Origin of the sequence: Rhizobium sp. Leaf306, from assembly GCF_001423425.1 — a bacterium.
GTDB lineage: Bacteria > Pseudomonadota > Alphaproteobacteria > Rhizobiales > Rhizobiaceae > Neorhizobium > Neorhizobium soli.
Map to the genome: position 1 here is coordinate 1 of NZ_LMNX01000008.1, position 56,776 is coordinate 56,776.

Here is a 56,776-nt window from a genome sequence, read left to right on the forward strand (position 1 = left end):
CGAGAACGAACGCGAAGAGAGCCGCGGCCATAACACCGAGCACGCGTGCGCGACCTGGATAAGCCTGCCTTTCCCAAAGGAGAAGCGAAGCTGACACCAGCAGCGTTCCGATTGTTAAGTACCAGAGAGTTTGTAAATCGATCTGCATTGCTCTGCCTGCCTCGAGTCAAAGCCTACAGGGAGGTGTTTGAAGGATTCTTTACGTAGCCTCCTATGCCGCCGACATGGTTGGCGTAACGTTAAGCGTGGCGTTACATGCCTGCACTAATGCATAGGGTTGATTCTCGCTGTCATACAACTTGCCAGCGGATCGAATGTGACGTCGCATCTTCAGCCGCCGCGAGACCCGCACCTAGTGCCAGATGATATCGTTTTCAGTACAGAAAACATCATCGATTTGCATCCAACCGAGAGCGCCATTGAAGCTGCCCGGCATATAACCAGAATGTCGCCTCGTCATTCCCAACCGCCTGCACCAAGGGAGCCGAGCGAAGCATGATCTCGCTGGGCGGTGCGTTCGCTGCCGCTCAGCGCCAGTGTGGCAAGATCCACCCTGTTGCGCCGCAACAAAGTCTGGGTCGTGTTTCTGTGAACAGTGGCAGCCTGGTCAGTCTGGCGAGAACGAGCCGACGACGAAGTTGTAGCGCTATCATACTTCCACGAACACTTGCCAATCGACAAACCTCACAATAGCTTACGTTATGCGCGGTAGAATTCCATCTGATGTTCTTCTCCGGCCTGAAGACTTGGCTCTGCTCGAAAGAGTATTTGCGCAGGCAGTGCCGATACACGACACGCATCCCGACGAGCTCGCGATGCTGCTTTTCCGCTTGTTCCAGGAAGGAATGAGAGACGAGAAGAAACTGCTGACAGCGGCCGAAGCGTGGTTCCTGTAAGCCGACCTTGCGCCCTTTGACCCGATCGACAGCGAGGAGGTAGCAGATGCCGTCTCGGTTACCTTCGCAAGCGGAAAGATCGAACAGTACGATCTGGTCGTCATTGCGGAGGGCGTGGGCTCATCGACCCGCCAACTTGTAATCCCTCGGCAGGCTGACACAGCGTTCCTCTACTAATGAGCTGATGAACTGCCTAAGGAATCTTAGTGATTTAATCTCTAATGACCGGGTCGTAGGTTCTGGTCCCATCAAGGAGCTATATGACCTTGCCGTTCAACACCCCAAAACGCGATACCGGCCGATCGGCAGCATCATGGGACGGCCGGAGACCGGGTCGGTGATGATCTGGCTTTCGAGCCCGAATACGGCGCGGATGTTCTGTTGCGTCAGGACCTCTTCGGGGGAGCCGGAGACATGGACCCGACCCTTGGCGATGGCGACCAGATGGTCGGCGTAGCGAGCGGCAAGGTTTAAGTCGTGCAGGACCATGACAACAGTCGTGCCACGCTCGCGGTTGAGATCGGTCAGAAGGTCGAGAACGTCGATCTGGTGGCTGATGTCGAGAAAGGTCGTGGGCTCGTCCAGCAACAGGATGTCGGTCTCCTGTGCCAGCGCCATGGCGATCCAGACGCGTTGGCGTTGACCGCCGGAAAGCTCGTCCACGGGTCTTTCGGCAAGTTCGGTCGTGCGTGTGGCGGTCAATGCCGCATCGACGGCTTCGTCATCCTTACGCGTCCAACGGGAAAACAGGTTCTGGTGCGGATGTCGGCCGCGGCTAACTAGATCGGCAACCGCGATGCCCTCAGGTGCGATCGGCGACTGGGGGAGGAGGCCCATGGTCCGGGCAAGCAGCCTGGCCGACATGCGGTGGATCGACTTGCCGTCGAGCAGAGCCTGACCTTCCCGCGGGGCCAGAAGCCGCGACATGGCTCTCAGCAGCGTGGACTTGCCGCAGGCATTGGCGCCGACGATGGCCGTGATCCTGCCCGGCGGGACCGTCAGGTCGAGGTCATGCAGGATGTTGCTGGTGCCGTAACCGGTCGACAGCCCGTGGGCTTCGAGCGTGTGTTCTGGCATTGCACTGTTCATAGGGCGCTTCCGGTACGGTTGACGCGTACGATCAGGTAGATGAGGTAGGGTGCGCCCAGCGCTCCGGTCACGACACCGACCGGATAACGGCTTGGCAGCAGGAACTGACCGGCGAAATCGCCAGCCAGCACCAGCACCGCCCCGATCAGAGCTGCCGGAACTAGCGGCGAACTGCTACTGCCGACGATACGCGCGGCGATTGGCCCAGACAGGAAGGCGACGAACGCGATCGGCCCCGATACGGCGGTCGCCGAGGCGATCATGCCGACGGCAGCAACCATGATCAGCATGCGGGTCCGCGCCACTCCTACGCCGAGGGCGGATGCCATATCGTCTCCGAGGCGCAGCGCTTCCAGATCGCGGCTGCGGCTGAGCAGAAGGCCGCCGAACACGGCAAGCGAAGCGAGAAGCGGGATTGCCTGGCCGAGTTGGGCACCGTTAACGCTGCCGGTCAGCCAGCGCATCGCCTCCTGCAGGTTCCAGGCCGGTGCGCTGGAGAGGATATAGGCGATGATGCTTTCCAGCATGGCCGAGATGCCGATGCCGACCAGGATAAGCCGTGTTCCGGCCACTCCGTTGCGGAAGGAGAGGCCGTAGACGAGCATGGAAACGCCGAGCCCCGCGACGACTGCGATGATTGAAACGAACGGACCGTTCAGCGACAGGACGATGATGGCAAACACCGCCGCAGCACTTGCGCCTGAGGTTATCCCGATGATGTCCGGGCTTGCCAACGGATTGCGCAACATCAGCTGGAAGGTGACGCCGCCAAGACCGAAGCTCAATCCGGCAAGAACCGACATCACAGCACGCGGCAGCCTCAGCTGTCCGACGGTAAAGGATGCGCCTCCGATCTGTTCGCCGAGCAGGACACGGATCACCTCGAGTGGTGGCGTCACGGTCTGACCGATGGCGAGGCTGAGCGCAAACAGCGCCACGACCAGCAGCGCCAGAATGGAAACCACGCTTCGGTAGCGGCGCTGTCGGCGTCGGCGATTGGCAATCAGTGTCTGCAGCGAGGTGGAAACCATCGTCAGAGTTCTCGCACGCGCTGGCGGCGTACGATCCAGATGAAGACCGGCGCTCCGATCAGCGCAGTCAGGATACCCACATCGATCTCCGCCGGCCGGGCGGCTATGCGGCCCGCAATATCGGCGGCGATCAGTAGACAGGCGCCGCCGAGCGCCGAAAACGGCAGAAGCCAGCGGTGGTCTATCCCGACCAGCAGCCGGCAGACATGCGGTACCACAAGTCCGAGGAACCCGATCGGACCGCAAACCGCGGTCGTCGCGCCACAAAGAAGGATCGCGCCGATCGAGGCGCAGGCGCGGGCAAAGGCAACGCGTTCGCCCAGACCCGCGGCAAGCTCGTCACCCAGTGCCAGCAGGTTCAGCTTGCGGGCCGAAACAAGGCTGATCGCAAAACCGACGGCGAGAAACGGCAGGACCGGCCAGATCCTCTCAAATGTCGCACCGCCAATGCCGCCGATCTGCCAGGAGCGTATGCCGCCGGCTATATCGGCGCGTGGCAGAACCATGGCAATGACGAGGGAAGTAAAGGCGACTGAAGTCGCGGCCCCCGCCAGCGCCAGCTTCAACGGCGTCGCGCCGCCACGCCCGAGCGAGCCGATCGTATAGACGAACACGGCAGCGAGCGCCGCTCCTGCGATCGCCCACCAGATATACGCTCCCGCTGTCTCGATCTGAAACCCGACAATGCCGATCACCACGGCGAGCGACGCACCCATGTTGACTCCGAGGATACCGGGATCGGCAAGCGGATTGCGGGTGACGCCCTGCATCACGGCGCCGGCAAGACCAAGTGCCGAACCGGCAAAGAGACCAAGAAGCGTGCGCGGGATACGCAAGGCGACGGCGGCCTGGCCAAGGTTGTCCGTTCGGCCAGCGAGAGCAGCAGTGATATCGCTCCAGCTCACATCGCGTGTGCCAACCGTAACCGACAACGCACAGAGTGCGGCGAGCAGCGCCACGACACCGGCAAGCCACAAGGCGCGGTTGCGGTTCGATTTCGCGATGGCCGATATGCGGTGTTTCGCGTCGGTGCGGCGAGCCGTCATCATCACTTCGGAGCGGTCGTGCCCGCGGCCTTGGACAACAGCGCCACGTAGTCCTTGAGCAGCCATGAGATCGAAAGTGGCGTCGGGTTTGCGGACGTGCCCAGCGGATTGCGGCTGAGCATGACGAGGCCGCCCTTCGCCACTGCCGGCATGCGCGAGGTCAGCGGATTGGTTTTCAACGCATCGGAAAGCTTCTCGCCTCCATAGGTGACGACGATATCCACGTCGTCGAAGGCATCGATCCGCTCGGCACTGACGGATCCGGAGAACTTGCCCGAGTGCGAGGCCTCCACCACGTTTTTCGGCGAGGTCAGGCCGAGATCGGCAAAGAACTTCACGCGGGTATCGTGGGATGTGTAAAAGTTGACCGTGCTGAGGTCGGTCGGGTCGAGATGGGTGATGAACATCGCCGACTTCCCCTTGATTTCCGGATGACCGGCGACCGTCTCCGCAATCTGTCCCTCGATCCTGGTGATCAGGGCCTCGCCTTCGTCCGACATGCCCATGCCGGCGCTGTTGAGACGGATCATCGCCCGCCAGTCTGTCGACCAGGGCCCGTCTGGAAAGGCAACGACTGGGGCGATCTGGCTCAGCGTGTCGTAGTCTGCCTGGCTGAGGCCGGAATAGGCGGCAAGTATCACATCGGGCCGGGTTGCGGAGACCGCCTCGAAATCGATGCCGTCTCCCTCGTCGAACAGCACAGGCGTCTCGGCACCAAGTTCCTTCAGTCGCTCCGCCACCCAGGGCAGTACGCCATCACCGTCATCATCGCCGAAATTTGCGCGGGCAAAGCCGACAGGAACGATACCAAGCGCGAGCGGCACTTCGTGATTGGCCCAGGCGACGGTTGCGACGCGCACGGGTTTCTTCGTGATATCAGCGGTTCCGAGCGCGTTCTTAAGGACGATCGGATAGGCCTGACCGTCGGCTGCGGCCGCCACGCCCGGAAGCGCAGAGAAAAGACCTACTGCCGCAAATCGCACGGCAAGGAGAAAAGACCGCATCATCGGGTTAACCTCTGCCTCGCTTTAAAAGTTGACGTTTATTTTCAGGTTCACGAGACGGCGTCAACGAGAAGCCGACAGATGCGCAGATCTTGGCCTGCAATTTCCGTGGTTTTTTACAATTTATGGAAACTATACAATACCGGACAACGATTCTCAAGTTATCAGCGTTGCAGGGGACATTTCTGGTAAGACAATTTGCTGCGGCTAAGGCATTTCAAGTGCTTGGGCGGGTAATGACTTTGCGGCCTTTCCCCCTAAAAGATCACGCCAACCTTGGAATTCGCACTATGGATATGGATTTAGCAGGCCGCCGCGCGTACCGGATTACCACCTCGAAAGCTGTCCTTCTCGCTTGTACGGCGCTTGTCTCGCTGTCGCCGACCATGTTGGCGGCGCAGGAAGCCGGCAGCTCGATGTCCAATACGACCTTGGCGCCGATCGTGATCAGCGGAAGCGGCACGACGCTCGATACGAGCAACGATTCCCTATCGATCGTCGCGACGGAGACCACCGCAGTCGGCAGAATGCCGACCGATATGCTCGTTGCGCCGGCATCCATCTCCGTCATCACGTCGAAGGAGATCGAGCAGCGTGGCGCCGACAGCGTCGAGAAGGTGGTGCAGTATACGGCTGGTGTGGTGACCGACTATTACGGTGGTGACGATCGTTACGACTATATCGATATTCGTGGTTTCACGCCTTACACCTATCGCGACGGGCTGGCGATCGGCCGCACATTCGGCGGCGTCAAGGAAGAACCCTATGCCTATGAGCGCATCGAGGTTCTGAAGGGCACGAGTTCTTCGGGATTCGGCGCGGCCGAACCGGGCGGCGCAATCAATTACGTGACGAAGCTGCCGAAGACCGAACGCTTCGGAGAGGTCTATGCCACCGGCGGCTCATTCAGCCACAAGGAAGGTGGCTTCGACTTCGGCGACAATCTGACCGAAGACGATACGCTGTCCTACCGTCTCACCGGCAAGTTCCAGAATGCTGATGCGGAATACGATTATTCCAAGGACAACGAGAAGTTCCTCATGGGCGGCCTCACATGGCGCCCGACCGATCTTACCAGCCTGTCCTTCGTTTTCGATCATCTCGACAAGGACGGCATTCCGGGCAGCGGCGGTCAGCCGATCGGGTCGGACTTTGATCGCGACAAGTTCTTCGGTGAGCCGGACTATTACTTCCTGACCACCAACCGCAATTCCTACAGCCTGATGTTCGACCACGACTTCGACAACGGACTGAGCTTCGGTTCGAAAGCGCGCTACAGCAATTCGGATATCGCGTTCGGAAGCGCCTATCTGTCCAATACGCGTACCGACGGCTCTAACCTTGCGGATCGCTACTTCTTTGGAAGTGATACCTCTACCGAGCAATTCGTTGTCGATGCGCACCTGATGTTCGAAAAGGATTTCGACGATGTCGAGAGCCGGACGCTTGTCGGCATCGATTACAACAACTTCAAGTCGGACAATTACGGCCTTTACGATACGAGTGCACCGCCGATCAGCACCACAGATCCGGTCTATACCGGGGGACCGGTTTCGACTGTCCCAACCTACGGTACCGCAAACGACCAGAAGACGACGGGCCTGTACCTGCAGCAGGATCTGACCTTCTGGGACAAGCTCACCACCAGCATCGGCGTGCGCAACGATTGGTTCGATCTGAGCCAGGACGACCTTTTCTCGAGCGCGTCGGATTCCGATACGCAGAGCAAGTTCACAAAGCGGTTCGGCGTAAGCTACAAGATCACCGAGGAAGTCGCAGCATTCGCAAGCTACGCCGAGTCTGCTGCACCTCCCGGCATCGGGACCGAGCCCACGACTGGACGCCAGTATGAGGTTGGCATCAAGTACCGTCCGGAAGCCTTCCCCGCACTGTTCACGGCGTCCGTCTATGACCTGACGAAGAGCAATATCACCGTCTACGACAGCGTCACCTATCTGCCGTCGACAGTCGAAAAGGTCCGCCACCGTGGTTTCGAACTTGAAGCCAAGGCAGAAGTGACCGAGAGCATCGACGTGATCGCAGCCTATAGCTATATCGAATCTAAGATCGACGAGCCCGGTGGCGTCAATGACGGCAATCGTCTGATGCGTGTACCCAAGCACCTGGCATCTGTGTGGACGACCTACACGCTGGACGGCGAGGGCGCCCGCGGCGACATGACGTTCGGCGTCGGCGGCCGATACATGGACTCCTACTTCCTCGATCTTGCCAATAGCGGATCTTCGGAAAGCGCCTTCGTGTTCGATGCCTCCTTCACCTACAAGATCCAGAAGAATACGACGTTCCAGCTCAACATGAGCAACGTGTTCGATGAAAAGCACATTGCAAGCCAGGACAGCGGCGGCGTCTATTACAATCCAGGCCGTACCGTCATGGCGACGCTGCGTCAGACCTGGTAACGCGGAACTCGAAACGATAAAGCCCACGCGCCTTAAAGCGGGTGGGCTTTTTCTTTGGGATCACATCGTGGCTAGCGTACCTGCAGCATCCGCCGCCAGGCGGCGGGGGTCTCGCCGGCGACCTGTCGGAATGCCTTAGTGAAATGCGCCTGGTCGGAGAAACCGAGCTGCGCTGCAATACCTGCAACTCTCAAGTCATTGTCCAGCAGCAGTTTCTTGGCAAGATCGATCCGCCGGGCGAGCTGCCACTGGAGAGGGGTCTTGCCTGTCGTCTGCTTGAAGACGTTGGCAAACCAGCTTTCCGACAGGCCGACGGTGGCCGCCATTTCAGCGACGGTCATCCGGCAGTCACCAAGCCCGTCGATGCGGGCGGCAAGCTTGTTCATCTGCGCTTGGGTCAGACGGCCGTCGGCTTTGCCAGCAAATTGTTCGGAGATCTCGAGCAGTCCGGTGACGATGCTGCCGACCAAGCTTTCCGCATAGACCTCATGACGAGAGAGATTGTCCAGTTCTTCGGCGAGCAGACCGGCAAGCACCTGCAGACCCGGCGCATCCTGTAATTCCGCAGGCTGTTTCAGCGCTGACAATGCGGCAGCCTGCCCGACCGATGGCGACAGGAAGCGCAGCAGACGGTCTTTATGAATATGCAGGTTGAGATGCGAGAAGCGATGAAGTGACGTGCTCGTCGTCCACATCGGCACGCCCGCCGGAATGTAGATTGCCCGGGTCAAGGGCCGGTGATTTCGCTCGAAGTCGCCACTCTGGTTCGAGATGCGGACCCGCGATGATACGTCATCGAAGAAGACCATGATGCGCGGGTCGGCTGCAAGGTAATAGCCGCTGGCGCCTGCTTGGCTTTCCGCCTCCCAGAGAGCGCCGACTATGCCATCGAAGCGTCTCCATTTGACCGGGGAGATCACGCGAATGCCATCTGTGCGCCAAACCATTGAATGCCAGAAAGTCAAAGGGCACACAGCTCCTAGCGGCTCGCGTTGCGCGACGCCAATGCATGTCTAACAATCTTGAGAGATGTATCATGCTAGAGAGAGATTCATCAACGGTGATGGATCAGTCGGCCGGGCTCGGTTTGATATCAGGGTAAAGAGGCGTCCGCTGGATGGATTTCTCAAGGCTTCCAGAACGAAAATAATATTGGCTTAAATAATTGAATCTTTTGCAGAATTCTGTCGTTTGCCGGCAATGTTCAGCTTTAAAAATCTAAGCGGCGATTGCAGATACAACAGTGCCGGACAACGTCGCTTGCAAAGCCTAACTTATTGAAATTTCTAGAAAGTCGTGGAAGGGGTCGCTGGCTCAGATCCCTTCAAGACCTGGAAGTTTAGGAGACTCAGCCGCCGCTCCCGATGTATCAAGCCTCTGCAGCGGTCCGGTTTGCGCTAGAAAATCCCAAGATGATGAACCGAAGCTGCCCAGCCTGCGTACTCTTCCTAGCTTGCTGTCAGATGCTGAATAAGTTCACGTACCCAGCGTTGGCCTTGATGTCCGTGGCTGCGCTCATGCCATATCAGCGCCACCCCGAAACTTTCCGACAGCCACGGAACTTCCATAACATCGAGTAAAGGCCCGGTGGTCCCCAGTAGCCGCCGCGGTACCAGGGCGACGAGGTCACTGGAGGCAACCATTACAGGAACGACCAGGAAGGAGGCGGCCGAGGCAGCCACCCTTCTCTGGCAGCCCTTTGCCGCCAGTAAGGCATCGACCGGCGTATAGAAGCTTCCGCCGGAAGGGGAGACGATCACCTGTTCGAGGCCGGCGAAACCTTCCACCGTTGCCGCGTCCTTGATCCGCGGATGCCCTTTCCGCCCAATAAGAACATAGTTCTCCTTGAACAGGTGGCGGGTGCGAAGGTCCTGATGATCTGGATCAGGAGTGGCGATGGCGAAATCGACATCTCCCTGTGCTAGTTGCCGAGGTAATGTCGGCGGGTTCAGGCGATGAACCGCGACCCGTATCTTGGGAGCTTGCTTGCGCAAAGCCAGCATCAGCGGGACTGCCACCGTGGCTTCGACATAATCCGTGCAGGCGACGGCCACCTTCAGCTCTGCGGTCTCCGGGGCGAACCTGTCATGACTTTGGAGCATGTTGCGAAACTGGTCCAGCGATGCCCGCAGCGGTTCCAGAAGATCGAGCGCCTTCGCCGTCGGTATCATGCCTCGGTGGGCAGGAACGAGCAGCGGGTCCTCGAACAGGTCGCGGAGACGGTTCAACTGGGCGCTGAGGGCTGGCTGGCTCAGGCCAAGCCGAGAGGCCGCCTTCGTGACGTTCCGCTCCGCGAGAAGAACTTCCAGGCTGACGAGAAGATTGAGATCTATTCGAGATGTATCCATCCGTTGGATGGTAGCACAGAAAGGAATCGATTTCTCAGATACGTTACAGTCTGCGATGACCATCCCTCAAGGAGCATCAGAGAAGCTCCAACAGGTGATGGAGATCCACATGTCGTTCGAACGCAAACCCCTGGTCGTCGTGGCTGGCAGCCTTAGCAAGCAGGGCCGCAGCGTCGCCCATTCCTTATTGGGAAGCGGGCGGTACCGAGTGCGTGCCCTTACGAGTCGTACCGGTTCCGCCGAGGCAACTCGGTTGGCGGGACAGGGGGCAGAGCTTGTCGAAGTGCCTCTCGCGCTCAACCACGGGAAGGATCTCGTCAAGGCATTCCAGGGCGCGCAGATGGCCTTCCTGATGACCCCAGGTGTCGTCCCGCCGGCGGACTACGAGTTCGACATCGGGAAGGAGCTTGCGGACGCCTGTGTTCAAGCCGGCGTCGGCCACATCGTCTTCAGTTCGCTGGAAAACGTCGACAGCATTACAGCTGGAACGGGTTTCGCGCCGCACTTCACGGACAAAGCGAGGGTAGAGGCATACATGCGCGAGCTTCCGATCCGAAGCTCGTTCATTCAGCTCGCATTCTTCTACACTAACCTGCTCGAATACTATGTTCCGCGCAAGGACGGCGACGCGCTGGTTTTTCCGGTCTACCTGCCCCAACATTTTCAAGCTCCGTTTGTCGATCCGCTGACGGCGACCGGACCCGCGGTCTTGGAGATCTTCGATCACCCGGACGCCTATGCTGGTCATACTCTCCCGGTCATCGGCGACGTCCTCTCTCCGGCCGAGATGATCGAGACGTTCACCCGCGTCACCGGACGGAACGCCGTCTACGCCTCCGCCTATAGCTCCAAGGAACTGATCAACCACTTTCCCGAGTTTGCGAAGAACGAGGAGCTCGTCCGCGAGATCATCGGTATGGCGGAATATGCGGTAGAGCAAGGTTATTTCCGCAAAGACCGGGATTTGGGATGGAGCCGACGGATCAACCCAGCGAGCCTGAGTTGGGAGCAGTTCCTCAAGACGACGAACTGGAATGGCGATCGAAAAGCGTTTGGTATCATCTAGCCGCTAAGGACTGACGGCGACCGTAACGTGGGTGGCTGTCATCCCGCCTCAATTATCCTCCCGACGCCTTCGAATTTCAGCGGGTCGCTGGTTGGATCCCTTTAAAGGCATGCGTCGAAAGAAATCGTAGCCGCTGAACATTATACGAAGCTTCTGCAAACGGCTGAAGCTTCAGGGAACATATCAAACTTAGGTCGCAAAAGTTCTCGTTCCAACCGCTTAGTAGCCCCGAGCATTATTCGCTCGAACCGGCCACATCATTTAGAATTTCTAATGATTCGGCAGATAATTCTAAATTGAGCTAATTGCTTATCCACCCTACACTCTCCTGATAGCCGTTGTGGGAGGCGGCTAGGAGGCGCAGGCTACAGTGCCGCGTTCCTCGGGAGGAGACACTATCGTCGGCGCAACCGTATTCGCGGAGGCACATCTGTGCCTGACATCCGAGAAGTGCGTGTGACTGATGATCGCTCCGGCCGGGCTCTCCAGAACGGTATTCCCCAGCCGAGGATTTTGAAATGAATCTCTACTCACTGCTTTCGCTTCGTGCCGCCGATGGACGTCCTGTCAGGGTCGGCCTGATCGGGGCCGGCAAGTTTGGCTCTATGGTCATGGCACAGGCCCAGAAGATCCTGGGCCTTCACCTCGTTGCCGTCGTTGATCTCGATGTCGGCAAGGCAAAGGAATCGATGAGCCGTGTCGGCTGGCAGAAAGAGCGCTATGCCGCTACCAGCTGCGGGGATGCCATCAAGAACGGCACGACATTTGTCACCGATGATGTCCAGGCGATGTTCGACTTCGGCGAGATCGAATGCGTTATCGAGGCGACGGGCCATCCGATTGCTGGAACCCGTCATGCGCTGGGTGCTATCGAGAGCAACAAACACGTGGTCATGGTAAACGTCGAAGCCGACGTCATGGTCGGACCGATCCTGGCGGAAAAGGCTCGTGCCAAGGGCCTGATCTATTCGATGGCCTATGGCGACCAGCCAGCGCTGATCTGCGAACTTGTCGACTGGGCGCGTGCGACCGGCTTTGAGATCACTTCTGCCGGAAAGGGCATGAATTTCGAGCCGCGCTATCGCTATTCGACACCGGATACGGTCTGGGGACTGTTCGGCTGGACCGAAGAACAGGTGGCCGCCGACAACCTCAATCCGAAACTCTACAATTCGTTTACTGACGGCACCAAGGCGGCGATCGAAATGGCAGCCGTTGCCAACGGAACTGGGCTCGATTGCCCGGATGACGGCCTGGCTTTCCCTCCGGCGGGTTTGCACGACCTGGCGCGCGTGTTCCGCCCGGTCTCCGATGGCGGCCGCATGGCGCGCTCGGGCCTGGTCGATATCGCGGCCAGCCAGGAGCCGGATGGCCGCGAAGTCTTCAACAACATCCGCTACGGCGTCTTCGTCACGTTCAAGGCGCATAATGAATATGCCCGCGCCTGCTTCAAGCAATACGGACTGCTGACAGATCCGTCTGGCTGGTATGCCTCGATGTGGCGTCCGTTCCATATTATCGGCCTCGAGACTTCGATCAGCGTACTGTCAGCAGTGCTGCGCAACGAGCCGACCGGCTGCTCCAAGGAGTTCCGCGGCGATGCCGTGGCGACTGCCAAGAAGGACATGCAGCCTGGCGAAATGCTCGATGGCGAGGGCGGCTACGCCGTCTGGGCCAATGCCATCCCGGCAAACCGAAGCCTTGATCTCAAGGCGCTGCCAATTGGTCTTGCACACAACGTCAAGCTCAAGCGGCCGATCAAGAAAGACCAGATCGTCTCCTTTGACGATGTCGAAATCGTCAATGATCTCGATGTGGTGGAGCTGCGCCGGGAAATGGAAGATCGCTTCCGCCCGGTCAAGATCGCTGCGGAGTGAGCGTGGACAGTCCGATGAGCCGCCAAGCTTTCGTCGTGATTGCGGACTTCCAGGTCAAGCCGGGCAATCTGCCGGCTTTCCTGGAGGCGGCGCAGGACGACGCCAAACATTCCGTGGCCGACGAACCGGGCTGCCGGCAGTTCGACGTCATCTGCCCGGAAGGCTCGGACGACACGGTTGTCTTCTACGAAGTCTATGACAGCCGCTTGGATTTCGATGCCCATCTGGAGACGCCCCATCTGGCGCGTTTCCGGGATGCTTTCCCGCCGCTGATCGTCGAAGAGCGCTCGGTGCGCTTCTCGACACGGCAATATCTGTGAGTGGGGAGGATGGACAGATGAACACCACCACGATCGCGGTCATCGGCACCGGCATCATGGGCGCACCCATGGCTGGCCGCCTGGCGGAGGCCGGTTACACGGTCACGGCCTGGAACCGGACATCGGACAAGGCATCGGCGCTGCACGCTCGGGGCGTTGTGCCTGCCAACGGCGCGGTCGATGCGGTGGCGGGCGCCGATGTGGTGATCTGCATGCTGAGCTCCGGCCCGGTCTGCGAAACGGTGCTGATCGATGACGGTGTCATCGCGGCGATGCGGCCCGGATCGATCTTAGCTGTGATGAGCTCGATCCCGGTCGAAACGGCGATTGTCTTGGCAAAGGCTTGTGGTGATCGTGGTATCGCCTGTCTCGACGCTCCGGTTTCGGGCGGGGAGAAGGGCGCCAGGGATGGGACGCTTGCGATCATGGCGGGTGGAGATGAAGCCATCGTTGATCGCCTTCGCCCGCTGTTTTCCTGCCTTGGCCGCGTCACGCATGTGGGCCCGTCAGGAAGCGGCGCTCTGACGAAACTCGCCAACCAGCTGATCGTCGCCTCGACGATCTGTGCGGTTGCCGAGGCCCTGACATTGGCACGGAGCGGCGGCGCGGACCCGGCCCGTGTTCGCGAGGCATTGCTCGGCGGGTTCGCCGATTCAACCGTCTTTCGCCAGCATGGGTTACGCATGGTAGAGGGCAATTTCACGCCTGGCGGTCCGGCGAAATATCAGGTGAAGGATACATCGACGGCATTGGGTTTTGCTCGAAGCCGTGGATTGACGCTTCCGGTCAGCGAGGAGGTTGACCGGCTTTTCAAGGCCATGGTGGATCATGGTGACGGAGAACTCGACCACAGCGGCGTCATTCTCGAACTGCAACGCATGAATGCGGGTGGAGGCAGCTCCGCCTGATCTATCGTCGTGACTATCAAATGGGAGGAATGAAAATGAAACACTTCACACTTCGCAGCCTGCTGGCTGCAGCCACCATGCTCACCGCATCGTTCGCGCAGGCCGCGACGCTGACCTTGTCAACGCCCGATCCGGATACATCCGAAATTACCGTTGCCGCCAACAAATTCGCCGAACTGGTTTCGGCCAAGACAAATGGCGAACTGACCATCAAGGTGTTCCCGAATGGGACCCTGTATGGCGGCGATCCTTCTGCTGCCATCAAGCAGCTTTCCGGCGGGTCGCTCGACATGCTGGTGCTGGCAACATCGCTCTATGCAAACTTCAATCCGAAGTTCTCCGCCATCTCCATTCCCTACCTGTTTGATGACGAGGCGCAGCTGCGCACCTATCTCTCGGGCGAACAAGGGCAGGAACTCATAACCGACCTTGGCAAGATCGGCATCAAGGGCATCAATCTCTGGCCGCGGCCTTTCCGCCAGATGACCAACTCTAAGCGTCCGATCGAAAAGCCGGAAGATCTGGTCGGCCTGAAGTTCCGCGTTCCCAACAACCCGCTCTGGGTCGAATTCTTCAAGAAAATGGGTGCGGCTCCAACCCCGATGGCATTTGCCGAGGTCTATAACGCCCTGCAGCTGAAGGTCGTCGACGGCCAGGAAAACCCGATTAACGTGCCGCTCAGCGCCAAGTTCTTCGAAGTGCAGGAATATGCGTCGATCACAAACCATATGGCCGACGGTTGGGTGCTTGGGATCAACCCGGCCAAATTCGAAGGCCTGAGTGCGGCGCACAAGAAGGCGATCGAGGAAGCTGGCAAGGAAGCGGAAGCCTGGAAGGTTGCAAACGACGCGGCAACCGCTGAAAGCACGATTGCCGAGCTGCAGACGCGCGGCATGCAGGTCAACCGACTGACGCCGGAACAGCAAAAGGCATTTGTCGCAGTCTCCAAGGGGCTGTTCCCGGTGTTTGCCGGTCTGGTGAAGGACCAGGCATTCTTCGACAAGACCGTTGCTGCCGTCGGCAAGAACTGATCCGCACGCCCCCACCGGATCGGCCGCAAGATCGATCCGGACAGGAGAACATGCCATGTCCAAAAGCCCCTCTGTGTTCGGCAGGGCCCTCAAGGTCACGACCGATTTTGCAGCCGGTATTGCCGTCTTCGGCGTTTTGCTGGTCGTCCTGCTTCAGGTGTCCAGCCGCATTCTCGGTTACCCTGTTTCGTGGACCGAAGAAGCCACCCGCTACCTGTTCGTGTGGATGATCTTCCTCGGTCTCGCGGCCGGTTTCAGAACGGTCGAAACTGCACGCGTCACCGTCCTCATCGCGTTGATGCCGCGTTTCATCCGTCGACTGTCTTTGCCGATCTACGTGGTGAGCTCGGTGATCTTCTTCATCCTGACCGGATGGACCGGGTATCGCCTTGTGCAACAGCAGCTGATGATGAATGAGACGGCGGCGACGCTTGCCGTTCCGATGTGGCTGATCGGCACGATCATGCCGCTCAGTTCTATCCTCGGCGTTCTTGCCATCGTGGAATCGCTTAGAACCCGTCGCGACCTGATCGAGCTTCCGGAGTTCTCGCAAGGCATGCCTGAACTCCTCCTCGCGCAAAGCGCGACACCGAATTCGGAGAAGCAGCCATGAGCCTCGTTCTTCTAGCCCTCTTCCTAGTCATGAGTGCTTTCGGCGTTCCTCTGGCCGTCGCGCTTGGGCTTGCCAGCGTTGCTGCTATCCTGCTGTTCACCTCGACGCCGATCGATCTTTTGGCGCAGAGCATGTTCTCCGCCATGAACTCGTTCCTGCTGGTCGCCGTGCCACTGTTCATCCTTGTCGGCGTGCTGATGGAGCGCGGTCGCGTCGCCGAAAAGCTGTTCGACTTCGCCGAAGCCATTGTCGGCTGGCTTCCGGGCGGGCTCGGTCATGTCAATGTCGCATCCTCCGTTATCTTCGGCGGCGTCTCCGGTTCGTCTGTCGCAGACATCGCCTCGATCGGCGCGATCGAGATCAAGGCCATGGAGCGCCACGGTTTCCCCAAGGGTTATGCGGTCGGCATGACGCTGTGCAGTTCGACGCTTTCATCAATCATCCCACCCTCGATCCTGATCGTGATCGCAGGCTCGATTGCCAATGCCTCGATCGGAACCTTGCTGGTTGCCGGCTTGATCCCGGGCCTGTTCATCGCGTTTATGCTGATGGTGTTCAACCACATCTACGCCGTGCGCCACGGTTACAATCCGCCGACGCCCTTCAACCTGCGCCTAGTCTTGACGACCGGCATTGCGGCGATCCTCCCCATGCTGACCCCGGTCATCCTGATGGCCGGCATCGTCGGCGGCTATTTCACGCCCACGGAAGCAGCCGGCATCGCCGTCCTGTACACGCTGTTCCTGTCGGTTGTGCTGTACCGGACGATTTCGGTACGTGACCTGCCGGGGCTCTTCGTCGAAACCGCGCGCACATCCGGCACGATCCTATTCATCGCAGCGACCGCCAAGCTTGCGGCCTGGGTGTTCACTTATGACGGCCTGCCGGCGCAGGTCGCGATGTTCCTAAATGCGATCAGCACGGGACCAACCATGGCGCTGGTGTTGATCTTCCTGTTCCTGATCGTGGTTGGCATGTTCATGGATGCCATCGCCGCGATGTTCATCCTGATACCTGTGCTTCTACCCCCGGCGGTTTCGATTGGTGTCGATCCCATCCATTTCTTGATCGTCATGGTCGTTACGCTGACGTTGGGTCTGGTCACGCCGCCGGTGGGTGTATGTCTCTTCGCCGTGGCACAGGTTGCGAAGATGTCGATCGAAGACGTCATTAAGGGCTCGCTCGCGCCGATGTCGATCCTCGTGGCCGCTATTCTTGCGCTCGTGCTCTTCCCGCAGCTGACCTTGACGCCGATCCGGCTTCTGGGTCTCTACTGAGCAAACGGAAAGCTCAGCCTGTCATGGCACCGAGCGGGTGCGCCAATTGCCACGTTTCCCGCTCGGCCCGCAGCCAGTCGAGAAACAGTCGCACCTTCTTCTGGCGCAGATGATCGCGGGGGCAGACGATCCATTGCGTCACGATCCGGACCACCGGGGGTGAGGCGACCGGGCAGACAAGCCGTCCGCTTTTCAATTCCTCTCCCATCATCAGCGTGCTTTCGAGCGCGATCCCCATGCCGCGCACGGCAGCATCGATCGCCATATGGCTGCGATCGAAAAGCACCCTGCGCCAGCGTTCTTGCGGCGTGATCCCGGCCAGCGGAAACCAGGTCGTCCACTGCGCCTGCGATTTGGCTGAATGAATAAGGCGCCGCTTCAGCAGATCTTCTGGCGCTTGGCTGCCGGCTTCCGCATAGTCAGGAGAGCAGACGGGGTAAAACTGTTCTTCGGCGATCCCCTCAACAAAGAGACCCGGCCAGCGGCCGTCCCCATGGCGTAACTCTAGATCGACCAGTTCCTGGTTGAAGTCGGTCGGTTCATTCGTGCCGTCCAGACGAATTTCCATATCGGGATGACGGTCGAGAAAATCACCCAGCCGCGGCAGCAGCCATTTGTTGGAAAGCGTCGGCGTGGCACGGATGGTCAGGGTCTCAACCGAGCGAAAGCCGCGGATCGTGCCAGTGGCCTCCTCAATATGCTCGATCTGGTCCGCGATCATAGAGAAATAGCGTTCGCCGGCCTCCGTCAGCGCAATGCCGCGGCCTGCCTTCGCCAGAAGACTGACCCCGAGCTGAACTTCAAGGACCTGGATCTGCTGGCTGACGGCGGATGGCGTAACACTCAGCTCTGCAGCGGCGCGCGAAATACTGCCGGTGCGTGCCGCCGTGTGGAAGACCAGAATTGCCTTGATTGGAAGCTGCATACTCGTCCACTGCGGTTTGGGCCCAACCCAGATCTCTACCTGGACGAAACGAAACGATCACGTCAATATCCGAACCAGAACCAACATTTCGTGGTGTCACTAAATAAGACGGACTATGCGCTCTACGGGTTGCAGTTGCCACTGAGTGGCCTGCCAACCTATCTCAAACCCTTTCCTCGAAGAACCAGACAGACCATTGACGTTTTCGTGGCTGTAAGGTCGCTGCTTCAGCCTCGGCCCTAGTCCTCAAGACTCAGGGATTCACTGATGGCCGATTGCTGCGTGGCAGGTGTCTGCGGCTGACAGTCTGATCCCGATCCCCTCACGCGATGATTTGCGCTATTCGCCTTCTTTTCCCCGCTGCCCGATAACCGTCACCATCAGACGGAGCGGAGGCGATGAAACGTTCTTACGGCCAATCGCAGCGATCGAGACGGGAGCAGAGCAAGCATTTCCTCGGAGGGGACGAATTTCATCCAAAAAGCGGCTGAACTAATGGTCGGCGGTTCGTATCCCATCAAGGCGACGGTAGCCTCTAGTGACCGGAGGTCCCCAAATTCTTCTGGTGTTAGCTCCGGTCACGATGCAGCCCTAGACAGAGTGCCCGCCGCTCATCCTTGTGTGATACTTACGAGGCGAGCAGCCCATAATGCGCTTGAAGGCGGTGCTGAACGCACTGTCAGAGTCATATCCGACCGCCACCGCGGCTGAGGCAATTGTTCTGTGTGGCTGCCTCAGAGCGTTGGCGGCTAACATCATGCGCCAGCGCGTCAAATATTCCATCGGACTGGCGCCGACGATCGCCTTGAAGCGGAGTGCAAAGACCGTGCGCGACATGCCAGCGATTTTGGCCATTGCCGCGACGCTCCATCGATCAGCTGGTTTAGCATGCAGGGCTGCGATGACCGCTGCGACGGGTGGGTCAGCTAACGCCGAAAGCCATCCAACACGTGCGCCGTCCCGCGCTGTGAGATGCTGGCGCAACGCCTGAATCAGTACCAGGTGGGAGAGGTGCTCAACGAGAAGATCGCTTCCTGCTCTAGGTGTACGCAGCTCCGCCATCATCCGGTTGAGCGCCCAGCGCATTGCCGTCTGATCTGTTTCGTCGTTGATATGGACAACGGGCGGAAGCATGCCCAATAGCAGACTTGAGTCTGGACTGTCGAAACCGAAATGCGCGGCACAGACAAAACAAGTGCCGCCCTTCTCATAGGTGACAACTTCCCCATTGCTCCGGCCGGCGAAGAAAACAGCGGCATCCACGGATGTGAGGCCTTGGTTGCTGCAAATGCGAAACGGACGACCGCTCGGCAGCAAGACGCAATCCCCGGCTTTGAGTCGGAGCGGCGTGGCGCCGTCCTCCAGCGTCAACCAACATGCACCTTCCAGCACCGCATAGCAGTACAGGCCCTCATGTGGTGGAAACCGGATTGAAAGGTCGCCTCCCACATCGGTGGCGCCGGTCTCCAGTCGACGAGGCTTCAGTATGGTCAGGATGTCGGACAATGGATCCATGTTTCGAACGATCTCGAAGATTTCTAGTCTGAACGAGCATAGATGGTTCGCAAAGGGAGGGGTAGTCTTCGGAAGATGTAAAAACAAAGGAAATCTCATGCCTACGTCTCTCGTTGTGTGGTTGAGATGCTGCATCTTGGGAATGCTATGAAGATGGTGCATGTATCTAGATCGCGCCTGGGCCTGCTCGTCTGGGCGTCCACGGCAACGATCTCAACCGTGGTGGCGCTGGTTTCCTATCGCTATCTTGTGGGCCAGGGGCCGGTCCCCCCAAATATCGCTGCCAACCGGCATTTTGATCCCTGGATCGCGGTGCACGCGGCCGGTGCTGCTACAGCACTGCTTCTCGGACCGTGGCAATTTCGGCCGCGATTAAGAGTACGGTGGCCGTTTCTTCACAAGTGTATCGGTCGCATTTACGCACTTGGTTGCGCGAGCGGTGGCCTAGCGGCGCTGGTGCTGGCGACTGGTTTGTCCTCGGGTCCCGTGGCAGGTGCGGGTTTCGCTGCCCTCGGCTTGGCGTGGCTTATAACGACGGGTCTTGCAGTACGCGAGGTTCTTGCCGGCCGTATTGCACCGCACCGGCGCTGGATGATCCGGTCCTTTGCGCTCACGCTCTCAGCAGTGACACTTCGTATCTACCTGCCGCTCTCGGACGTCTTCAACGTCGAATTTCTAACAGCCTACCGCACTATCGCATGGGCTTGCTGGCTACCGAACCTTCTGCTCGCCGAGCTCTTTCTCTGGCGTCGTCCGACAAGCGTTCTGTTCGCTCACCCCGTGACAACTTCCAAGGAGTAACTAGATGCGTATCTTTATGACAGGGGCAACCGGCTTTGTCGGCCCTGCGCTCATTGAGCATCTGTCGACAAAAGGCCACGAGATCGTCGGATTGACCCGTTCAAAGACATCAGACCGTCGCTTGCGGTCTCTAGGCGCCCGTCCGCTTGCAGGGAGCATCGTCGATCTTGATATTCTCCGTAGAGGAGCTGCCGAGGCCGATGCGGTCGTCCATCTCGCCTACAGCTTTTCGCCGGGCGACCTACCGCGCCGGCGCTTGTTTGGCGCTCTCCTCGGGGGATGGCCCGGCAACACCGTCGCGAGAATGATGCTGGCTATAACGGCCACGAATGACGCAGCAATAGATGCGTTGGCTTCGGCGTTGACTGGATCCGGACGCCCGATGGTGACGGCGTTCGCTACGATGGGCGTGGCCGGCCCTCCAGGCGCGCGCGCCGAACGCCTTGCTGTGGAAACCGACTTACCCGATCCCCGCTCGCCCGGTCACGTTCGTGCTGTCAGCGAGGCCTTGGTAAGGCAATGGGCTCAGCGTGGCGTGCGGGCATCCGTGGTTCGGCTCGCGCCGTCAGTGCACGGTCGGGGCGACAGGGGTTTGATTCCGCAACTCGCGACGGCTGCCCGCAAGAATGGTGAAGTGCTCTATGTCGGAGACGGCTCAAATCGATGGAGTGGGGTACATATCGGCGATGCCGTCTCTCTCTTCGAGCTAGCGCTTGAAAAGGGACGGGCGGGGGGTGTTTACCATGGCGCCGCAGAGGAGGGGGTCACATACAAGCAGATTGCTGAGATCATGGCCAAGGATCTCGGTCTTCCAGTCCGATCCGCAACATCGCTTCAAGCCAAGCGCCAGTTCGGCTTCCTGGCGCCCTTTGTGGGAGTCGATAACCCTGTCGACAGCCAGCGGACACAGCAAGAACTCGGCTGGCGGCCGGTTGGCCCCGCATTGATCGACGATCTCGAAGGATTGGATTATTTCGGCACAGCATAAACCGTTCAGTAGCGACTAGCGCTAAGAAGGAAGAGCCGGGCAAAAACGCCGCCCGGCTCCATTGCTCCCACGAGGACGATCAGAAACTCAGGATGATCTTGCCACGCGCCCTGCCAGATGCCTGGCGATCGAAAGCTTCTGCGAACGAGGTGATGGGGAATTGACCGTCGATCAGGACTGAATGTCCTTTCGCGCCCATGGCCTTAACCAGATCCGAGAGCCGTCTTGCGTTCGATGTATGGAACACGAACGCACCTTCGGCTTTGTGGGCGGTTGCCAGTGCCTGATCGGGCGGAGATACGGTTGAAAGCAGCTTGCCACCACTGCGCAAAACGTCGAAGGACCGCTGCTGTGTTTCCCCGCCGATCGTGTCCAGCACGACATCGATGTCGGAAACCTTGAGCGTAAAATCCTCGGATCGATAGTCGATGACCTGATCGGCACCCAGTTCCCGGGCAATTTCCACGCCATTCCCTGAAGTGGTGGCAATGACTCGTGCGCCAAATCCTCTGGCAAACTGGATGGCGAAACTACCGACTCCCCCGGTACCTGCATGCACCAGTACGGTCTGGCCGGCCTGAAGATCTGCCATCTCTACAAGTGCCTGCCAGGCTGTTCCTGCAGCCGTCGGCAATCCGGCTGCGCTGTTGAAGTCCAGCTCTTCAGGAACAAGCGCCAGTTGATCTTCAGGAACGATGGCGTAGTCTGCGAAAGCGCCACCCTTCGTCGGATCGAGCCGCGCCATGACCCGATCGCCCGTCCGCCACCGCGAGGTCAGTGAACCCGTTTTCTCGATCGTGCCTGCGAGATCCGTGCCCATGGCAGACGGGAAGCTGAGCGGGAAGTAGGCATGCACCTGACCGCGTTGCAGCTTGATGTCGAGTGGGTTTAAGGCTGCGGCTGCGATGCGGACGAGCACCTCTCCGTCTTTCGGCTCAGGGATAGCGGCGTCCTGCAGAACAGGTATTTGTTCATAGTCTGAGAGAATGATCTGTTGCATTGTCAGCTCCTAGTTCTTGACCGGCCAGGCACCCATCTGGGCAAACCAGCCCATCCAGTCTTCCATGTGCCAGGTGTGGGTAATCCGGCCGTTCTCGAATGCATGGAACTCATGGATCGGAAGCGAGAATTCGCGGCCGGTCGGGGCAACCCCGAACCAGTCTGCAACGTGGCGTCCGGTTATCACGGCGCGGACCGCAGCCCTGTCTGGCCCACCGATCACATCGACGATCTCGATCTTGATGTCAGCAAACGCCTCCGAAAAGGCGGCGATCATGGGCTTGAATCCATCTCGGCCCGCTGCCTGCCCGGGAGCAAGCGGGATGTCTTGCCATTCGAGGACGACGCTTTCGTCAAGAAGTGAAGGGTATCCTTCGAACGCCCTGTAGAAGGTACGAAGCATCTGCAGATCGGCGGCGCTTATTCCGCTGTATGATGGTCGTTCGTTGCTCATATCAATCTCTCCATGTTGACGATGAGCAACAATACGCCGTTTGATTTCATCATTGAAATCGATATCGAATATGCGGTAACATCCACAGCATGGATTTGCATGGCATTGACTTAAACCTGCTTGTTGCCTTCGATGCGCTCATGGCCGAGCGGAGCGTGACGCGCGCAGGCATACGGATCGGGCGCACACAGCCGGCCATGAGCGCCGCGCTATCCCGTCTTCGTGCTCTCTTGCAGGACGAGTTGTTTATTCGTGGCCCAGACGGGTTGCAGCCGACGCCGCGCGCGCTCGATCTCGCCGAACCGCTTGGCCATGCGCTGGCAGAAATCCAGCGGACCCTGGAGTTCACGCAGGTTTTCGACCCCTCGAAGTCAACTGTTACACTCTCGATCGGCTTGTCAGAACACGCGGCGTTTGTTGTCCTACCAAAACTGCTTGCTGTCCTGCGAACTCAGGCGCCGGGTATCGTTCTACGGATCCGCAACTTCGACCACCGCGACGCGGTCCTTTCGCTTCTGGATTCAGGGGAGGCAGATCTGACCGTCGGTGTTCCGCACACGCCAGCCGGTCGCATCCGGAGCGAACGTCTATTCGAGGAAAATTTCGTCTGCGTCCTCCGCAAAGACCATCCGCAAGCAGACGCAGAGCTAACGCTCGACTCTTTTCTCCAGATGTCGCATCTTCTGGTTTCTCCGGAAAACGAGCGTTTCGGGATGGTCGATGCCGCGCTCGGGAAGCTGGGACTGCGGCGGCGCCTTTCGCTGACGCTCCCGCAAATGTACGCCGCGCCGCCGCTCGTCGCGTCATCCGACCTGATAGCGACGCTAATGAACGGCGTCGTTGAAGCATCCGGGTATCGCGAACAGCTTCACGTTCTGAAGCCGCCATTGGAACTTGGCACGGCGAAGTTCGACATGGCATGGCATAGGCGCAACGACGTTCACCCCGCGCAGCGCTGGCTGCGTGAGGTGATCGGGTCACTCTTTGAAAAGGCCGCCTCCTAGACTGGCCACTGCCAGAAAGGTTAGACGGCGTGCGCGGGTGTAGCTCGCCTCAATCCTGGTCGCGCAGCTGGCGCGCCGCGCGCGCCCAGTCTTCGACGTGATATGTCCGGGCTACTCTGCCATCTTGAACTTCGTGGACATCGATGGTCATGATCCGGAAGGCGTGACCGGACTGGGCGACACCGAGAAACTCGCCGACAGGTGTGCCTTGAGCTTCGCTGCGAACAACAACCCTGTTCCCCATCGTGACAACATCCCGGATCTTGAACCTGAAATCCGGTACCTTGGCGATCCGGGCGCTCCATCTCGCGATCGTCGCTTCGCGGTCATCGCAGGCATTGGTAGAACCGCAATTCTGCCAATCCTTTGTCGTTCCGCTTTCAAGATGAACGCGCACATCCGCTGGTGACGCCGCGGTGAGTGCGTTATAGACAGGCCGCACGACCTCGATCGCTTGGTCGACGGATAAACTGCCCTGTGTAGCAGGAGATGGCGCTGCCAACGCGATGACCAAGCCCGCGGTTTGGAGGATGTCGCTCATGGGTATGTTCCTTTGGCAAAGGTAGGATCTGCTTGCGGTTGCGTGTTCGGGAGCACTTCCGAGCGTTTGGCGATGGTCAGGCTATGGACGCTCGGGCTTCATGAGGTCGGCTATCCCAAGTCCTTCGAAAAACGAGAGCTGCCTGGCGCCGATCAAGGCTTCGATCTCGTCCGTCCCTTTGCCTTGTGGGTCGATCGAAATCCTGAACGGTTTCTCTCCGAACGGAAGATCGAGAACACCCTTCACCGCTTTGCCAACGGATTCGACAGTCAGACCTAGGCCTTTTTCGGCATCCAGCACCTCAAGCGCTGTGCCGAGGCCGCCAAGACGATCCGGAAGCTCACCGTATTGGCTGACGACGGCAAGGCTCTCCGGTCCATGTGCGTCCGCGAAATGTTCCGTTCCTGACGTGAACGCGCCGGGCACAACGATGACACTCTCGATGCCAAAAGGTGCGGCTTCGAAGCGCATCGCTTCAGCCAGAGCCTCGCCCGCCGCCTTGCTGGCGATATAGGGTCCGATGAAGGGCTCATGGATGCGCGAGGTCGTGCTGCCGACATAGACAAGGATGCCTTCCTTCTGCCGGCGCATGATCGGCAGCGCTGCCCGGTTCACCCGAAGCCAGGAGATCGCGTTGGTGTCTAAAATCCTTGCCATTTGCGCGGGTGTAAAGGCTTCGGCAATGCCGACCATCAGCATGCCCGCATTGTTGACGACCACGTCGAGACGGCCGGTCTCCAGCAGGACCTGATCGAACGCTGCTCTTATGCTCTCCTCCGAGAGGACGTCGAGCTCAAGCGCGCGCAGGTCGACCTGCTTCTCCGCCGCGAAAAGCGACATCTGCTCGACACGTTCCTGGTTTCGCTCCTTTAGAGATCGCATCGAAGCGTAGACAATGTGGCCCGCGATGGCGAGCGTCTCGGCGATGGCGCGACCGATACCGGATCCGGCACCTGTGACGACAATGACTTTCTGAGACATAAGATTTCTCCTTAAGCCAAGCCGCCATTGGCGCGCACGACCTGGCCATTGACCCATCCAGCTGCGTCGGACAGAAGAAAAGCGACGACCTCGGCAATGTCCTGTGGCTGTCCCAGACGTTTGAATGGTGCCGCTTCCGCCATGCGATCGATCTCGGTCTGGCTCTTGCCCGTAACGAACAAATCCGTTTCAACCGGCCCAGGAGCCACAGCGTTGACGGTAATGCGCCGACTTCCAAGCTCCTTGGCAAGTACGCGCGTCAGAGCCTCGACGGCGGCTTTCGTGGCGTTGTAGATGCCGTAGCTTGGAGGGTTGAGGGCAAGCGTCGTGCTGGACATGCTGACGATCCGGCCGCCGTCCACGACGCGTCGTGCAGCTTCGCGGATAGCGTTGATTGCGCCCCGAAGATTTGTATCGAGTTGTTCGGTAAGTCCCGCGTCGTCCAGATCCTTGATCAAGGACGGCCTGATGATCCCCGCACTATTAACCAGCGCGTTCACGTTGCCGTAGGCGCGTCCGGCCTGGTCGAAAAGTTCCTTCACATCTGACGCTGATGAGACGTCCGCGCGCACCGCGATGGCATTTCCTCCGCGTCCTACGATCTCTGCGACGACTGACGCGGCTTCGTCATGATTATTGGCGTAATTGACGACTACGTCCCAACCGTGTGCTCCAAGGAGCAGCGCGGTGGCGCGACCGATCCCTCGCGATCCGCCCGTGACAATAGCTGTTTTTTGCATATGACATGCCTCCTTTAGGCTTTCCTTCAGCCATCTTACGGAGGTGTTGTCTCGAGATGAAATCGACTTAAAGTATGGGTCATCATTCACGGGGTTGATATTGGTTTCGCCATCCATACGAGAAGGCAGAAGTGGCAACTAGTTTGTGCGGCGCCGGAATACGATTGCCTATGATGCATATCACGTCAGTATGCATCATCCGCTTCAATTTGAGCTAATTAGCGCCAAGATGGGGTAGTCAAGGTTCGAGTCGTTGAAAGGCGGTACCATCCTAAACTTGCCGATTTAGGGCCGTTGGCCCCAAGCGTTGATGAGTCTTCAACCTCGACCTGCCTGCACGCCACTGAGAATGCGGGAGCTGGCTCGCTACAGCTGACCGATGACGAACTCATTAGGATCGATTCGGCCTTCCCATTCAGCCCAAAGGCGGAGAGGCCGGATGTTTAGAATCCCATCGAGAGCTTAAAACCATGAGAAAAGAGCTGCCCCGCTCTGGTACGGAACTAAAACACGTCTCGCCAATGCTCGAATATGCCGCTCACTTCACTGCGGCGGTCGATCCGCTGTCGGATTTCAGAACAAGATTCAGCCTGTAACCAAGTGCGTCAGCTACCTTCGCGATCGTCCCAAACTCCGGGTTGCCATCTCCACTTAACGCTCTGTAGAGAGCAGTTCGTGTAAGTCCGGTATTTCGGGAAAGATCCGACATGCCGCGCGCGCGAGCGACAACACCAAGCGCGCGAGCAATATGGTTTGCGTCTCCATCTTCGCTTGCAGCTAGAAGATATTCAGCAATCGCTTCCTCACTTCCAAGGAATTCGGCTGAGTCGTACTCAAATGTCTCAAGAGGCATGCGATTACTCCATTACTTGCCGTGCTAGTTTTTTAGCTAATCGAATGTCTTTGTCTTGAGTACTTTTGTCGCCACCAAACAGAAGAACGTAAACGACCGACCCGTCTCGGACAAAATAGACCCGATAACCAGGCCCATAATTATGCGGAGTTCGCTCACGCCTTCGCCGACTGGCCCTACATCCCCAGGGTTTCCTGCAGCGAGACGGTCAATGCGGTCGGCAATTCTAGCTTGGGCACGATAGTCCTTTAGCGTTTGATCCAGTCCGCATAATCACGGGTGCGCCTAATCGTGAACATGCGACTATGTAACGCATAGGGGACAAAACATCAAAGTGATGGTTATCCGGGAATATAGCTGTCTGAAACTTTTGGCTTGCGTGTAGTGCCAAATGATTGAGTAAGTTCGATCTTCGTCACATCACGATGGCCACTCTGTTTTGCTGGCTGTCCGCACGTGGTTTCGCCCCTTCGGGCGGCCTATGGTCGGTCATTGAAAAGGAAAATAGCAGCAAATGTAACTGATTTGACCGCCGGATTGGCGGTTCATATCAGTTCAAGGCGTGTATAATTCCTTCTTCCGAGATCGTTACTCTGATCGCGAATGAGGAAACACTGAGAAAAAACAAGTTCGCCAGCCAGATGCCGACGCACCGTATTAGTCGCTTTGAACGCAAGGACGGTATTGATAGTATCCTTCGCCAGGATCGATCTTTCCGGGAAAAGACCCAGTAGGCGTAGAGCGTAGTAGCAACGGAACGTAAGACCCACACAAGGTTCAGCTTTTCCGTACCGAAGAGGCGTTACACGACGAGAGATTGTTGAACAGGCGGCTGCATCAGCTCTATGGTGATACCATCCGGGCCAGAGATATATGCGACCATTGTTCCGCATCGGGGGCCGGCTGGTATCGGCTGCGGCGAGCCCTTCACTGCCCACCCCGCCCTCTCAACCCGCGCGATCGCGGTGCGGATATCTGTAACCGTGAAGGCGATATGAGCGGCGCCGATCGCACCCGCGCTACGAGGTGTCTGGCCCAAACTAAGGCCTGTCGAATACTCGAGAAGCTCGATAGGGTAGCCATTTGGAGCAGTCACCAACGCCATTCGGCAGCGCGGATCGTCAACTCCCGTGGCCTCCCGTAGGAAATCTCCACCCATCTCGCCTCGGCGAACAAGGTCGAAACCCATCGCCTCAGTCCAGAACTGGATCGCCTCCTCTAACGAGGCGACCGAGAATCCCGTATGGTCCACAGCTATCACGCCTGCGTCTTCGGCCATTTGTTAATCCTCACATATCGAGCAGTTACGTCGCGCTAGAGTAAGCCGTTCGCATAACAAGTCATAGCACTTGCAATCCTTTAGTCCCTTTGTGGCGCTGATCTCGGGTTCGATGCCTTTCAAGAGCTGAGAAGAGTTATGAATTCCACCGGTTTCGGAGCATTTGATTTCCGCTCATAGTTTCCTGACGCGCGACTCCCTAGAAACAAATCTGAGGATCACTGTTCGCCGTCCGGAAAAGTCGTCTACCGGACATCCCGTGTTGATGTTCGTGCGTAGGGCGCCTTATTCCGCAGACCGGTGCCGAAACCTGCGTAGCTCCGTCAGGCCTATGGGTGCCGCAATCGAGCGGCCTTTCGATTTCATCAGATCGTCAGGATCACTCGGCCCAGCGGCCGCTCTTCGGCGAGGTAGCGAAGCGCCTGAACCGCCTCGGCAAGCGGAAAGGTCTTAGCGATAATCGGCTTGACCGCACCGGACTTGAGGAGGCCGTAAATTATTCTGAACGCATCGCTGCGATCCTCGACGCTCTCATTGAAGAGTAGGAAACTTTTAATCGTCGCAGCCTTCCAGATGAGCTGCATGACGTTGATCGTAGCTTCCTGGCCGCCAGCATAACCGATGGTCGTTAGGGACCCCTTCTGCGCGAGCGCGGGCAGCGTGCCGCTTAGGACTTCGCCACCGATGGCGTCGATGACGATATCGGCACCATAGCCGTCAGTGATGCGATTGATTCCGGCTACAAGCGATTCCTTGGTTTCATCTATCACCTCATCGAAGCCGAGGTTCGCGGCCTCGATAGCCTTGTTGGCGTTGGTAGTCGAGGAAATCGCGTGTTTGGCTCCCAGAGCCTTAGCCAGCTGCGTTGTAGCATTGCCAACCGAACCACCGATAGCTGGCGCGAAAACAACCTTGCCGGGTGCGAAGCCGGCGTTCTTCAGCGCAAGATATGCGGTCAGGTAGGCTACCGGAATGCCGGCTGCTTCGATGTCGGTAACATTGTCAGGAATGCGCCCCAGCAGTTCCTTGGGAACAGCGACGTACTCAGCAAATGTGCCGCTCTCAAAGAGGCCGAACGGTCCCATGAACATGACGCGGCTGCCGTTCGGGAACTCGGCGTCACCTCCCTCGATCATGCCGGCGCCTTCGCTACCGAGCACCAGCGGCGCGGTAGCGGCGTCTATGTGGCCGTGCAGGATAGTGTTGTCGAGTGGGGTGACCCCCGCTGCGGTGATCCGTACCAGCAGCTTGCCGTCGGTCGCAACAGGCTTCTGAACGTCGACCAGCTCGAGGTTGTCAAAGCCGCCGAAGGCAGCTGCTTGCATTGCGCGCATGATCATAGATCCTTTAGTATTGCGACCAGTGCATTGCAGTAATCATCGTCCAAGGCTTGAGCACCTCAGCTAAAATGTCATGCACACGTCGGTTTAGGGTGTAGAATGGCGGTCGCTGTGACCGAGCCAAATAGGAATACACGCCCGCGACGGCCTCGGACGTGGGGCATGTCTGATCGGTGCTGGATGTCACGTCGAAATCGCGATCAATCCCCAAAGCGACCTCATAGCCTTGCTTAGTCCTGATCGACGTCGAGTCGATATGGCGCAAGTGGGTTAGAGCCTGACGACGACCTTGCCGATTTGTTCGTTGGATTCCAAAAAACGATGAGCGTCTTGGATGTCGTCGAAGGCGAAGGTACGTGCGATCAGGGGCCTGAGCGTGCCCGACACCAAACCGTCTGTGATGAAAGTCTTGGCGCGTTCGAGGACCGCATCGTCCGACACGACTTCGGTGTAGAGGTAGCCCTTCAGGGTCAGGCTCTTGCTCAGGACTGTAAGAAGCGGGAATGGCGTTGGCTCACTGCTGAGAACACCATATTCAAGCAGGATGCCACCCCGCGCCATGGAGGCCGTCAAAGGCCCGAACGAAGGTCCGCCTACCGGATCGAACACGACCCGGGCGCCGATGCCATTCGTGATTTCAAGAACCCTAGCAACAAGGTCTTCTTCTTCCGTCGCAACGACGTAGTCGGCGCCAGCATCAAGAAGGGCCTGGCGCTTAGCGCTGGTTCGCGTCGTCGCAATGACGGTCGCGCCTACAGTTTTAGCGATCTGGAACGCCGCGACGCCGACACTGCTTGACGCTGCGGAGACGATAACAGCCTCTCCTTGTGAGAGCTTTGCCTGCTCGATCAGGCCGCCCCACGCTGTAACATATGCCATCCAAACCGCTGCGCCTTGCTCGAAAGACAAGTTCTCCGGATGTCTGACGACCAAGCGCGATTGCACATTGACCAGTTCGCCGTAGGTCCCTCCGTTAGAAATGTCCGGTGAGGGTACAACGCTGACCACGTCACCGATGGCGAAACCTTTGACAGATGCACCGACCATCTCGATGACGCCTGAGGCTTCGTAGCCAAGACGGCTTGGAAAGTGTGCATCCTGCAGGTAGGCGTGATTGCGGAACATGATCTCCGCACGGTTGATCCCGATTGCCTTGACCTTGATCTGAACCTCGTCGGCCGCTGGCGCCGGGACGTCCACGTCATCGATCCGGAGTACGCTGGCGTCGCCATATTCGTGAATTCTAACTACTCTGGTCATCAAATATCTCCATGCGTACGGATTTAAGGAGCGATTGCTCCAAATATTCCTAAGAGACGTTCCGACTGGTGTCAACACAATATGGAGGAATTGCTCCAATAACTAGTTGACGCGCAGGCAAATCGCGAGCAAAGCAATTTGGAGCAATAACTCCAGTTATGCGGTGCGCCACTGTAAACGCTACGAATGAGGATCATGTCATGCCGTTTTTTAACGTTCACGTCCCAAAGGATCTGTTTTCGCTGGATCAGCGTAAAGCGATTGCGGCATCGCTCGCACACTCTCTTCAGGAGAGCATTGGACTGCCTCCTGAAGATAAGTTCGTCGTGATCAACGAGCACGCCGAAGGCTACATGTTTCTGCATCCTTCCTACGGAAATGTGGAACGCTCAGCAGGTGCGATCGTCATCTCCGTCCACATCCCGGCGTCGCGTCCGATGTCTCAAAAGCGAGTGCTGCTAAAGGAGATCGTCCAGCGACTCCACGACAATGTCGGCATCAGGCCGGACGATGTGTTCGTGACCCTCATTCCATTGCCTTCGGAGAACTTCTCGTTCGGTCGGGGTTTGAGTGCAATTGACAAGGGCGACGACTAGGAGGGCACGCCCGGCCAAGCGTCGAGCGCCATGGCGCCGATCTTTTCAAGCGTCCTGCGATCAGCGCCGTCACGCGCGCGGACAGCCATGCCTCTCGACACTGTTTCGAAAAACTCGGCGATCTGGGCGACGTCAATCCCTTCTGACAGGTCGCCGTTTCGGACACCCTCGTTCAGTCGCTCTATCATTAATGTGCGCGACCCCTCTCTAACCTCACGCATGAAGTCTCGCAAATCTGCGCGGTCCGGGGCGTCGTGTAGTCCGGCTAGAGAGATCATGCAGCCAGCAGGACCCACATCGTCAGTGTAGGCGGCCGCCGTAGCCATCATCAGCCGCGCGAACGCATCCTTCGCCGGCCCCCCCCCGGCCAAAGCCTTAGGGAAAAAGCCGCCCGGTCCGGTGAGATATGCACCGACCGCTTCCCGGTAGAGGGCCTCCTTGCTGCCAAAAGCGTTGTAGAAGCTCGAGGGGCTGAGGCCCATCACTGCGATCAGTTCGTCGAAGGTCGCTCCCTCGTAGCCCCTGTCCCAAAACACGCGCATCGCCCGGTCGAGCGCCGCTGTCCGGTCGAACAGCCGCGGCCGTCCACGCGCTCTCGACACCTGGCCCTCGCCTTTGATCACCATTGTTAGTCCCTTCGTCGCTGTCAGCATAACGGCGTGGTCTCTCCGTCTGCACTACACCCTAACATAACTGTAGCGATAGCTCCACTTTTATGTTGACTGAAGCCCGATAGCGGTTCATGGACTATTTATGGAGTATCTACTCCATAAAGATTCTTCGATAACGACTGACGGTATGACCAAGGAGACCCTGATGAAAGCTATCCAGATTTCCGCCTTCGGCGAGCCTCGTGACGTGTTGCGCTTCGCCGACTTCCCTGAGCCAGCAGCTCCTGGCCCGAACGAGGTGCTCGTTCAGCTCGAGGCGTCCCCGCTTAATCCCCACGACGTTTATGTTATCAGGGGCGGCTTCCCCGTTCTGCCGCCGACGCCCGGACCCGTGGGCAACGAGGGCGTCGGCCGCGTTATCGGTGTGGGAACGGACGTAGACCATCTTGCCATCGGTGACCGTGTGCTCCTTCCTATCTTCACCTGGCTTTGGCGCGAACGGATGACCATTTCTGCCAAGGGCCTATTCGCTCTGCCCGATGCCGACCTACATCAGCTTTCGATGCTGGGAATCAATCCGCCGACGGCGGCATTATTGCTCAGCGAATATGCCAGTCTCGAACCTGGAGAATGGGTGGTCCAGAATGCCGCCAATTCGGGGGTCGGCCGCGCAGTGATCGGTGTGGCCAAAGCTCGCGGCCTGAAGACGCTCAATATTGTCCGTCGCCCCGAGCTTGTCGATGAATTGAAGGAAGCGGGTGCCGATGTGGTACTGGTCGCCGACGACAACACCGCGGCTGAAGCCGAACAAGCGGTCAACGGCGGCCGCATCGGCCTGGGAATTGATGCGATCGGCGGTGAGGCGATTGGACTGCTAGCCACCATCGTCTCGCCTCGCGCGGCAGTGGTAGCTTATTCCATTCTCGGTAGCGCGACGATGTCGATCCCGGCCTGGTCGCCAATCTTCAAACAGGTTACCGTCCACGGCTTCTTCCTTGGCAACCCGGACTCGGCCGCAGCAGCACCCGCCGCCGTCAGAGAAGTCCTGCCGCTTGTCGTCAGTGGCGACCTGCATACCCCGATCAGCGGCGTCTATCCGCCGTCGGCTATTGTCGAGGCGGCTATTCATGCCGAACGCGGCGGCAAGGTAATCCTCGACTTCACCGCTGCCTAAGCGCGTCGATATCGCCGCCCGGCTAATGACCCTGTGAATGGAGCGGCCTCGCCGCAATCCTCAATCTAAGGCACGACACCATGACCGCCCTAGTCCTGATCGATCTCACTGTCCATGATCTACCCGCGATGACCCATTACGAGGGATCAGTGATCGCCTTGGCGCGGCGGTTTGGTGGCAAACCACTCGTTAAGGAGCTTCATCCTGAAATCATTGAGGGACAATGGTCCCCGACGTGGCTTGTCGTGCTGGAGTTTCCGAACCGTCAAGCCGTTCGTGACTTTTACGACGCGCCGGATTATCAGCCGCTGAAAGCGATGCGACAGACGGCAGCAACCTCCAACGGCCTCATTGTCGTTGGTGAGTAGCAGCTAGCACGATGGCGTAGGGGATCTCGAATAGCATCAGATTTGGGACTGCTCTCGACAACTTAAGTGGCAGCGGCTCAAAGCTGGATGACGAAGTGGCAGCTGTCGAGATCGTGCTCAATGGCTGAGATGAGGGCGCGAAGCTGCGCGTCCTCGTCCGGCCGACATTGAGCGCTTTGGGCTGAACCCGGGAGCCAACGCATTACTCTCAATCTCCATGATGCGATTATGCGGCTTTGGACTCCGAACAGTTTGATGTTCCGATTCCGGTCGTTTTCCGGGCAAAACTTCACAACTACACGGACGTCAAATTATGTTGGTGCGTAACGACGATGTCGTCGATACTCGCCGGACGACTACCGATGGGAAAATTCTCGCGCAGCCTGAATGAACGCACTGAAGGCGGCCGGTGGATTTTTTCTACCAGGGTAGTACAGTGCGAGCGGTGCCAGGGAAGGGGTCCAGTCCTCGAGAACGCGCACCAATCGACCAGCCGCAATGTCATCGCGCACATCCGCTTCCATGACATATCCAATTCCAACGCCGTTCTGAGCCGCTATCCTCACAAGACTTGGCTCGTCCAGCGTGATCGAGCCTTGTACATCGATCTGCGTGGCATTCCCGTCCTTCTCGAACCGCCATCGAAACAAGGCATTATTGGGAAGCCGGGCACGAATGCAGCGGAACCGATAAAGGTCGGCTGGTTCGGTTGGCGTGCCGTAAGTGCGCAAGAAATCCGGCGACGCGACGACGGCATTGCTGCGATCGAGACCGAGTGGCAGAGCGATCATGTCGTTGGGAACGAGATCAACGGTCCTCAGGCCGAGGTCGAATCCTGCCGCGACGATGTCGACGAGTTTACCCTCCGTGACCAAATCAACATGGACTTGTGGGTAACGCCGAATGAACGACAGGATGAGCGGTTCCATCACCTCTCGGGCTGCCGACGCAAATGCGTTGATGCGCAATGTGCCTGTCGGAGTATCCTGAAGCGATTGAGCCGCAAGCATGGCATCGTGGATGTCGGTCATTGCCGGTCCAATGCGCTCGACAAAGGTCTTTCCCCCATCAGTCAGCGAAACGCTACGTGTTGTCCGGTTGAACAGGCGAATGCCCAAGCGCTCCTCAAGCTTCGCGACGGCGTTGCTCAGTGCGGTCGTAGACATGCCGAGTTCAAGCGCAGCGGCTCGGAAAGAGCCCAGCCGAGCTATGCTCAGAACGGCATCGAGGTCAGTAAGAACAGATCGCGACATTGTCCCTCTTTTCGCAATTCCTCATCCTGCTTTGTCCCAGTTATCATGTCAATCAACTGGCCTTAGATTGACCTTGTCGGCCGCAAGAGGGTCGAAGTTCCACTCGGTAAAGGCTGGAAACATGATTGGAGGACACAGATGACGATAAAGCTACCCGAGGGCATCAAAGCCTATTTCGATGGTGACCGCGATGGAGGGCCCGAAACTGTGGCGGCCGCGTTTACCGAAAATGGCATCGTCAAGGACAAGGGCGAGACCCATAGAGGCCGTGATGCCATTCGCGCGTGGATGGCTGACGAGGGCCAGCAATACAGCTACACGGTCGAGCCCTTTCTGATTACCAATGAAGGCGGCAGGACCCTTGTGACGGCCCACGCCGTCGGTGACTTCCCCGGAAGTCCCATCGACCTGCGGTTCTTCTTCGTTCTCGCGGGCGACAAGGTCGCCGAACTGGAGATCACGGTATGACGCAGTTCCTCACATTGCAGGGCCGTCGCGCCCTGATTACCGGCGGCACTTCGGGCGCCGGCGCTGCAACCGTAGCACTGTTCAAGGAACTTGGCGCCCGTGTGCTGACCACCGCTCGCACCAATCCGGAAGATTTCTCCGGTGCGGCATTCGTTGAAGCCGACCTGACCACCCCGATGGGGGTTCAAGCCGTCGTTGACGCGGTGCAGCGAGAACTCGGAGGCCTCGATATTCTTGTGAACGTGCTCGGCGGTTCTTCGGCACCTTCAGGCGGCTATGCTATGCTCACGGACGAGGAGTGGGACAAGGAGTTCAACCTTAACTTCTTCCCGGCGGTCCGGCTCGATCGTGCTCTGATCCCTGGCATGGTCGCTCAGGGAAGCGGTGTTGTCATCCACGTCACCTCGATCCAGAGAAACCTGCCGCTCCCGGAAGCGACGACCGGTTACGCCTCGGCCAAAGCGGCGCTCAACACCTACAGCAAAAGCATCTCCAAGGAAGTTTCTTCTAAGGGCGTAAGAGTGGTTCGCGTCTCTCCAGGCTGGATCGCAAGCCCAGGATCCAATGGCCTGGCCCAGCGCATAGCCGATCAAGCCGGTATCAGCTACGACGACGCGGTGCAGGTGATCATGAACTCGCTCGGCGGCATACCGCTGGGACGGCCAGCCGCGCCGGAAGAGGTCGCGGACCTGATCGCATTCCTTGCATCAGATCGAGCATCGTCTATCACCGGCACAGAGCACGTCATCGACGGCGGGACTGTTCCCACTGCTTGAACATTGAGGCCATATATCGCCAATGCAGATCAGGCGGGTGCGTCCCACCCGCCGATTTGGGAATAGATCTCGTCCCGCAGACGCGGTTCACCACGGGCAACACAATGGCGCCCTGTGTAGTCATCGGTGATTGGTTGACCGATCTGATCGGAATCTCACATCGACTTAGCGCTTTTATTCTGTATGGCGCTGCGTTACCGAACTCGACGATCATGGAATACCGTGTCGTTAAGTGCGTCCGGCGCTCGGTTGTATATCCATGGTAAAGGACATTATCATGAATAATCAGCGAGATGGAAGATTAGCAGTCTGCGGGTCGCGGGTTCGTATCTGTTCAAGGCGGCCGATCGGGCGTTCTGTATAGGGCGCCACTACGTTCGATTTGTAAGTTTGGCGGCGACCCATTCAGTGCATGATGTTAGCCAGAAATCGCCGCGTGCTGGGATGCGATGGAGCGTCAAAGAACGTGTTGGGCTCATTGACCTCGATCACCTCTCCCGCTTCCATGAATACGACACGGTCTGCGACCTTTCGTGCGAACCCCATCTCATGGGTGACGACGATCATCGTCATGCCTTCTTCCGCAAGCGTGACCATGGTGTCGAGAACCTCCTTCACCATTTCCGGATCGAGAGCCGAGGTGGGTTCATCGAAGAGCATGACCTTCGGCGTCATGCAAAGCGCCCTTGAGATCGCCACTCGCTGCTGCTGCCCTCCGGACAACTGACCGGGGTATTTGTCGGCCTGTTCAGGGATCCGCACCTTCGCCAGGAAATGCATGGCCATCTCTTCCGCGTCTCGTCGACGTTTTCCGCGGGCCAGGATCTGGGGCAGGGCGCAGTTCTCCTTGACGGTTAGGTGCGGGAAGAGATTGAAGTGCTGGAACACCATCCCGACCTCGCGCCGGATTGCATCCAGATTCTTGACGCTGTCGCCGAGCGGGATGCCATTGACGGAGATACTGCCGCGCTGGTGCTCCTCCAGCCGGTTGATGCAGCGGATGAGGGTTGATTTCCCGGAGCCGGATGGACCGCAGACGACGATGCGCTCCCCCGTCGCGACGGTGAGGTCGATGTTCTTCAGAACGTGGAAGCTGCCATACCATTTGTCGAGGGCGGCCACTTCGATAGCGTTCAGGTCATTCACGGTCATCGATAGCTCCGGGATTGCACGCGGATTTCAAGCCAGCGGCTGTAGTTGCGAGGGCGGCCACTTCGATAGCGTTCAGGTCATTCACGGTCATCGATAGCTCCGGGATTGCACGCGGATTTCAAGCCAGCGGCTGTAGTTGGATATGCCGAAGCAGATCAGGAAGTAGATCGAGGCGACGAAGACGTAGCTCTCGACATAGGGAGCACCCCATACGGGGTCGGTTGCCGCTACGCGGGCAGCGCTCAGCATGTCGAAGACGCCGACGATGAGGACGAGGCTGGTGTTCTTGACCATCACGATGGCCGTGTTGGTGAGAGGCGGAATAACCTTTTGGAGTGCTTGTGGCAGGACGATGTGCCACACGGCCTTCCATCCCGGAATGCCCAAAGCCTTGGCAGCCTCTATCTGGCCGGCAGGGACACCCTGAAGGCCGCCGCGGATCACCTCTGCAAGATAGGCGGCGGCAAACACCGTCAGTGCTGCCAGCGTGCGCCCGAGCTTGTCGATCGACCATCCTGCCGGCAGAAGTAGCGGCAACAGGATGGAAGCCACAAACAGCAGCCCCACCAGCGGCAGGCCCCGGACCAGCTCGATCGTCATCAGGGACAACGTGCGTGGGATCGGTAGCGATGAGCGTCTTCCCAATGCAAGGAATACTGCGAAGGGGAAGCCGAGACCAAGCGACAGCAAGGCAAGCAGCAGCGTCACGGGCAGCCCGCCCCAGCTTGACGTCGGTACCGGCGTCATTCCAAGGAAGCCGCCCCACATCAGAGCGAGCATGACGGCGACGCATGCGATCCAGGCAGCGATCAACCGCTGGCCCCATAGCTTCGGGGACAAGGAGGCGAGGATCATCCCAAGGATCAGGCCCATGACCAGAAGCGGCCGCCATTGCTCGTCCGGTGGATAGACACCGAAGATGATGAAGCGAAATTTTGCCCCGATGAAAGCCCAGCAGGCACCGCCGTTGCGGCAGGCGGACGGGTCGTCGGTGGACCATACTNGGATAGACACCGAAGATGATGAAGCGAAATTTTGCCCCGATGAAAGCCCAGCAGGCACCGCCGTTGCGGCAGGCGGACGGGTCGTCGGTGGACCATACTGCGTCCAGGACGGCCCAATTCAGCGCTGGGACCATCAAGATCAGCAGAAAGCCGGTGGTGACGGTCAGCACCGATGCCACCAGATCGCCGAAGAAAAGCTGCAGCAGGGGCCTTCGCGGTGGCCTCGGCGGAGCGGATGGCTCGATATGGACAGCTGTTGAGGCGACATCAACTACAGTCATCGTACCTCCACCAACGCGACATGCGCATTGTACCAGTTCATGAACAGCGACACGGCAATGCTGATGGTCAGGAAGATGCCAAGCAGCAAGCCGATGCTCTCGATCGCCTGGCCGGTCTGGTTGATCACCGTGCCGACCACGAGGCCGAGCTCCGGGTAACCGACAGCCAGCGCAAGCGTGGTGTTTTTGACGGTCGACAAATACTGCGATGTCATCGGGGGAATGATGATGCGCAGTGCCTGCGGGATGATGATCTTGGTGAGCGTATGCCGTTCCGACAGCCCGATCGCGCGTCCGGCCTCCCACTGCCCGATCGACACGGCGTCGATGCCGCCGCGGATGATCTCTCCGATGAAGGCGGAGGTGTAGATCACCAAGCCTAGCATGAGGGCGGCAAATTCCGGCGACAGACGCAGCCCGCCTGTGAAGTTGAAACCCCGCATTTCGGGAAAGCTGATCACGGCACTTGGCTGGAGAAGCAGTGCCGCGCCGAGGGCAACGACGGCCGTAAGCCCAAAAAGTGCCAGAACGGGATGGCAGTCATGCCACCGGCCTGTTCCCATCATGAGGTGACGCAAGCGCCAAGCACCCAAGGTCACGAGGATGACGAGGCCGATCATCAGCCAGGCCATGGCGTCCAGTTCCAGTGCGGGAATGTAGAATCCCCTCAGCGACAGGAAGACGCCGGGTAAGGGATTGTAGGCCTCGCGCGGCGCCGGCAGCGCTGTGGTTGCGAGCGCGTACCAGAACAGCAGGTGGACGATCAGCGGCATGTTGCGCATGGTCGTAACGAACACGCCGGCGACGCCTGACGTCAGCGGATGCTTCGACCGTCGCGCCAGTCCGACGAGCAAGCCAAGCGCCGTCGACAGAAAAATTGCAAGGACCGATATCGCCAGCGTGTTGCCGACGCCCGTGACGTAAGCCCAGAGGAAACTGTCGGATGGGTCGTAGGGCAGGACGCTTTCCGAGATCGGAAAATTTGCCCGACGCCAAAGGAAGTCGAAGCCTACCTTAATCCCGCGGGCATCGAGGTTCGTGACGGTGTTGTTCACCAGCCAGAGGAGGAGGGCGGCAAAGCCGCCCAGCAGAAGGATCTGCCCACCCCAGCTTCTGAACCGTCTGTTATCGAGAACAGCGGAAATCATGATCGACACCAATCGCTACTGGAAGGCCATCGGGAACATCAGCCCGCCATCGGAAAACAGCCTGTTGGGACCGCGTTCGATCTTGAGAGGACTACCGGCACCAAGGTTTCGGTCGAACATTTCGCCATAGTTGCCAAGTTGCTTGACGATATTGTAGGCGAACTTGTCATCGAGCCCGAGCGCCTTGCCGTTACCCGGCTCGACTCCGAGGAAGCGCTTTACCCGCGGGTCGTCCGAGCCCATCATTTCGTCGATGTTGGCTTGGGTGATGCCGTAGAGCTCCGCATTGAGGAGTGCCTGGATCGACCAGTTGACGATATCCGTCCAGTTGTCGTCGCCGTGGCGCACGGCCGGTGTCAGGGCATCCATATACTTGGTCGCCGGGAAGATGACGTAGTCGTCGGGCTTGTCGGATTGCGTGGCGCGAACGGAAGCAAGTGCCGCCGCATCGGTGATGAGGGCATCGCAGCGGCCGGAGAAGAAAGCCTGGCGGGTGGCGGCAACGTTGTCGAACACGACCGGGTTTAGCTGCAGATTCAGCTTGGTGGACACATCGTTGACGACGACCTCGGTGGTGGAGCCCGTCTGAACGCAGACGGACGCTCCCGTCATCTCCTCAACCTTGGTGACGCCGGATGCCTTGGCGACCATGAAGCCCGTGAACTCATAATAGGTCGGGGTGGTGAAATTGATGCCGTTCGCATCTCGCTGCAATGTCCATGTAAGGGTGCGGGGCAGGATGTCGATTTCGCCGGTCTGGAGCGCCGGAATGCGCTGCTGACCGCTCAATGGGACGAACTCCACCTTGTCCTTGTCACCGAAGATGGCTGCTGCCACAGCGCGGCAGGTTTCGACGTCGAGGCCGGTCCAGTGACCTTTGTCGTCAGGGGATCCAAACCCAATGGTGCCCTGACTTGCACCACAAATAATGCGACCTCTCTCCTTTACCTTGTCGAGCGTTGGTCCTGCGTGTGCAGTCGTCGCCATCAGTGTGCCGACGACTGCCGCAATGCCGATTGTCCAGTTTTTCATGTTGTCGTTCCCTTTGTTTTTTTGGTTCGTGATTTGCTCAGACAGCCTTCTTCACGGCGGGCGCTGACGCGATCGCTTCGACGATCGGCTCGAGGTCTGCCCAGAGATCGTCTTCATCTTCCAGACCCACGTTGATCCTTAAGATCGTGCCGGGATGGGCATGAGCGTCAGTCGCGCGGGTGATGGTCATCGGTGCAAGAAGGCTGTGGGTGCCGCCCCAGGAGGCGCCGATCGAGAAGGTCTGCGCCGCCGTCAGGAGGTCGGGGAGAGCAGCCTCGGCGTGCGGGGGAATGACAAGGCTGAACACGCCGCTTGCGCCGGCAAAATCGCGCTGGAAGAATTCATGCCCGGCGGCTCCGGGAAGGGCGGGATGCAATACCAGCTCCGGCGCAACGCGGTCCGCAATTTTCCGGGCAAAATCGAGGGCAACCCGGCCGCAATGGGCAAGCCGCACGCCCATGGTCTCCAAGCCGCGAAGCGCCAGCCCGCAATCATCAGGCGAAACCCCCATCCCGATCATCCGCATGGTGTCCTTCAGCCTCTTGTGGAGCGCGATGTCCTTGACCGCGATCGAGCCCATGAGAAGGTCGGAATGGCCGCTGACATATTTCGTCAGCGCCATCGACGAGAAGTCCATGTCATGGGCGAGCGGCTTGAAATAGAGCGGCGTCGCCCAGGTATTGTCGCAGCCTGTGAGCACGCCGCGCGCCTTCGCCGCCGCGACGATGGCAGGAATGTCCTGGATCTCCATCGTCGTGGACCCGGGCGATTCCGTCCAGATCAGTTTGACGGTGTCGTCGATGAGGCTCTCGATGCCCGCGCCGATCATGGGGTCATAGATCCGGTAGGAGATACCGCGCGGCTTCAGGTAGTTCTCGCAGAAGCCCGCGACCGGCGGATAGGCGCTGTCGGGAATGAGAACCGTGTCGCCAGGCATCAGCACCGCGAGGAAAACCACAGTGATGGCGGCTTGTCCCGAGGGAACGAGAACTGTCCTAAGGCCCTGTTCCAGAGCCGTGATCGATGCCTCGAGCGTGCGGGACGTCGGTGTCCCGTGAAGGCCGTAGGTGTAGCCGTCGGGGCCTCGCTTGGAGCGGTTGGCATAGGCTTCTGCGCTGTCGAAGACGATTGTCGATGCCCGGTAGGTTGGTGTTGCAAGGCTTGCAAAACCTTCGTGGGAAACTTCGGGCCGCTTTACGCAGAGCGTCTTGTCACGCATGGACTGTCCTCATTGGATAATTTCCAACAGTCTAAACAGGAGCCAGGTAGACAAACAATTGACCAGAGGATCTAAGTCTATGCGTAAACCGTATAGGTGAGAGATGAACTTCAGGCAAATTGAGGCGTTTCGCGCGGTCATCATCAGTGGAACAGTCTCTCGCGCAGCCGAACTCATGGGCGTCACGCAACCGAACGTCAGCCGCCTGATCGGCGAATTGGAAGAGTCTGTTGGATTTGCGTTGTTTGACCGAGTTAAGGGGCGGTTGATACCGACTCCGGAAGGACAGGCATTCTACCGCGACGTCGATGCCAGCTTCAAAGGGCTTGATCTGCTGCGCTCATCCGCGGCTCGGATCCGGGATTTCGGTTCGGGGCAGATCCGCGTGGCGAGCCTGGCCGCCGCTGGCTCGACGATCGTGCCGCGTGCAGTGAAACGGTTTCGGGAAAGCTACCCCGCGGCGATCGTGACGCTCAGCATCATGTCATCTGCTGCTGTACGCAACCATATTGTCGATGGTGATTTCGATCTCGGTCTCGCGGCCGATGAAGTCGACTTGTCAGGCGTCGAGCATCAGGTCTTCGGTAGCTTCCCGGCGCTATGCGCCATCCCGCCAGGCCATCCTCTGGTAAAACGAGACGTTGTCCGGCCGGAGGACTTTCATGAAGTGGATTACATAGCGTTGTCGGCAGAGGATCGGGCTCGGCTCCAATTCGAGCGTCTCTGCGCCGAAGCAGGATCCAGACCTAATCTTGTAATTGAGACCCCTTTTGCCATCACGGCCTGCGCACTCGCGCTTGAGGGAGTAGGCCTGGCAATCGTCAACCCACTTGCTATCGATGGTTTTGCTCAGCGCGGCCTGATTTTTCGACCCTTCGAGCCCTCGGTCTACTTCAAGAGCTATCTATTGTTTCGGCCGGATATGCAAAAGGCGAGCCTCGTGCGAGCCTTTGTCACGGCACTGATGGCAGTTCGTAACGCAAGATAGGAACTGCTACTGGTCCTCGCCGCTGCGAATGCAGGGTGGTTTGCGGACTCTGTGCGGATAAGTGCCCTCTTTCCAGCGCAGGTCCCGGTGGAAGGCAAAATACGTTTCATCGAAGCGGTTCGTGAAACATCGACACCGCGACCCCTGGCCGTTTGCCCTGTTTTCTAAAAACGTCGAACTTCGTTTTGTCCAGGGTTGCGTCCTCTCTCCCAAGTCGGTAAACGTAATAACATTACATTAACGAGCAGCGCGTTGCGCGCCACGCGCCGCGGGAGATAGACAGTAGTCGTGACTGAAGCATGCCTGACCTTTGACAATCTGACCCTGGGCTACAATCGCCATCCTGCTGTGCATCACATGACCGGTGTCGTACGCAAAGGAAGCCTTGTGGCCGTTGTCGGCGGGAACGGGTCAGGTAAATCAACCCTGATGAAGGGTATTGTTGGTCTATTGCGACCTATGAGTGGTACGTGCTCGATAGCACCGGGCACCCGCTTCGCTTATCTGCCACAGCTTTCCGAGCTGGATCGCTCTTTTCCAGCTCGTGTGCTTGACCTTGTGTCGCTCGGGCTTTGGCCCAAAAGGGGCTTGCTGGGTCGTCATAGCGCAGAAGACAGGCAAGCGGTAACGCAAGCGTTGCTGTCCGTCGGTCTGGAGGGGTTCGAGAAGCGTTCCATCGACACACTTTCGGGCGGCCAAATGCAGCGAGCGTTGTTCGCGCGTGTCCTCGTGCAAGATGCTGATCTCATTCTGCTTGACGAACCCTTCAACGCTGTCGACTCCAGGACGCTTACCGATCTGATAGCGCTCATCAAGCACTGGCAGGATCAAAGGCGCACTGTCATGGTCGTCGTGCATGACCTTGATCTGGTGCGCGAGCATTTTCCCGAGGCGCTTCTTCTGGCGCGGCGGCCGATTGCGTGGGGTGAGTCGCGTCAGACACTCTCTGCCGAAAATCTTCTTCGCGCACGTCAGTTCGGCGAGGCATGGGACGAGAACGCCCCATGGTGTGGTCAACAAGCTCACCACCTGCATGAGACAATGATTGGTCATGACGGCATCGCGGCGTCACCGGCACGTGGCGGGATGTAATCCATATGCTCTATGAGACGTTTATCCTACCGTTCGTCGAGTTCGGATTCATGCAAAGGGCGCTGTTTGGCGCATTCATGTTATCGCTCAGCGCTTGCCCGGTCGGCGTCTTCCTCATGTTGCGCCGCATGAGCCTGACTGGCGACGCAATGGCGCATGCGATCTTGCCTGGTGCAGCTGCCGGCTTTCTGCTTTACGGCCTTGAGATCGTTCCTATGACCATCGGTGGTTTGATTGCCGGCGTGGTCGTAGCACTGGGGGCCGGCGCCGTCGCCCGGTTCACGATTCAGAAAGAAGACGCCTCTATGGCGGCCTTTTATCTGATCTCCCTGTCGCTTGGTGTCCTCATGGTCTCTCTGCGGGGCTCAAGCGTCGATCTGATGCACGTCCTGTTCGGAACGGTCCTGGCGCTGAACAATGATGCCTTGATCCTCATCGCCATGGTGTCGGTGATGACGCTTTGTGCTCTCGGACTTTTTGGACGGGCGCTGGTGGCTGAATGTATGGACCCCTTGTTTTTCCGTTCTGTGTCACGCCTGGGCTCGCCGGTCCATTTCCTCTTCCTTGGTCTCGTCGTGACGAATCTTGTCGCTGGCTTCCAGGCGCTTGGCACCTTGCTCGCGGTCGGATTGATGATCCTGCCTGCGGCTGGCGCACGCTTCTGGACGCAAAGCGTTGCAACGATGTGCCTGTTGTCGGTTGCGATCGGGCTGTTTTCCTCAGCCGTCGGCCTCCTTTTGTCTTACCATGCATCCTTGCCATCAGGACCAGCGGTCATGTTATCGGCAGGTTCTGTCTACTTTTTCTCGGTCATCGCTAGCCCTCGTGGCCTGCTTTTGTCGCACCTGCGGCGCAGCGCTCACCGCAGCGCCTGAACCGCCCCGGCACTGGAAAATATAATGAAGAACCTGAGTAAGCTCATCGCCAGGATGACAGTTGTGATATTCGCCTCATTGGCTGTTCCCGCTCTTGCCCATGCGGAAAAGCTGTCGGTTGTCGCCAGTTTCTCGATCATCGGCGATTTCGCCAAAGCTATCGGTGGCGAGCGTATTGCTTTGCGAACACTGGTTGGTGCCAACAGCGATGCTCACGTTTACGAACCAAAGCCAGCTGATGCATTGGCGTTGGCCAAGGCGGACGTCATTCTGGTAAACGGGTTGCTGTTCGAGGGCTTTATGGACCGTTTGATCCAGGCAAGCGAAGCGAAAGCCAAATTGACCGTTATGACCGAGGGCACGGACATCTTGAATGATCCGGCGGGTGGCCATTACCACTATGTCGACGGAAAGGCGGTCTTTCATGCAACGCCGAACGATCCCCATGCGTGGCAGTCGGTTGGCAATGCCAAGATCTACATCCAGAACATTGCCAAGGCGTTCTGTGCCGCAGATGCACAGGGCTGCTCGACATACGAAGCAAATGCGACCGCGTACTCAGAACAATTGGCGGCGCTTGCCGAGGAGATCGAGGCAGCTGTGAGCGCGATCCCCCAAGAGCGGCGTGTAGCGGTTGTCGCGCACAACGCCTTTCGCTACTTCGAGCGGGATTACGGCGTGACCTTCTTAGCGCCCCAGGGCGTTTCTACCGAATCTGAGGCATCTGCCGCAGACGTCGCCTCGCTTATTCGTGAGATCCGCGAGAAGCGTGCTGCTGCCGTATTTGCAGAAAACATTTCGGACGCACGCCTTGTTGAGCAGATCGCCTCAGAAGCCGGACTAACGCTCGGCGGCACCTTGTATTCGGACGCCCTGTCGCCAGCCGGTGGACCTGCGTCGACCTACATCGACATGATGCGTCACAACGTCCAAACCCTCACATCTGCGATCAACCGCGGCTGAGTCACCGTCCAACTGCCGGAAAAAGCCGCTGTTTGAAAGTTATGTAATATCGTAAAAAGGAGAGACGAATGAGACATTTAATCCGAGGCGTATCTGCGTTGGCGCTATCAACGGCCTTGCTGGGATCGGCGGCGCTCGCTCAGGATGATGAGGAAAGTGTAACACTTTACCGCGTGTTCGTCGGCGACCATAAGGATCCGAAGGTCACGGCGTTTGACCTGAGCAAGCCCGAGAAGCGCTGGACGTTCGACACAGTCGGCCAAAATAAGCTTTACAGCGTCAATGAAGGCGCCAGCGTTGTCGCGGTTCAATCTGACAATGATGCCGTCAACTTTATCAATAGCTGCATTTCTCTCCACTCTCATGGAGACCATTCCGATATCGAGATTGCCGATCCGTCGGCCGTAGAAAAAGCCCTGACCGGCCCACGCCCGTTTCACGTCATCGACCATGACGGCAAGGTCGTCATCAACTTCGACAAGGGTGGCTATAACGAGATCGTTGATGCGCACGAACTAACCGATGGCGAGATTGAATCGACACGGCTGAAGCAGGCCCGAGCTCATCACGGTTTTGCCGCTCCCGTCGGAATCGGCTGGGTAACGACGGTCGCTTCCGATGCTCCGGTCGAAGGCGATTCTGCACCGACCCGCGTCGGCTTGCGTGCGGTGACGGAAGACGGCACGCCCACAGGTAATGTCGCATCTTGCACAGGCATTCACGGCGAAGCATTCTCCGGTGCTTTCCTCGCTGCAGGATGCAAGGAAGGCATTCTGACTGTAACCGCGAGCGCGGACGGCCCGGTGACCAAGATGCTGACCTATCCCTCCGATCTGCCAAGCGGTGAGACAACCGGCACGTTGCTGGGCGCCAGGAGCATGCAGGTCTTTCTCGGCAATTACGGCGCCAAGGGTCTCGTCGTCGTTGATCCCGCAGATGAGCCGAACTTCCGCTATATCGAATTGCCATTCCGCCGCATTGACTTCGCACTCGATCCAGCTAACGCCCGCTTCGGATACGTGTTGACCGAAGATGGCTCACTGCATCAGATCGACGTTCTGGATGGCAAGCTTGCCAAGAGTGCCAAAGTCACCGAGCCCTATTCCATGGACGGGCACTGGAACGATCCGCGCCCGCGTATCGCCATGGCTGGAGATGAAGTCGTCATGAGTGATCCCAATGCCGGACTGGTCCGTCGCATCTCCAAGAGCGAACTCAAGGAGGTTGGCACAATCAAGGTTGAAGGCAAGCCCTACAACATTGCGGTTGCTGGTGGCAGCGGCAAGGTCCATGAGCACGCTGACGGCGAAGCTCACGACCATGCCGGTCACGATCACGCTCACAGCCATGGCGATCCCCAGATCTACAAGGGTTACTTCGAAGACAGCCAAGTCAAGGACCGTCCGCTGTCTGACTATGCTGGAGACTGGCAGTCGGTCTATCCTTACCTCAAGGACGGAACTCTCGACCCCGTATGGAAGCATAAGGCAGAAAAAGGTACGTCAAGCGTAGAAGATATCCGTGCCGAATACGAAGTCGGATACAAAACGGACGTGAACCGCATCACGATTGAAGGCGATGCAGTGACCTTCTACAAGGACGGCAAGCCGTCAAAGGGCACATACGCCTATGATGGCAAGGAAATCCTGACCTACAAGAAGGGCAATCGCGGCGTTCGGTTCATCTTCAAGAAGACAGACGGTGATGCCGGTGCTCCTCAGTTCATCCAGTTCAGCGATCACGGAATTGCTCCGAACAAGGCTGACCATTACCACCTCTACTGGGGCGATGACCGTGCGGCCCTGCTGAACGAAGTCACCAACTGGCCGACTTATTACCCGTCTTCATTGAAGGCAGACGAGATCGTCAGTGAAATGAAAGCTCACTAATCGGTCAAGGCTATCCAGACATCCGGTCATGACTGATGGGATGTCTGGATTAGGCAGCGTCGTGTATCCGAGGCAGGCTTTCATGAAGCTACTGACGAACCCTCGTCGTAACAAGGTTGCTCTTAACCCGGCAAGCGCTCAGCCGACCGGAGCGCTTGCCTCATCCATAGCCGGCTTTAGCGCCTTGTTGTACGATTCCGTGCGTTCAGGTCGTGCCTTGTCGGAGCTATCTGCGTTAAATCGTGGATGCGGATCATATTCGAGAAGAGCTGGATCTGTGCGACATCTTCCCCACGCGATCGCGCAACAACATCGAGATCAAAATCAATATCCGCTGTTGTCCCTACAGGGATCCGTTTACACGAGTAAGCGCCATTCCCATCATAATTTGCCGAGAGGAACACCAATGCTTGCTGCACCGAACACCGCCAATGCCATGTCCGAACATTGGAATAAGCGCGCAGACCGGTTCAATGGCGCGGCCTCGCACATTCGTCATCATGACGAATGGAAGCGAATGTTTCTTTCAGCACTTGGTGATGCCCCCAGCCTAATCACCGATCTCGGCTGTGGGACTGGCGCATGCGCGTTGGTGTTGGCCGAACTCGGTCATAGTGTCACGGCCGTCGATGGGTCGGAAGGCATGCTGGCGTACGCTCGTCGAGAAGCGGCCATGCGAGAACTCGACGTGTCGTTCATTCAAGCCACCATGGATGAAGCAGATCTTCCCGATGCAAGCGCGGATATTGTCACAATGCGCAATGTCCTGTGGACATTGGAAAACCCGTGCGGCGCACTGGTGCTGGCTCGCCGGATCCTGCGTCCGGGTGGAACACTGCTACTTTCAGACGGTCTCTGGTTTCTGCATCGAGAGAACAAAAGCGCTACCGAATTTGGCAAGCAGCTGCCGTTTTTCAACGGACTAAGCGAAGTCGATGCTCGAACGTTGTTCCACAACGAGGGGTTCACTCAGGTTAAATCCTGGAAACACCTTTTCGAGGCTCACCCATATGGTGAGGTCTATGACGATAGCAGCCGGATGATCGATTACTTTGTGCTGACCGCGACGAAGCCGTCCTGATGGCTCCATACGCACTTGCGTAACAAACTCAAGGCGGTATGCTTGCCGCCGTCGGTTCCCGTAAGGGACTAACAGGGAATTCGGGACGGAGCGATCCGTCAAACGAAACTGCCCCCGCAACTGTAGGCGGCGAGTATCCTTTCATCGGCCACTGAGCACATTCGTGCTCGGGAAGGCGAGAGGATGCAGCGACCCGCCAGTCAGGAGACCTGCCGACACCTGAATAGACTAACGCCGGCGGGGTGCCCGGAGGAGGAAGCGGATGTTTGCAGCGTTATTGCGTGCTGTTCCTATTGTCGGACAGCAGACAGGCGGTCTCCGTGCCGTCTCTACGATCCCGATCGGCTTTTTACATATGATCGGAGATCAACTATGACGAAATTCAACGCAGCTATCACCTTTTTCGTGTTGCTTTTCACAAGCTCGGGCGCCTATGCCGCATCTACGTCCTACCCCCTCGAAATCGGTAACTGCGGTCAAAAGCTGACCTTCAACGCAGCGCCCGAAAGCGTCGCATCGGTTGGCCAGTCGACGACCGAGATGCTTTACGCGCTGGGACTAAGCGACAAGGTTGTCGGTACATCGGTGTGGTTCAATGACGTGCTGCCCGAGTTCAAGGACATCAACTTGAAGGTTCCCCGCTTGGCTGACAATCATCCCGGGTTCGAAGCCATTGCAGCCAAAAAGCCGGAGCTGGTCACCACACAGTTCGAAGTCCATGTCGGCCCGCAGGGGGTGGTCGGCACCCGCCAGCAGTTCAACGAGCTCGGCATCAATGTTTATGCCATGCCGGCCGATTGCATCGGGAAGGACAACCTGGCAGGTGGCGATGGCGCCCGGAAGACACCGTTCTCGATCGACACGGTCTACCACGCTGTCGACGAACTTTCGATGATCTTCGACGTCCAGGACAAGGGCGACGAGCTGACAAAGAAGCTGCGTGCCCGGGTCGATGCTGCCGCTGAAAAGGCAAAAGCTCTTGACCTTAAGGACGTGTCCGCAGTGTTCTGGTTCTCCAGCGCTGATATAGACCTCGATCCTTTCGTCGCAGGCCGAAAGGGCATTCCCGGCTTCATCATGAACACGCTGGGTGTTCGCAACGTGATCGAGAGCGACGAGGAATATCCGTCTGTAGGATGGGAAACGATCGCCAAGGCCAATCCCGACGTTATCGTCATTGCGCGAATGGAGCGTCGCCGCTATCCGGCTGACGATTTCCAGATCAAGCTGGATTACCTAAAAAGTGACCCAGTCACGCGTGAAATGAAGGCGGTAAAGGAAGGCCGTATCGTCGTGGTAGATGCGCATGCCGTGCACGCTGGCATTCGCATACCGACGGGGATCGAGACGCTTGCTGCTGCCCTGGAAGACATCAAGGCCAAGCAGTGAGCGATATCGCGATCGAACAGGCGAGGCGGATTACCTATCGCAGGGTCGGTTATGTCTCTGCATCGATTTTACTGATCATTGCAGCTATCGCGCTCGGTGTTACCGTCGGGGAAACGTCCATGCCTCTTCATCTTGTTGGCCAGACATTGGCCAACAAGATGCTGGGTGCGTCTTACGCCCTCGATCCTATCGATGCAGGGATTATCTGGAACTACCGACTGACGCGCGCAATCGTCGCTGCATTCTGCGGGGCGTCGTTGTCCATATCCGGTGTCGTCCTTCAGGCGATGCTCCGTAACGCTCTGGCAGATCCCTACATTCTAGGCATCTCGGCTGGCGCTTCGACTGGAGCGGTCACTGTGCTCATTCTCGGCCTCGGTGGCGGGCTTCTGTCACTCTCGCTAGGTGCATTTGCGGGTTCGCTCGTCTCTTTCGTACTGGTTGTGATGCTGGCGAGAGCGGCCGGCGGCGGTGTTGGCATTCAGGCGACGGGGCTAATCATTCTTTCAGGCATCGCCGGCTCTCAGCTCTTCAATGCTCTGACGTCCTTCATCATTACACGATCCGCCAATGCTGAGCAGGTTCGGGGTGTCATGTTCTGGCTGATGGGAAATCTCAGCGGTGTTCGTTGGGACGATGTGATGCTGGCAGTCCCGATTGCCACTATCGGGATATGCGTTTGTATCTGGCACAGGCGGGAACTAGATGCGTTCACGTTCGGAGCTGACTCAGCGGCATCCCTGGGTGTGCCGGTTCGCAAGGTTCAGGCTATCGTGATCGGCGCAGCAGCGATGATGACGGCTGTGATGGTCAGCATCGTCGGATCGATCGGATTTGTAGGCATTGTCATCCCGCATGCCGCCCGTTTCCTAGTCGGGCCGCGGCATGCGCAGCTTCTGCCTGTCGCAGCTCTCATGGGCGGCGTATTCCTCGTTCTCGCCGATATTGGATCTCGCATTCTTGTTCCAAACCAGGTCTTGCCAATCGGTGTTATCACCGCACTCGTCGGGGCCCCCGGCTTCGCGCTCATCCTCATTCGTGGAAGGCGTACCCGATGATACTGGAAGCTCAAGATCTCGGATGGCAGGTGCGCGCCGTAAGGATCGTCGAGTCCGTATCATTCCAGGTCCGCAAAGGTGAAACGCTGGGGCTGATCGGGCCAAACGGGTCTGGCAAGTCGACGCTACTGAAGCTCCTAGCAGGAATCCTCTCCCCATCATCGGGCGAGGTGCATATCAATGGAAACCCGATGGGACGTATGAATCGTCGCGAGATTGGTCAGACATTGGCCTTTGTCGAACAGCAGAGCGACACATCGGAACGCCTGACGGTTCGCGATGCAGTCGAGCTCGGCCGAACCGCATGGCTGTCTGCTCTGCAGCCTTGGTCTGAAAAGGATGACTGCATTGTTGCGCAGTCGCTGGTTCGAGTGGATATGGCGGGTATGGAGAAGCGGTCTTGGCACACGCTGTCAGGCGGGGAGAGGCAGAGAGTCCACATCGCCCGGGCCCTTGCACAACAGCCAGAAATCCTGCTGCTCGACGAGCCCACCAACCATCTCGACATCCAGCATCAGATCTCCATCCTTCGCCTGGTGAAGGCTCTGGCCGTCACGTCGGTGATCGCCCTTCACGATCTTAATCAGGCGATGGCATGTGACCGCGTCGGAGTCATGTCCAAGGGGCGCCTCCTGACTATTGGATCGCCTTCAGAGGTACTAACGCTCGATCTGATCCGGGACGTGTTTGGCGTGAGCGCCCGTTTCCTCACCGACACGGATGGCTCCAGTTTTATCCGGTTTCAACCGATCCAATGAGGTGCCCGATGCGACCGATCTTTCTTGCCGCCGTTTTGAGCTTGCTGCCTTTGGCTGCCCAGGCAGAAACCTTCGTGGTGAGAATGCTAAATGGAAACGAGACCGGAGGCATGGCGTTCGAGCCGGATTTCCTGTCGCTGAAGCCAGGAGACAAGGTGAAGTTCCTGGCGAGCCAGCGTGGGCACAATGCGGCGACAATCGATGGCTTCCTTCCTCAGGGAGCGTTGCCGTTTAAAGGCAAGATCAACGAGGAGATTGAAATCACGTTCACGGAGGTAGGCTTTTACGGAATCAAGTGCACCCCGCACTATGACATGGGGATGGTGATGCTCGTCCGCGTTGGGGATCTAACAGTTTCCGAGATGAAAATACCCGACGGTCTGCGACCCGGCGCGATAAAGCGCATCGGGCAGATAGTCGAACGGAGCCAATAAGCCTTTGAGTCGACTAACAGTGTTTGGTTCGCATCATATCAAGGCGTCGCTACTGGTGACGCACCCATCAAGGCATCTTGCTCGAAGATGTAGCTTCAGGATGCTGCATCCGTCGTTGCAACCTCAACGTGATAAGTTCTTTAGTCTTTGATCCGTTCGCCACGCGTGCGGGAAGACCGTAGTGCCAAGTATAAATTCGTCCAGGTTTCGAACGAACGGTTGAAAACCCGTCATAGCCGTTGACGGAAAATTCACGTCAGATACTATATCTAGTGTTAGAGGTTCTTTCGATGCGAGTCGGAAGCTAAGACGGGAATACGGTGAGTGACGTCCATGACGGACAGATCAATGCCGAAGCTGCCCCCGCAACTGTAAGCGACGAGCATCCGCTCGATTAATGCCACTGAGGCCGGAAGGCTTCGGGAAGGCGAGATGGATGTGACGACCCGCGAGCCAGGAGACCTGCCTCAAACGAAAACGTCCACGGGCGGGGTGTCCGGAAGGTCGCGGGTAACGTGCGGGATGTGACCGCGCGCGCCGCTTCCCCCTGATCCCTGTCGATCAACTTCGGGGTGAAGCCATGTCGCATTGTTCAGTTCGATATACGCGTGAGTAGCGGGCTTTGACGCCCGGCCGCTGATCGCGGCTGTCATTCATTTTTCAGATTTGTCGCGCGGGCATCGGCGGATGTCCGGTCGATGTCGCGCGTCTTTTCAAAATCATACGAGGATCACCATGCCCGTCACTGTCTACAGCAAGCCTGCCTGCGTCCAGTGCACAGCCACCACCCGCGCTCTCGACCGCCAGGGAATTTCCTACCAGATCGTCGATGTTTCAGTTGATGCAGATGCCTATGAACTGGTCCAAGGGCTTGGCTATCGTCAGGTGCCGGTCGTCATTGCCGGAGAAACCCATTGGGCCGGTTTTCGTCCGGACATGATCAGCACGCTCGCGGTTTGAGAACGTGGCGATGGGTGAGATCGTCTATTTTTCCAGCCGTTCGGAAAACACCCTCCGTTTCATCGCCAAGCTCGGGATCGCCGCCCGGCGCATCCCGATCAGTCCGTCCGACAGCCTCCATGTCCAGGCACCCTACGTTCTGATCCTGCCGACCTACAGCGGCGAAGGTGGCAAGGGAGCTGTTCCGAAACAGGTGATCCGCTTCCTGAACGATGCGGAAAATCGATCAAACATCCGTGGCGTGATCGCTGCGGGCAACAGCAATTTCGGCGCGACCTTCGGGCTCGCCGGCGACATCGTCTCGAAGAAATGCCAGGTGCCTTACCTCTACAGGTTCGAGCTTCTCGGCACAGAGGAAGACGTCGCCAATGTCACTCATGGATTGGAACGATTTTGGACGCGACGACCTTCGAGAAGCCTTTGAAGACATCGGAATCCGAACTGGATTTTCATGCCCTCAACGCGATGCTGAACCTCTACGACGAGGCTGGCAAAATCCAGCTCGACATGGACCGGCTGGCCGCCAAGCAGTATTTTCTGCAGCACGTCAACCAGAACACGGTGTTCTTCCATAACCTGCGCGAAAAGCTCGTTTATCTGGTGGTCGAAGGCTACTACGAACAGGAGGTGCTGGACCAGTATGCCTTCAATTTCGTTCGCGATCTCTTCGACCACGCCTATGACAAGAAATTCCGCTTCCCGACCTTCCTCGGTGCTTTCAAATACTACACCAGCTACACACTGAAGACCTTCGACGGTAAACGCTATCTGGAGCGCTACGAGGACCGGGTCTGCATGGTGGCGCTCGCCTTGGCGCGCGGAAACGAGCAGATTGCCCGTGACCTTGTCGACGAGATCATTTCCGGCCGTTTCCAGCCGGCAACGCCAACCTTTCTCAATGCGGGCAAGAAGCAGCGTGGCGAACTGGTCTCGTGCTTTCTGTTGCGCATCGAGGACAATATGGAAAGCATCGGCCGATCGATCAATTCGGCGCTCCAGCTTTCCAAGCGCGGCGGCGGCGTGGCGCTCTCGCTGACCAACCTGCGCGAAATGGGCGCACCGATCAAACAGATCGAGAACCAGTCCTCCGGCGTCATCCCGGTGATGAAGCTTCTCGAAGACTCCTTCTCCTATGCCAACCAGCTTGGCGCGCGGCAGGGGGCCGGTGCGGTCTATCTCAATGCGCACCATCCAGACATCATGCGCTTCCTCGACACCAAGCGCGAGAATGCCGACGAGAAGATCAGGATCAAGACCCTGTCGCTTGGCGTCGTCATCCCCGACATCACCTTCGAACTCGCCAAGAATAACGAGGACATGTACCTGTTCTCGCCGCATGATGTGGAGCGCGTATACGGTGTTGCCTTCACGGAAATCTCCGTGACGGAAAAGTACCGCGAGATGGTCGCCGACAGCCGCATCAAGAAGAAGAAGATTAAGGCCCGCGACTTTTTCCAGGTCATCGCCGAAATCCAGTTCGAGAGCGGTTATCCCTACATCATGTTCGAGGACACGGTGAACCGTGCCAACCCGATCGCCGGCCGCATATCCATGAGCAACCTCTGCTCGGAAATCCTGCAGGTCAGCGAAGCCAGCGAATTTAATGCCGACCTGTCCTACGCCAGGATGGGCAAGGACATCTCCTGCAATCTCGGCTCGCTGAATATCGCGGCCGCGATGGACAGCGCCGATTTCGGCAAGACGATCGAGACCTCGATCCGGGCGCTGACGGCCGTTTCCGAGATGAGCCACATATCGTCGGTTCCATCCGTCGAAAAGGGCAATGACGACAGTCATGCAATCGGCCTTGGCCAGATGAACCTGCATGGCTATCTCGCCCGCGAGCGCATTTTCTACGGATCGGAAGAAGGCATCGATTTTACCAATATCTACTTCTACACCGTGACCTATCACGCGGTGCGCGCCTCCAATCGTCTTGCAATGGAAAAGGGCGTCAGCTTCAAGGGCTTCGAGAACTCGAAATACGCATCCGGCGAATACTTCGAAAAGTACACGGAAACCGAATGGCTGCCGGCGACGGAAAAGGTGAGAGCCATCTTCGAGAAGGCGGGCATTGATATCCCGACTCAACAAAACTGGCGGGAACTGAAGGCAGCCGTCATGGAAGGCGGGCTCTATAACCAGAATCTGCAGGCCGTGCCGCCGACAGGCTCGATCTCATACATCAACCACTCGACGTCCTCGATTCACCCGATCGTGTCGAAGATCGAAATCCGTAAGGAAGGAAAGATCGGCCGCGTCTATTATCCGGCCGCCTTCATGACCAACGACAACCTCGATTATTACGAGGACGCCTACGAGATCGGCCCGGAGAAGATCATCGACACCTATGCGGCCGCCACCCAGCATGTCGATCAGGGTCTATCGCTGACCCTGTTTTTCCGTGACACGGCAACGACCCGCGATATCAACCGGGCGCAAATCTACGCCTGGAAGAAGGGCATCAAGACCATCTACTACATCCGCCTTCGCCAGATGGCGCTGTCCGGCACGGAAGTGCAGGGCTGCGTTTCATGCGCACTGTGATCCGGGGGAAACGAACATGAATATCCAAGTCAAAGCAAAAGTCTCGCAGCCTTCGAACCGTGTCCGCGCCATCAATTGGAACCGCATCGAGGATGACAAGGACCTCGACGTCTGGAACCGGCTGACGGGGAACTTCTGGCTGCCGGAAAAAGTGCCGTTGTCGAACGACATCCCGTCCTGGGCGACGCTGAAGCCCGAAGAGCAGAAACTCACCATCCGCGTCTTCACGGGTCTAACGCTTCTTGACACCATCCAGAATGGTGTGGGCTCTGTGCGACTGATGGAAGATGCTGCAACCCAGCACGAGGAAGCCGTTCTGTCGAACATCTCGTTCATGGAGGCAGTACATGCACGCTCCTATTCGTCGATCTTCTCGACGCTGTGCTCGACACCTGATGTCGACGATGCCTACCGCTGGTCGGAGGAGAACGAATTCCTACAGCGAAAATCGGCGCTGATCATGGAGCAATATGTCTCGGGCGATCCGCTGAAGAAGAAGGTGGCCTCGGTCTTTCTTGAGAGCTTCCTGTTCTACTCCGGCTTCTACCTGCCAATGTACTGGTCTAGCCGGGCGAAGCTCACCAACACCGCTGACATGATCCGGCTGATCATCCGCGACGAGGCTGTCCACGGCTACTATATCGGCTACAAGTTCCAGCGCGCCGTCGAGCGCCTGACCGAAACGAAACGGCAGGGCATTAAAGACTTTGCTTTCGATCTCCTTCTCGAGCTGTACGACAACGAGGCAAAGTACACGGAAGCTCTCTACGACGAGGTGGGTCTGACGGAAGACGTCAAGAAGTTCCTTCACTACAACGGCAACAAGGCGCTGATGAACCTGGGCTATGAGGCGCTGTTTCCGGCCGAGGCCTGCAAGGTCAATCCGGCGATCCTGTCTGCTCTTTCGCCAAATGCCGACGAGAACCATGATTTCTTCTCCGGCTCGGGGTCTTCCTACGTTATCGGAAAGGCGGTCTCTACAGAAGATGACGACTGGGACTTCTAACCTATTGTTCCGCCCGTAGGGTTTCGTCGTACGTTCCAACAGCGGCAA

Annotated in this window: 54 protein-coding genes, 2 pseudogenes and 2 riboswitches; of the genes and pseudogenes, 31 read left to right on the top strand and 25 right to left on the bottom strand. The window is 58.2% G+C overall.

Annotated elements, in window-relative coordinates; genetic code table 11:
- The first annotated feature begins 746 nt into the window (after window positions 1-746).
- Complete coding sequence (locus ASG19_RS24350) at window positions 747-896, top strand: hypothetical protein (protein ID WP_156466596.1); 150 nt, start codon at window positions 747-749, stop codon at window positions 894-896.
- A gap of 273 nt (window positions 897-1,169) precedes the next feature.
- Here the strand turns inward: ASG19_RS24350 and ASG19_RS22790 are convergent, their stop codons facing one another.
- The 4 genes from ASG19_RS22790 to ASG19_RS22805 are packed head-to-tail and all read right to left on the bottom strand — an operon-like array spanning window position 1,170 to window position 5,066.
- Complete coding sequence (locus ASG19_RS22790) at window positions 1,170-1,973, bottom strand: ABC transporter ATP-binding protein (protein ID WP_062463499.1); 804 nt, start codon at window positions 1,971-1,973, stop codon at window positions 1,170-1,172.
- 8 nt (window positions 1,974-1,981) lie between these two features.
- A complete protein-coding gene (locus ASG19_RS22795) occupies window positions 1,982-3,022 on the bottom strand; it encodes an iron chelate uptake ABC transporter family permease subunit (RefSeq protein ID WP_244476268.1) in 1,041 nt (346 codons plus the stop codon).
- Window positions 3,019-4,062: an iron ABC transporter permease gene (locus tag ASG19_RS22800; protein ID WP_062463353.1), complete on the bottom strand. Its 1,044-nt coding sequence runs from the start codon at window positions 4,060-4,062 to the stop codon at window positions 3,019-3,021. Before ASG19_RS22800 ends, ASG19_RS22795 begins: the two co-directional genes overlap by 4 nt.
- Window positions 4,063-4,064: 2 nt before the next feature.
- Window positions 4,065-5,066 carry an iron-siderophore ABC transporter substrate-binding protein gene (locus ASG19_RS22805; protein ID WP_156466597.1) on the bottom strand — a complete coding sequence of 334 codons (1,002 nt, stop codon included), beginning with the start codon at window positions 5,064-5,066 and terminating at the stop codon, window positions 4,065-4,067.
- 290 nt (window positions 5,067-5,356) lie between these two features.
- Here ASG19_RS22805 and ASG19_RS22810 point away from each other — a divergent pair, with 290 nt between their 5' ends.
- Window positions 5,357-7,486 (top strand): TonB-dependent siderophore receptor, encoded by a 2,130-nt coding sequence (locus ASG19_RS22810; protein WP_062463359.1) that lies wholly within the window; start codon window positions 5,357-5,359, stop codon window positions 7,484-7,486.
- Window positions 7,487-7,557: 71 nt separating this feature from the next.
- Here ASG19_RS22810 and ASG19_RS22815 read toward each other — a convergent pair whose 3' ends face one another.
- Both ASG19_RS22815 and ASG19_RS22820 read right to left on the bottom strand, forming a co-directional pair.
- On the bottom strand, window positions 7,558-8,451 hold the full coding sequence (locus tag ASG19_RS22815) for an AraC family transcriptional regulator (protein WP_156466598.1): 894 nt from the start codon (window positions 8,449-8,451) through the stop codon (window positions 7,558-7,560).
- A gap of 483 nt (window positions 8,452-8,934) precedes the next feature.
- Complete coding sequence (locus ASG19_RS22820; protein ID WP_244476264.1) at window positions 8,935-9,897, bottom strand: LysR family transcriptional regulator; 963 nt, start codon at window positions 9,895-9,897, stop codon at window positions 8,935-8,937.
- Window positions 9,898-9,943: 46 nt separating this feature from the next.
- On the opposite strand from ASG19_RS22820, the gene ASG19_RS22825 reads away from it, so the two are divergent.
- From ASG19_RS22825 to ASG19_RS22855, 7 genes are all read left to right on the top strand, one after another.
- Window positions 9,944-10,900: an NmrA/HSCARG family protein gene (locus ASG19_RS22825; protein WP_062463502.1), complete on the top strand. Its 957-nt coding sequence runs from the start codon at window positions 9,944-9,946 to the stop codon at window positions 10,898-10,900.
- Window positions 10,901-11,418: 518 nt separating this feature from the next.
- On the top strand, window positions 11,419-12,777 hold the full coding sequence (locus tag ASG19_RS22830; RefSeq protein ID WP_062463368.1) for an SAF domain-containing protein: 1,359 nt from the start codon (window positions 11,419-11,421) through the stop codon (window positions 12,775-12,777).
- 14 nt (window positions 12,778-12,791) lie between these two features.
- Window positions 12,792-13,097 carry a putative quinol monooxygenase gene (locus tag ASG19_RS22835; protein ID WP_062463371.1) on the top strand — a complete coding sequence of 102 codons (306 nt, stop codon included), beginning with the start codon at window positions 12,792-12,794 and terminating at the stop codon, window positions 13,095-13,097.
- Between the two features lie 17 nt (window positions 13,098-13,114).
- Window positions 13,115-14,005 (top strand): NAD(P)-dependent oxidoreductase, encoded by an 891-nt coding sequence (locus ASG19_RS22840; RefSeq protein WP_062463374.1) that lies wholly within the window; start codon window positions 13,115-13,117, stop codon window positions 14,003-14,005.
- Window positions 14,006-14,040: 35 nt separating this feature from the next.
- A complete protein-coding gene (locus tag ASG19_RS22845) occupies window positions 14,041-15,036 on the top strand; it encodes a DctP family TRAP transporter solute-binding subunit (protein ID WP_062463378.1) in 996 nt (331 codons plus the stop codon).
- A 55-nt stretch (window positions 15,037-15,091) separates the two neighbouring features.
- Complete coding sequence (locus tag ASG19_RS22850; RefSeq protein WP_062463381.1) at window positions 15,092-15,649, top strand: TRAP transporter small permease; 558 nt, start codon at window positions 15,092-15,094, stop codon at window positions 15,647-15,649.
- Window positions 15,646-16,926 carry a TRAP transporter large permease gene (locus tag ASG19_RS22855; RefSeq protein WP_062463384.1) on the top strand — a complete coding sequence of 427 codons (1,281 nt, stop codon included), beginning with the start codon at window positions 15,646-15,648 and terminating at the stop codon, window positions 16,924-16,926. Before ASG19_RS22850 ends, ASG19_RS22855 begins: the two co-directional genes overlap by 4 nt.
- Window positions 16,927-16,939: 13 nt before the next feature.
- Here the strand turns inward: ASG19_RS22855 and ASG19_RS22860 are convergent, their stop codons facing one another.
- Both ASG19_RS22860 and ASG19_RS22865 read right to left on the bottom strand, forming a co-directional pair.
- Window positions 16,940-17,851, bottom strand: a complete 912-nt coding sequence (locus ASG19_RS22860) for a LysR substrate-binding domain-containing protein (protein ID WP_062463387.1) — start codon at window positions 17,849-17,851, stop codon at window positions 16,940-16,942.
- A gap of 591 nt (window positions 17,852-18,442) precedes the next feature.
- A complete protein-coding gene (locus tag ASG19_RS22865; protein ID WP_062463505.1) occupies window positions 18,443-19,366 on the bottom strand; it encodes an AraC family transcriptional regulator in 924 nt (307 codons plus the stop codon).
- A gap of 147 nt (window positions 19,367-19,513) precedes the next feature.
- On the opposite strand from ASG19_RS22865, the gene ASG19_RS22870 reads away from it, so the two are divergent.
- A complete protein-coding gene (locus ASG19_RS22870; protein WP_244476265.1) occupies window positions 19,514-20,167 on the top strand; it encodes a DUF2306 domain-containing protein in 654 nt (217 codons plus the stop codon).
- 4 nt (window positions 20,168-20,171) lie between these two features.
- Window positions 20,172-21,155: an SDR family oxidoreductase gene (locus ASG19_RS22875; RefSeq protein WP_062463389.1), complete on the top strand. Its 984-nt coding sequence runs from the start codon at window positions 20,172-20,174 to the stop codon at window positions 21,153-21,155.
- Window positions 21,156-21,234: 79 nt separating this feature from the next.
- Here ASG19_RS22875 and ASG19_RS22880 read toward each other — a convergent pair whose 3' ends face one another.
- Both ASG19_RS22880 and ASG19_RS22885 read right to left on the bottom strand, forming a co-directional pair.
- The gene (locus tag ASG19_RS22880; protein ID WP_062463391.1) at window positions 21,235-22,155 is read right to left on the bottom strand and encodes an NADP-dependent oxidoreductase; all 921 of its coding nucleotides are present in this window, start codon (window positions 22,153-22,155) and stop codon (window positions 21,235-21,237) included.
- A 9-nt stretch (window positions 22,156-22,164) separates the two neighbouring features.
- Window positions 22,165-22,608 (bottom strand): ester cyclase, encoded by a 444-nt coding sequence (locus ASG19_RS22885; RefSeq protein ID WP_062463394.1) that lies wholly within the window; start codon window positions 22,606-22,608, stop codon window positions 22,165-22,167.
- Between the two features lie 89 nt (window positions 22,609-22,697).
- Between ASG19_RS22885 and ASG19_RS22890 the strand changes: the two genes are divergently transcribed.
- A complete protein-coding gene (locus ASG19_RS22890; protein WP_062463397.1) occupies window positions 22,698-23,612 on the top strand; it encodes a LysR family transcriptional regulator in 915 nt (304 codons plus the stop codon).
- 49 nt (window positions 23,613-23,661) lie between these two features.
- Here ASG19_RS22890 and ASG19_RS22895 read toward each other — a convergent pair whose 3' ends face one another.
- From ASG19_RS22895 to ASG19_RS22925, 8 genes and pseudogenes are all read right to left on the bottom strand, one after another.
- Window positions 23,662-24,153, bottom strand: coding sequence for an ester cyclase (locus ASG19_RS22895; protein ID WP_062463400.1), 492 nt, complete (start codon window positions 24,151-24,153; stop codon window positions 23,662-23,664).
- Window positions 24,154-24,234: 81 nt separating this feature from the next.
- The gene (locus ASG19_RS22900; RefSeq protein WP_062463403.1) at window positions 24,235-25,134 is read right to left on the bottom strand and encodes an SDR family oxidoreductase; all 900 of its coding nucleotides are present in this window, start codon (window positions 25,132-25,134) and stop codon (window positions 24,235-24,237) included.
- 11 nt (window positions 25,135-25,145) lie between these two features.
- The gene (locus ASG19_RS22905; RefSeq protein WP_062463406.1) at window positions 25,146-25,874 is read right to left on the bottom strand and encodes an SDR family oxidoreductase; all 729 of its coding nucleotides are present in this window, start codon (window positions 25,872-25,874) and stop codon (window positions 25,146-25,148) included.
- Between the two features lie 538 nt (window positions 25,875-26,412).
- Complete coding sequence (locus ASG19_RS22910; RefSeq protein WP_062463409.1) at window positions 26,413-26,727, bottom strand: addiction module antidote protein; 315 nt, start codon at window positions 26,725-26,727, stop codon at window positions 26,413-26,415.
- 4 nt (window positions 26,728-26,731) lie between these two features.
- A pseudogene (locus ASG19_RS24560) lies at window positions 26,732-27,026 on the bottom strand (type II toxin-antitoxin system RelE/ParE family toxin).
- Between the two features lie 503 nt (window positions 27,027-27,529).
- The gene (locus ASG19_RS22915) at window positions 27,530-28,006 is read right to left on the bottom strand and encodes a VOC family protein (protein WP_062463412.1); all 477 of its coding nucleotides are present in this window, start codon (window positions 28,004-28,006) and stop codon (window positions 27,530-27,532) included.
- A 365-nt stretch (window positions 28,007-28,371) separates the two neighbouring features.
- The gene (locus tag ASG19_RS22920) at window positions 28,372-29,346 is read right to left on the bottom strand and encodes a zinc-binding alcohol dehydrogenase family protein (RefSeq protein WP_244476266.1); all 975 of its coding nucleotides are present in this window, start codon (window positions 29,344-29,346) and stop codon (window positions 28,372-28,374) included.
- Window positions 29,347-29,616: 270 nt separating this feature from the next.
- Window positions 29,617-30,606, bottom strand: a complete 990-nt coding sequence (locus ASG19_RS22925) for a zinc-dependent alcohol dehydrogenase family protein (RefSeq protein ID WP_062463414.1) — start codon at window positions 30,604-30,606, stop codon at window positions 29,617-29,619.
- A 200-nt stretch (window positions 30,607-30,806) separates the two neighbouring features.
- Between ASG19_RS22925 and ASG19_RS22930 the strand changes: the two genes are divergently transcribed.
- Complete coding sequence (locus ASG19_RS22930) at window positions 30,807-31,202, top strand: tautomerase family protein (RefSeq protein ID WP_062463417.1); 396 nt, start codon at window positions 30,807-30,809, stop codon at window positions 31,200-31,202.
- Here ASG19_RS22930 and ASG19_RS22935 read toward each other — a convergent pair.
- On the bottom strand, window positions 31,199-31,828 hold the full coding sequence (locus ASG19_RS22935; protein WP_062463515.1) for a TetR/AcrR family transcriptional regulator: 630 nt from the start codon (window positions 31,826-31,828) through the stop codon (window positions 31,199-31,201). The genes ASG19_RS22930 and ASG19_RS22935 overlap by 4 nt on opposite strands.
- 190 nt (window positions 31,829-32,018) lie before the next feature.
- Here ASG19_RS22935 and ASG19_RS22940 point away from each other — a divergent pair, with 190 nt between their 5' ends.
- Window positions 32,019-32,987: a zinc-dependent alcohol dehydrogenase family protein gene (locus tag ASG19_RS22940; RefSeq protein ID WP_162238171.1), complete on the top strand. Its 969-nt coding sequence runs from the start codon at window positions 32,019-32,021 to the stop codon at window positions 32,985-32,987.
- Window positions 32,988-33,067: 80 nt separating this feature from the next.
- Window positions 33,068-33,355: a DUF1330 domain-containing protein gene (locus ASG19_RS22945; protein WP_062463424.1), complete on the top strand. Its 288-nt coding sequence runs from the start codon at window positions 33,068-33,070 to the stop codon at window positions 33,353-33,355.
- 356 nt (window positions 33,356-33,711) lie between these two features.
- Here the strand turns inward: ASG19_RS22945 and ASG19_RS22950 are convergent, their stop codons facing one another.
- The gene (locus tag ASG19_RS22950) at window positions 33,712-34,608 is read right to left on the bottom strand and encodes a LysR family transcriptional regulator (protein ID WP_062463427.1); all 897 of its coding nucleotides are present in this window, start codon (window positions 34,606-34,608) and stop codon (window positions 33,712-33,714) included.
- Between the two features lie 138 nt (window positions 34,609-34,746).
- Between ASG19_RS22950 and ASG19_RS22955 the strand changes: the two genes are divergently transcribed.
- Window positions 34,747-35,076, top strand: coding sequence for a nuclear transport factor 2 family protein (locus ASG19_RS22955; RefSeq protein ID WP_062463430.1), 330 nt, complete (start codon window positions 34,747-34,749; stop codon window positions 35,074-35,076).
- Window positions 35,073-35,852 carry an SDR family oxidoreductase gene (locus ASG19_RS22960; protein ID WP_062463433.1) on the top strand — a complete coding sequence of 260 codons (780 nt, stop codon included), beginning with the start codon at window positions 35,073-35,075 and terminating at the stop codon, window positions 35,850-35,852. The genes ASG19_RS22955 and ASG19_RS22960 overlap by 4 nt, the downstream gene beginning before the upstream one ends.
- A 405-nt stretch (window positions 35,853-36,257) precedes the next feature.
- Here the strand turns inward: ASG19_RS22960 and ASG19_RS22965 are convergent, their stop codons facing one another.
- The 5 genes from ASG19_RS22965 to ASG19_RS22985 all read right to left on the bottom strand — a co-directional run bounded on the left by ASG19_RS22965 (window position 36,258) and on the right by ASG19_RS22985 (window position 41,688).
- Window positions 36,258-37,004: an amino acid ABC transporter ATP-binding protein gene (locus ASG19_RS22965; RefSeq protein WP_062463436.1), complete on the bottom strand. Its 747-nt coding sequence runs from the start codon at window positions 37,002-37,004 to the stop codon at window positions 36,258-36,260.
- 87 nt (window positions 37,005-37,091) lie between these two features.
- Window positions 37,092-37,877, bottom strand: a complete 786-nt coding sequence (locus ASG19_RS24565; protein WP_348271500.1) for an amino acid ABC transporter permease — start codon at window positions 37,875-37,877, stop codon at window positions 37,092-37,094.
- Between the two features lie 408 nt (window positions 37,878-38,285).
- Window positions 38,286-39,437 (bottom strand): ABC transporter permease subunit, encoded by a 1,152-nt coding sequence (locus ASG19_RS22975; protein WP_062463519.1) that lies wholly within the window; start codon window positions 39,435-39,437, stop codon window positions 38,286-38,288.
- Window positions 39,438-39,452: 15 nt separating this feature from the next.
- A complete protein-coding gene (locus ASG19_RS22980) occupies window positions 39,453-40,469 on the bottom strand; it encodes an amino acid ABC transporter substrate-binding protein (protein ID WP_062463439.1) in 1,017 nt (338 codons plus the stop codon).
- Between the two features lie 37 nt (window positions 40,470-40,506).
- The gene (locus ASG19_RS22985) at window positions 40,507-41,688 is read right to left on the bottom strand and encodes a PLP-dependent transferase (RefSeq protein WP_062463442.1); all 1,182 of its coding nucleotides are present in this window, start codon (window positions 41,686-41,688) and stop codon (window positions 40,507-40,509) included.
- A gap of 103 nt (window positions 41,689-41,791) precedes the next feature.
- On the opposite strand from ASG19_RS22985, the gene ASG19_RS22990 reads away from it, so the two are divergent.
- From ASG19_RS22990 to nrdF, 14 genes and pseudogenes are all read left to right on the top strand, one after another.
- The gene (locus ASG19_RS22990; protein WP_062463445.1) at window positions 41,792-42,676 is read left to right on the top strand and encodes a LysR substrate-binding domain-containing protein; all 885 of its coding nucleotides are present in this window, start codon (window positions 41,792-41,794) and stop codon (window positions 42,674-42,676) included.
- Between the two features lie 288 nt (window positions 42,677-42,964).
- The gene (aztA, locus tag ASG19_RS22995) at window positions 42,965-43,768 is read left to right on the top strand and encodes a zinc ABC transporter ATP-binding protein AztA (RefSeq protein ID WP_062463448.1); all 804 of its coding nucleotides are present in this window, start codon (window positions 42,965-42,967) and stop codon (window positions 43,766-43,768) included.
- 5 nt (window positions 43,769-43,773) lie between these two features.
- Window positions 43,774-44,643 carry a zinc ABC transporter permease AztB gene (gene aztB / locus ASG19_RS23000; RefSeq protein ID WP_062463451.1) on the top strand — a complete coding sequence of 290 codons (870 nt, stop codon included), beginning with the start codon at window positions 43,774-43,776 and terminating at the stop codon, window positions 44,641-44,643.
- A gap of 24 nt (window positions 44,644-44,667) precedes the next feature.
- Complete coding sequence (gene aztC / locus ASG19_RS23005) at window positions 44,668-45,606, top strand: zinc ABC transporter substrate-binding protein AztC (RefSeq protein ID WP_062463452.1); 939 nt, start codon at window positions 44,668-44,670, stop codon at window positions 45,604-45,606.
- Window positions 45,607-46,916: 1,310 nt separating this feature from the next.
- A pseudogene (locus ASG19_RS24705) lies at window positions 46,917-47,495 on the top strand (metal-binding protein ZinT); the annotation flags it as partial.
- A 406-nt stretch (window positions 47,496-47,901) separates the two neighbouring features.
- Window positions 47,902-48,576: a class I SAM-dependent methyltransferase gene (locus ASG19_RS23015; protein WP_082471713.1), complete on the top strand. Its 675-nt coding sequence runs from the start codon at window positions 47,902-47,904 to the stop codon at window positions 48,574-48,576.
- 35 nt (window positions 48,577-48,611) lie between these two features.
- Window positions 48,612-48,808, top strand: a riboswitch (cobalamin riboswitch).
- Between the two features lie 140 nt (window positions 48,809-48,948).
- Window positions 48,949-49,965 (top strand): ABC transporter substrate-binding protein, encoded by a 1,017-nt coding sequence (locus tag ASG19_RS23020; protein WP_062463457.1) that lies wholly within the window; start codon window positions 48,949-48,951, stop codon window positions 49,963-49,965.
- Window positions 49,966-49,970: 5 nt separating this feature from the next.
- On the top strand, window positions 49,971-51,023 hold the full coding sequence (locus tag ASG19_RS23025) for an iron ABC transporter permease (RefSeq protein ID WP_082471736.1): 1,053 nt from the start codon (window positions 49,971-49,973) through the stop codon (window positions 51,021-51,023).
- Window positions 51,020-51,781, top strand: coding sequence for an ABC transporter ATP-binding protein (locus tag ASG19_RS23030; RefSeq protein WP_062463459.1), 762 nt, complete (start codon window positions 51,020-51,022; stop codon window positions 51,779-51,781). Before ASG19_RS23025 ends, ASG19_RS23030 begins: the two co-directional genes overlap by 4 nt.
- A gap of 8 nt (window positions 51,782-51,789) precedes the next feature.
- A complete protein-coding gene (locus ASG19_RS23035) occupies window positions 51,790-52,215 on the top strand; it encodes a pseudoazurin (RefSeq protein WP_062463461.1) in 426 nt (141 codons plus the stop codon).
- Window positions 52,216-52,477: 262 nt separating this feature from the next.
- Window positions 52,478-52,700, top strand: a riboswitch (cobalamin riboswitch).
- A 250-nt stretch (window positions 52,701-52,950) separates the two neighbouring features.
- Entirely contained in the window at window positions 52,951-53,175 is a 225-nt protein-coding gene (gene nrdH, locus ASG19_RS23040; RefSeq protein WP_062463463.1) for a glutaredoxin-like protein NrdH, read from the top strand.
- A 10-nt stretch (window positions 53,176-53,185) separates the two neighbouring features.
- Window positions 53,186-53,599, top strand: a complete 414-nt coding sequence (gene nrdI / locus ASG19_RS23045) for a class Ib ribonucleoside-diphosphate reductase assembly flavoprotein NrdI (RefSeq protein WP_062463465.1) — start codon at window positions 53,186-53,188, stop codon at window positions 53,597-53,599.
- A complete protein-coding gene (gene nrdE, locus ASG19_RS23050) occupies window positions 53,569-55,722 on the top strand; it encodes a class 1b ribonucleoside-diphosphate reductase subunit alpha (protein ID WP_062463468.1) in 2,154 nt (717 codons plus the stop codon). Before nrdI ends, nrdE begins: the two co-directional genes overlap by 31 nt.
- A 16-nt stretch (window positions 55,723-55,738) precedes the next feature.
- Window positions 55,739-56,728, top strand: coding sequence for a class 1b ribonucleoside-diphosphate reductase subunit beta (nrdF, locus tag ASG19_RS23055; RefSeq protein ID WP_062463471.1), 990 nt, complete (start codon window positions 55,739-55,741; stop codon window positions 56,726-56,728).
- Window positions 56,729-56,776: the final 48 nt, after the last annotated feature.

Coding starts and splice junctions, on each gene's coding strand:
- nrdI (WP_062463465.1), top strand. CDS start 53,186: ATGGGTGAGATCGTCTATTTTTCCAGCCGTTCGGAAAACACCCTCCGT.
- ASG19_RS22965 (WP_062463436.1), bottom strand. CDS start 37,004: ATGACCGTGAATGACCTGAACGCTATCGAAGTGGCCGCCCTCGACAAA.
- ASG19_RS22980 (WP_062463439.1), bottom strand. CDS start 40,469: ATGAAAAACTGGACAATCGGCATTGCGGCAGTCGTCGGCACACTGATG.
- ASG19_RS22895 (WP_062463400.1), bottom strand. CDS start 24,153: ATGAGCGACATCCTCCAAACCGCGGGCTTGGTCATCGCGTTGGCAGCG.
- aztC (WP_062463452.1), top strand. CDS start 44,668: ATGAAGAACCTGAGTAAGCTCATCGCCAGGATGACAGTTGTGATATTC.
- ASG19_RS22990 (WP_062463445.1), top strand. CDS start 41,792: ATGAACTTCAGGCAAATTGAGGCGTTTCGCGCGGTCATCATCAGTGGA.
- ASG19_RS22820 (WP_244476264.1), bottom strand. CDS start 9,897: ATGGTCATCGCAGACTGTAACGTATCTGAGAAATCGATTCCTTTCTGT.
- ASG19_RS22845 (WP_062463378.1), top strand. CDS start 14,041: ATGAAACACTTCACACTTCGCAGCCTGCTGGCTGCAGCCACCATGCTC.
- ASG19_RS22905 (WP_062463406.1), bottom strand. CDS start 25,874: ATGCAAAAAACAGCTATTGTCACGGGCGGATCGCGAGGGATCGGTCGC.
- ASG19_RS23035 (WP_062463461.1), top strand. CDS start 51,790: ATGCGACCGATCTTTCTTGCCGCCGTTTTGAGCTTGCTGCCTTTGGCT.
- ASG19_RS22850 (WP_062463381.1), top strand. CDS start 15,092: ATGTCCAAAAGCCCCTCTGTGTTCGGCAGGGCCCTCAAGGTCACGACC.
- ASG19_RS23020 (WP_062463457.1), top strand. CDS start 48,949: ATGACGAAATTCAACGCAGCTATCACCTTTTTCGTGTTGCTTTTCACA.
- ASG19_RS22910 (WP_062463409.1), bottom strand. CDS start 26,727: ATGCCTCTTGAGACATTTGAGTACGACTCAGCCGAATTCCTTGGAAGT.
- ASG19_RS22920 (WP_244476266.1), bottom strand. CDS start 29,346: ATGATCATGCGCGCAATGCAAGCAGCTGCCTTCGGCGGCTTTGACAAC.
- aztB (WP_062463451.1), top strand. CDS start 43,774: ATGCTCTATGAGACGTTTATCCTACCGTTCGTCGAGTTCGGATTCATG.
- ASG19_RS22860 (WP_062463387.1), bottom strand. CDS start 17,851: ATGCAGCTTCCAATCAAGGCAATTCTGGTCTTCCACACGGCGGCACGC.
- nrdF (WP_062463471.1), top strand. CDS start 55,739: ATGAATATCCAAGTCAAAGCAAAAGTCTCGCAGCCTTCGAACCGTGTC.
- ASG19_RS22935 (WP_062463515.1), bottom strand. CDS start 31,828: ATGGTGATCAAAGGCGAGGGCCAGGTGTCGAGAGCGCGTGGACGGCCG.
- ASG19_RS22960 (WP_062463433.1), top strand. CDS start 35,073: ATGACGCAGTTCCTCACATTGCAGGGCCGTCGCGCCCTGATTACCGGC.
- ASG19_RS22835 (WP_062463371.1), top strand. CDS start 12,792: ATGAGCCGCCAAGCTTTCGTCGTGATTGCGGACTTCCAGGTCAAGCCG.
- ASG19_RS23030 (WP_062463459.1), top strand. CDS start 51,020: ATGATACTGGAAGCTCAAGATCTCGGATGGCAGGTGCGCGCCGTAAGG.
- ASG19_RS22930 (WP_062463417.1), top strand. CDS start 30,807: ATGCCGTTTTTTAACGTTCACGTCCCAAAGGATCTGTTTTCGCTGGAT.
- ASG19_RS22925 (WP_062463414.1), bottom strand. CDS start 30,606: ATGACCAGAGTAGTTAGAATTCACGAATATGGCGACGCCAGCGTACTC.
- ASG19_RS22885 (WP_062463394.1), bottom strand. CDS start 22,608: ATGAGCAACGAACGACCATCATACAGCGGAATAAGCGCCGCCGATCTG.
- ASG19_RS22830 (WP_062463368.1), top strand. CDS start 11,419: ATGAATCTCTACTCACTGCTTTCGCTTCGTGCCGCCGATGGACGTCCT.
- ASG19_RS22805 (WP_156466597.1), bottom strand. CDS start 5,066: ATGCGGTCTTTTCTCCTTGCCGTGCGATTTGCGGCAGTAGGTCTTTTC.
- ASG19_RS22880 (WP_062463391.1), bottom strand. CDS start 22,155: ATGCAACAGATCATTCTCTCAGACTATGAACAAATACCTGTTCTGCAG.
- ASG19_RS22870 (WP_244476265.1), top strand. CDS start 19,514: ATGAAGATGGTGCATGTATCTAGATCGCGCCTGGGCCTGCTCGTCTGG.
- ASG19_RS22810 (WP_062463359.1), top strand. CDS start 5,357: ATGGATATGGATTTAGCAGGCCGCCGCGCGTACCGGATTACCACCTCG.
- ASG19_RS22950 (WP_062463427.1), bottom strand. CDS start 34,608: ATGTCGCGATCTGTTCTTACTGACCTCGATGCCGTTCTGAGCATAGCT.
- ASG19_RS22825 (WP_062463502.1), top strand. CDS start 9,944: ATGTCGTTCGAACGCAAACCCCTGGTCGTCGTGGCTGGCAGCCTTAGC.
- nrdH (WP_062463463.1), top strand. CDS start 52,951: ATGCCCGTCACTGTCTACAGCAAGCCTGCCTGCGTCCAGTGCACAGCC.
- ASG19_RS22800 (WP_062463353.1), bottom strand. CDS start 4,062: ATGACGGCTCGCCGCACCGACGCGAAACACCGCATATCGGCCATCGCG.
- ASG19_RS22855 (WP_062463384.1), top strand. CDS start 15,646: ATGAGCCTCGTTCTTCTAGCCCTCTTCCTAGTCATGAGTGCTTTCGGC.
- ASG19_RS22955 (WP_062463430.1), top strand. CDS start 34,747: ATGACGATAAAGCTACCCGAGGGCATCAAAGCCTATTTCGATGGTGAC.
- ASG19_RS22940 (WP_162238171.1), top strand. CDS start 32,019: ATGAAAGCTATCCAGATTTCCGCCTTCGGCGAGCCTCGTGACGTGTTG.
- ASG19_RS22875 (WP_062463389.1), top strand. CDS start 20,172: ATGCGTATCTTTATGACAGGGGCAACCGGCTTTGTCGGCCCTGCGCTC.
- ASG19_RS22890 (WP_062463397.1), top strand. CDS start 22,698: ATGGATTTGCATGGCATTGACTTAAACCTGCTTGTTGCCTTCGATGCG.
- ASG19_RS22840 (WP_062463374.1), top strand. CDS start 13,115: ATGAACACCACCACGATCGCGGTCATCGGCACCGGCATCATGGGCGCA.
- ASG19_RS22975 (WP_062463519.1), bottom strand. CDS start 39,437: ATGATTTCCGCTGTTCTCGATAACAGACGGTTCAGAAGCTGGGGTGGG.
- ASG19_RS22900 (WP_062463403.1), bottom strand. CDS start 25,134: ATGTCTCAGAAAGTCATTGTCGTCACAGGTGCCGGATCCGGTATCGGT.
- ASG19_RS22945 (WP_062463424.1), top strand. CDS start 33,068: ATGACCGCCCTAGTCCTGATCGATCTCACTGTCCATGATCTACCCGCG.
- ASG19_RS22865 (WP_062463505.1), bottom strand. CDS start 19,366: ATGGATCCATTGTCCGACATCCTGACCATACTGAAGCCTCGTCGACTG.
- ASG19_RS22790 (WP_062463499.1), bottom strand. CDS start 1,973: ATGCCAGAACACACGCTCGAAGCCCACGGGCTGTCGACCGGTTACGGC.
- ASG19_RS23015 (WP_082471713.1), top strand. CDS start 47,902: ATGCTTGCTGCACCGAACACCGCCAATGCCATGTCCGAACATTGGAAT.
- ASG19_RS24565 (WP_348271500.1), bottom strand. CDS start 37,877: ATGGGCCTGATCCTTGGGATGATCCTCGCCTCCTTGTCCCCGAAGCTA.
- ASG19_RS22915 (WP_062463412.1), bottom strand. CDS start 28,006: ATGGCCGAAGACGCAGGCGTGATAGCTGTGGACCATACGGGATTCTCG.
- ASG19_RS22985 (WP_062463442.1), bottom strand. CDS start 41,688: ATGCGTGACAAGACGCTCTGCGTAAAGCGGCCCGAAGTTTCCCACGAA.